The organism is Chromobacterium sp. CCUG 30098 (genome assembly GCF_059916605.1).
Genome location: NZ_JAUCGS010000004.1, coordinates 1 through 56052, shown reverse-complemented (window position 1 = coordinate 56052; position 56052 = coordinate 1). Strand labels below are relative to the sequence as shown.

Annotated in this window: 54 protein-coding genes and 1 rRNA gene (1 of these 55 only partly in view); 24 read left to right on the top strand and 31 right to left on the bottom strand. The window is 62.3% G+C overall.

The genetic code is table 11. The features are described from left to right. A protein-coding gene (gene ilvA / locus QUG03_RS10610) for a threonine ammonia-lyase, biosynthetic (protein ID WP_227104302.1) crosses the window boundary here: on the bottom strand, positions 1–276 show its beginning. The gene continues 1254 nt to the left of window position 1, outside the view; the window shows 276 of its 1530 coding nt (coding positions 1–276); it begins with the start codon at positions 274–276; its stop codon lies beyond the left edge, outside the window. A gap of 228 nt (positions 277–504) precedes the next feature. On the opposite strand from ilvA, the gene QUG03_RS10605 reads away from it, so the two are divergent. From QUG03_RS10605 to lipA, 4 genes are all read left to right on the top strand, one after another. After that, on the top strand, positions 505–1650 hold the full coding sequence (locus tag QUG03_RS10605) for a D-alanyl-D-alanine carboxypeptidase family protein (protein WP_107798629.1): 1146 nt from the start codon (positions 505–507) through the stop codon (positions 1648–1650). A gap of 349 nt (positions 1651–1999) precedes the next feature. After that, positions 2000–2245, top strand: a complete 246-nt coding sequence (locus QUG03_RS10600; protein ID WP_370445189.1) for a YbeD family protein — start codon at positions 2000–2002, stop codon at positions 2243–2245. Between the two features lie 16 nt (positions 2246–2261). After that, on the top strand, positions 2262–2885 hold the full coding sequence (lipB, locus tag QUG03_RS10595) for a lipoyl(octanoyl) transferase LipB (protein WP_107798627.1): 624 nt from the start codon (positions 2262–2264) through the stop codon (positions 2883–2885). Continuing rightward, positions 2882–3829: a lipoyl synthase gene (gene lipA, locus QUG03_RS10590; RefSeq protein WP_166452149.1), complete on the top strand. Its 948-nt coding sequence runs from the start codon at positions 2882–2884 to the stop codon at positions 3827–3829. Before lipB ends, lipA begins: the two co-directional genes overlap by 4 nt. Positions 3830–4046: 217 nt before the next feature. Here lipA and dctA read toward each other — a convergent pair whose 3' ends face one another. After that, complete coding sequence (gene dctA / locus QUG03_RS10585; RefSeq protein WP_486635600.1) at positions 4047–5366, bottom strand: C4-dicarboxylate transporter DctA; 1320 nt, start codon at positions 5364–5366, stop codon at positions 4047–4049. 114 nt (positions 5367–5480) lie between these two features. Continuing rightward, positions 5481–6227: a FadR/GntR family transcriptional regulator gene (locus QUG03_RS10580; protein ID WP_488905463.1), complete on the bottom strand. Its 747-nt coding sequence runs from the start codon at positions 6225–6227 to the stop codon at positions 5481–5483. 520 nt (positions 6228–6747) lie between these two features. Between QUG03_RS10580 and QUG03_RS10575 the strand changes: the two genes are divergently transcribed. Together QUG03_RS10575 and QUG03_RS10570 are read left to right on the top strand one after the other, a co-directional pair. Continuing rightward, positions 6748–7611, top strand: a complete 864-nt coding sequence (locus QUG03_RS10575) for a hypothetical protein (RefSeq protein WP_488905462.1) — start codon at positions 6748–6750, stop codon at positions 7609–7611. A 12-nt stretch (positions 7612–7623) separates the two neighbouring features. Then, a complete protein-coding gene (locus tag QUG03_RS10570; protein WP_488905461.1) occupies positions 7624–7929 on the top strand; it encodes a hypothetical protein in 306 nt (101 codons plus the stop codon). 18 nt (positions 7930–7947) lie between these two features. Here the strand turns inward: QUG03_RS10570 and QUG03_RS10565 are convergent, their stop codons facing one another. Next, the gene (locus QUG03_RS10565; RefSeq protein ID WP_500819959.1) at positions 7948–9315 is read right to left on the bottom strand and encodes a sodium:solute symporter family protein; all 1368 of its coding nucleotides are present in this window, start codon (positions 9313–9315) and stop codon (positions 7948–7950) included. A gap of 69 nt (positions 9316–9384) precedes the next feature. Then, on the bottom strand, positions 9385–10335 hold the full coding sequence (gene speB / locus QUG03_RS10560; RefSeq protein WP_500819958.1) for an agmatinase: 951 nt from the start codon (positions 10333–10335) through the stop codon (positions 9385–9387). Positions 10336–10483: 148 nt separating this feature from the next. Between speB and QUG03_RS10555 the strand changes: the two genes are divergently transcribed. Beyond that, entirely contained in the window at positions 10484–11404 is a 921-nt protein-coding gene (locus QUG03_RS10555) for a LysR family transcriptional regulator (RefSeq protein WP_488905458.1), read from the top strand. A 69-nt stretch (positions 11405–11473) separates the two neighbouring features. Here the strand turns inward: QUG03_RS10555 and QUG03_RS10550 are convergent, their stop codons facing one another. From QUG03_RS10550 to htpX, 5 genes are all read right to left on the bottom strand, one after another. Next, a complete protein-coding gene (locus tag QUG03_RS10550; RefSeq protein WP_118266751.1) occupies positions 11474–12541 on the bottom strand; it encodes a porin in 1068 nt (355 codons plus the stop codon). 490 nt (positions 12542–13031) lie between these two features. Next, positions 13032–14483 (bottom strand): ATP-binding protein, encoded by a 1452-nt coding sequence (locus QUG03_RS10545; RefSeq protein WP_107798619.1) that lies wholly within the window; start codon positions 14481–14483, stop codon positions 13032–13034. Continuing rightward, complete coding sequence (locus tag QUG03_RS10540; RefSeq protein WP_107798618.1) at positions 14480–15199, bottom strand: response regulator; 720 nt, start codon at positions 15197–15199, stop codon at positions 14480–14482. The genes QUG03_RS10545 and QUG03_RS10540 overlap by 4 nt, the downstream gene beginning before the upstream one ends. 301 nt (positions 15200–15500) lie before the next feature. Beyond that, a complete protein-coding gene (locus QUG03_RS10535) occupies positions 15501–16487 on the bottom strand; it encodes a TerC family protein (RefSeq protein WP_107732454.1) in 987 nt (328 codons plus the stop codon). A gap of 101 nt (positions 16488–16588) precedes the next feature. Next, entirely contained in the window at positions 16589–17470 is an 882-nt protein-coding gene (gene htpX / locus QUG03_RS10530) for a protease HtpX (protein ID WP_488905457.1), read from the bottom strand. 127 nt (positions 17471–17597) lie between these two features. On the opposite strand from htpX, the gene QUG03_RS10525 reads away from it, so the two are divergent. Then, positions 17598–18488: a LysR family transcriptional regulator gene (locus QUG03_RS10525; RefSeq protein ID WP_474454160.1), complete on the top strand. Its 891-nt coding sequence runs from the start codon at positions 17598–17600 to the stop codon at positions 18486–18488. Positions 18489–18536: 48 nt separating this feature from the next. Here the strand turns inward: QUG03_RS10525 and QUG03_RS10520 are convergent, their stop codons facing one another. Genes QUG03_RS10520 through QUG03_RS10505 form a run of 4 tightly spaced genes read right to left on the bottom strand, consistent with a single transcriptional unit; the run spans position 18537 to position 22060 of the window. After that, complete coding sequence (locus tag QUG03_RS10520; protein WP_107798615.1) at positions 18537–19247, bottom strand: ABC transporter ATP-binding protein; 711 nt, start codon at positions 19245–19247, stop codon at positions 18537–18539. After that, entirely contained in the window at positions 19244–20014 is a 771-nt protein-coding gene (locus QUG03_RS10515; protein WP_227104323.1) for an ABC transporter ATP-binding protein, read from the bottom strand. The genes QUG03_RS10520 and QUG03_RS10515 overlap by 4 nt, the downstream gene beginning before the upstream one ends. 3 nt (positions 20015–20017) lie before the next feature. Beyond that, on the bottom strand, positions 20018–21118 hold the full coding sequence (locus QUG03_RS10510) for an ABC transporter permease subunit (RefSeq protein ID WP_107798613.1): 1101 nt from the start codon (positions 21116–21118) through the stop codon (positions 20018–20020). An 18-nt stretch (positions 21119–21136) separates the two neighbouring features. Beyond that, entirely contained in the window at positions 21137–22060 is a 924-nt protein-coding gene (locus tag QUG03_RS10505; RefSeq protein WP_107798612.1) for a branched-chain amino acid ABC transporter permease, read from the bottom strand. 222 nt (positions 22061–22282) lie between these two features. Between QUG03_RS10505 and QUG03_RS10500 the strand changes: the two genes are divergently transcribed. The 4 genes from QUG03_RS10500 to QUG03_RS10485 all read left to right on the top strand — a co-directional run bounded on the left by QUG03_RS10500 (position 22283) and on the right by QUG03_RS10485 (position 26864). After that, positions 22283–22606, top strand: coding sequence for a hypothetical protein (locus tag QUG03_RS10500; protein ID WP_500819957.1), 324 nt, complete (start codon positions 22283–22285; stop codon positions 22604–22606). Positions 22607–22905: 299 nt separating this feature from the next. After that, positions 22906–23769, top strand: coding sequence for an MBL fold metallo-hydrolase (locus QUG03_RS10495; RefSeq protein ID WP_500819956.1), 864 nt, complete (start codon positions 22906–22908; stop codon positions 23767–23769). Beyond that, positions 23763–24461, top strand: a complete 699-nt coding sequence (locus tag QUG03_RS10490; protein WP_500819955.1) for a DsbA family protein — start codon at positions 23763–23765, stop codon at positions 24459–24461. The genes QUG03_RS10495 and QUG03_RS10490 overlap by 7 nt, the downstream gene beginning before the upstream one ends. 327 nt (positions 24462–24788) lie before the next feature. Next, a complete protein-coding gene (locus QUG03_RS10485) occupies positions 24789–26864 on the top strand; it encodes a prolyl oligopeptidase family serine peptidase (protein WP_500819954.1) in 2076 nt (691 codons plus the stop codon). A 92-nt stretch (positions 26865–26956) separates the two neighbouring features. On the opposite strand, the gene QUG03_RS10480 is transcribed toward QUG03_RS10485, so the two are convergent. Beyond that, the gene (locus QUG03_RS10480) at positions 26957–27742 is read right to left on the bottom strand and encodes an enoyl-CoA hydratase (protein ID WP_107798608.1); all 786 of its coding nucleotides are present in this window, start codon (positions 27740–27742) and stop codon (positions 26957–26959) included. A gap of 308 nt (positions 27743–28050) precedes the next feature. On the opposite strand from QUG03_RS10480, the gene QUG03_RS10475 reads away from it, so the two are divergent. Beyond that, positions 28051–28716: a sulfite exporter TauE/SafE family protein gene (locus QUG03_RS10475; protein ID WP_500819953.1), complete on the top strand. Its 666-nt coding sequence runs from the start codon at positions 28051–28053 to the stop codon at positions 28714–28716. On the opposite strand, the gene QUG03_RS10470 is transcribed toward QUG03_RS10475, so the two are convergent. Genes QUG03_RS10470 through QUG03_RS10445 form a run of 6 tightly spaced genes read right to left on the bottom strand, consistent with a single transcriptional unit; the run spans position 28709 to position 32791 of the window. Continuing rightward, positions 28709–29614 (bottom strand): metal ABC transporter solute-binding protein, Zn/Mn family, encoded by a 906-nt coding sequence (locus QUG03_RS10470; RefSeq protein ID WP_235087400.1) that lies wholly within the window; start codon positions 29612–29614, stop codon positions 28709–28711. The two genes, QUG03_RS10475 and QUG03_RS10470, sit on opposite strands and share 8 nt — an antisense overlap. Positions 29615–29636: 22 nt before the next feature. After that, entirely contained in the window at positions 29637–30509 is an 873-nt protein-coding gene (locus QUG03_RS10465) for a metal ABC transporter permease (RefSeq protein WP_199225997.1), read from the bottom strand. Positions 30510–30511: 2 nt separating this feature from the next. Continuing rightward, positions 30512–31255, bottom strand: coding sequence for a metal ABC transporter ATP-binding protein (locus QUG03_RS10460; RefSeq protein WP_227104332.1), 744 nt, complete (start codon positions 31253–31255; stop codon positions 30512–30514). Beyond that, complete coding sequence (locus QUG03_RS10455) at positions 31252–31422, bottom strand: hypothetical protein (RefSeq protein ID WP_227104334.1); 171 nt, start codon at positions 31420–31422, stop codon at positions 31252–31254. The genes QUG03_RS10460 and QUG03_RS10455 overlap by 4 nt, the downstream gene beginning before the upstream one ends. Then, positions 31419–32336, bottom strand: a complete 918-nt coding sequence (locus QUG03_RS10450) for a CobW family GTP-binding protein (protein WP_235087398.1) — start codon at positions 32334–32336, stop codon at positions 31419–31421. Before QUG03_RS10450 ends, QUG03_RS10455 begins: the two co-directional genes overlap by 4 nt. Positions 32337–32356: 20 nt before the next feature. After that, the gene (locus QUG03_RS10445; RefSeq protein WP_019101166.1) at positions 32357–32791 is read right to left on the bottom strand and encodes a Fur family transcriptional regulator; all 435 of its coding nucleotides are present in this window, start codon (positions 32789–32791) and stop codon (positions 32357–32359) included. A 172-nt stretch (positions 32792–32963) separates the two neighbouring features. On the opposite strand from QUG03_RS10445, the gene QUG03_RS10440 reads away from it, so the two are divergent. Together QUG03_RS10440 and QUG03_RS10435 are read left to right on the top strand one after the other, a co-directional pair. Further along, on the top strand, positions 32964–33392 hold the full coding sequence (locus QUG03_RS10440; protein ID WP_107798602.1) for a c-type cytochrome: 429 nt from the start codon (positions 32964–32966) through the stop codon (positions 33390–33392). 91 nt (positions 33393–33483) lie between these two features. Next, on the top strand, positions 33484–33921 hold the full coding sequence (locus tag QUG03_RS10435; protein ID WP_500819952.1) for a c-type cytochrome: 438 nt from the start codon (positions 33484–33486) through the stop codon (positions 33919–33921). Positions 33922–33986: 65 nt separating this feature from the next. Here QUG03_RS10435 and QUG03_RS10430 read toward each other — a convergent pair whose 3' ends face one another. Further along, entirely contained in the window at positions 33987–34646 is a 660-nt protein-coding gene (locus QUG03_RS10430; RefSeq protein ID WP_107798600.1) for a cytochrome b/b6 domain-containing protein, read from the bottom strand. A 289-nt stretch (positions 34647–34935) separates the two neighbouring features. Here QUG03_RS10430 and tyrS point away from each other — a divergent pair, with 289 nt between their 5' ends. Beyond that, positions 34936–36210, top strand: a complete 1275-nt coding sequence (gene tyrS, locus QUG03_RS10425) for a tyrosine--tRNA ligase (protein WP_107798599.1) — start codon at positions 34936–34938, stop codon at positions 36208–36210. Positions 36211–36268: 58 nt separating this feature from the next. Here the strand turns inward: tyrS and QUG03_RS10420 are convergent, their stop codons facing one another. From QUG03_RS10420 to radC, 6 genes are all read right to left on the bottom strand, one after another. Then, on the bottom strand, positions 36269–36832 hold the full coding sequence (locus QUG03_RS10420; protein WP_107798598.1) for a flavin reductase family protein: 564 nt from the start codon (positions 36830–36832) through the stop codon (positions 36269–36271). 190 nt (positions 36833–37022) lie between these two features. Next, the gene (locus QUG03_RS10415) at positions 37023–38249 is read right to left on the bottom strand and encodes a DUF3443 domain-containing protein (RefSeq protein WP_500819951.1); all 1227 of its coding nucleotides are present in this window, start codon (positions 38247–38249) and stop codon (positions 37023–37025) included. Positions 38250–38265: 16 nt separating this feature from the next. Next, positions 38266–38730, bottom strand: a complete 465-nt coding sequence (locus QUG03_RS10410; protein WP_227104343.1) for a DUF2844 domain-containing protein — start codon at positions 38728–38730, stop codon at positions 38266–38268. A gap of 228 nt (positions 38731–38958) precedes the next feature. Then, complete coding sequence (locus tag QUG03_RS10405; protein WP_019101158.1) at positions 38959–39336, bottom strand: oxidoreductase; 378 nt, start codon at positions 39334–39336, stop codon at positions 38959–38961. Between the two features lie 156 nt (positions 39337–39492). Further along, a complete protein-coding gene (locus QUG03_RS10400; RefSeq protein ID WP_019101157.1) occupies positions 39493–39744 on the bottom strand; it encodes a hypothetical protein in 252 nt (83 codons plus the stop codon). A 100-nt stretch (positions 39745–39844) separates the two neighbouring features. Beyond that, on the bottom strand, positions 39845–40519 hold the full coding sequence (gene radC / locus QUG03_RS10395) for a RadC family protein (RefSeq protein WP_500819950.1): 675 nt from the start codon (positions 40517–40519) through the stop codon (positions 39845–39847). A 157-nt stretch (positions 40520–40676) separates the two neighbouring features. On the opposite strand from radC, the gene coaBC reads away from it, so the two are divergent. From coaBC to QUG03_RS10380, 3 genes are all read left to right on the top strand, one after another. Continuing rightward, the gene (coaBC, locus tag QUG03_RS10390) at positions 40677–41861 is read left to right on the top strand and encodes a bifunctional phosphopantothenoylcysteine decarboxylase/phosphopantothenate--cysteine ligase CoaBC (RefSeq protein ID WP_227104345.1); all 1185 of its coding nucleotides are present in this window, start codon (positions 40677–40679) and stop codon (positions 41859–41861) included. 47 nt (positions 41862–41908) lie between these two features. Further along, a complete protein-coding gene (gene dut, locus QUG03_RS10385) occupies positions 41909–42364 on the top strand; it encodes a dUTP diphosphatase (RefSeq protein ID WP_107798593.1) in 456 nt (151 codons plus the stop codon). A gap of 115 nt (positions 42365–42479) precedes the next feature. Continuing rightward, the gene (locus QUG03_RS10380; protein ID WP_227104347.1) at positions 42480–43493 is read left to right on the top strand and encodes a GGDEF domain-containing protein; all 1014 of its coding nucleotides are present in this window, start codon (positions 42480–42482) and stop codon (positions 43491–43493) included. Positions 43494–43707: 214 nt separating this feature from the next. Here the strand turns inward: QUG03_RS10380 and QUG03_RS10375 are convergent, their stop codons facing one another. Continuing rightward, positions 43708–48519 (bottom strand): NAD-glutamate dehydrogenase, encoded by a 4812-nt coding sequence (locus tag QUG03_RS10375; protein WP_500819949.1) that lies wholly within the window; start codon positions 48517–48519, stop codon positions 43708–43710. Positions 48520–49034: 515 nt separating this feature from the next. Here QUG03_RS10375 and QUG03_RS10370 point away from each other — a divergent pair. The 5 genes from QUG03_RS10370 (at position 49035) to QUG03_RS10350 (ending at position 53292) form a co-directional block, all read left to right on the top strand. After that, positions 49035–49799, top strand: coding sequence for an ABC transporter substrate-binding protein (locus tag QUG03_RS10370; protein WP_048407703.1), 765 nt, complete (start codon positions 49035–49037; stop codon positions 49797–49799). A gap of 164 nt (positions 49800–49963) precedes the next feature. Next, entirely contained in the window at positions 49964–50653 is a 690-nt protein-coding gene (locus QUG03_RS10365) for an ABC transporter permease (protein ID WP_107798590.1), read from the top strand. Further along, entirely contained in the window at positions 50650–51381 is a 732-nt protein-coding gene (locus QUG03_RS10360; RefSeq protein WP_107798589.1) for an ABC transporter permease, read from the top strand. The genes QUG03_RS10365 and QUG03_RS10360 overlap by 4 nt, the downstream gene beginning before the upstream one ends. Before the next feature lie 27 nt (positions 51382–51408). Further along, on the top strand, positions 51409–52197 hold the full coding sequence (locus QUG03_RS10355; RefSeq protein ID WP_107798588.1) for an ABC transporter ATP-binding protein: 789 nt from the start codon (positions 51409–51411) through the stop codon (positions 52195–52197). 90 nt (positions 52198–52287) lie between these two features. Beyond that, positions 52288–53292, top strand: coding sequence for a GlxA family transcriptional regulator (locus tag QUG03_RS10350; RefSeq protein WP_107798587.1), 1005 nt, complete (start codon positions 52288–52290; stop codon positions 53290–53292). A 5-nt stretch (positions 53293–53297) separates the two neighbouring features. Here the strand turns inward: QUG03_RS10350 and QUG03_RS10345 are convergent, their stop codons facing one another. Both QUG03_RS10345 and rrf read right to left on the bottom strand, forming a co-directional pair. Beyond that, positions 53298–55562 (bottom strand): ATP-binding protein, encoded by a 2265-nt coding sequence (locus QUG03_RS10345; RefSeq protein ID WP_107798586.1) that lies wholly within the window; start codon positions 55560–55562, stop codon positions 53298–53300. Between the two features lie 200 nt (positions 55563–55762). Continuing rightward, positions 55763–55877, bottom strand: a 5S ribosomal RNA gene (rrf, locus tag QUG03_RS10340). Positions 55878–56052 lie beyond the last annotated feature (175 nt).

The window sequence follows — 56052 nt, the reverse complement described above, 5'->3', positions numbered from 1 at the left end:
CAGCCGGCTGGCGGACAAGGCCACGCCCTGCGCGTGGTTGCCGGCGCTGGCGGTGATCACGCCGCGCGCGCGCTGTTCCGCGCTGAGCTTGGCCATCTTGTTGTAAGCGCCGCGCAGCTTGAAGGAGAACACCGGCTGCAGATCCTCGCGCTTGAGCAGAATCGTGTTGCGATAGCGGCGCGACAGATTGGGCGCCAGCTCCAGCGGCGTTTCGATGGCGACGTCGTAAACCCGCGACGTCAGGATGCGTTCCAGATAGTCTTGCTTCTCTTGCATGGCAAAGCCTTTGTCCCGATCATTATTTTGCTTGAACTGCCAGAGTAGCAGGAACTCCAAGCAGACGGGAAGCCTTGATAATATTGGATTGTTGCATTGCGGTATCGCAACGGCTCCGTCCGCCCCGCCCGCAGAAAATCCCCACTTCGCGGCAACCGGACGGCAATCCGCGTGTATAATCAACGGCTACTATTTGGACCTCAACCCCCAGCGTTGCCCATAGGAACAATGAAAACATTCACCAGCATTCTCACGGCAGCGGCGATCGCGCTGCCGTCCGTCTCTTTCGCCTCCGCCGCCTTTCTGCCGCCCGCGCCCGAAATCGCCGGCAAGGCTTATTACCTGACCGACTTCAACAGCGGGCAAGTGCTGGCCGAGCGCGACCCGGACTCCCGCGTGGAGCCGGCCTCGCTGACCAAGCTGATGACCGCCTACCTCACCTTCAAGGCGCTGAAGGAAAAACGGCTGACTCTGGAACAGACGCTGACGGTGTCGCAAAAAGGCTGGAAAACCGAAGGCTCGCGCATGTTCCTGGATCCCAAGGTGCCGGCCAAGGTCGACGACCTGATCAAGGGCATGATCGTGCAATCCGGCAACGACGCCTGCGTGACGCTGGCTGAAGCCATCGCCGGCAGCGAGGAAGTCTTCGCCCAGGTGATGACCCAGCAGGCGCAGAAACTGGGCATGAAGAACACCCAGTTCCGCAACGCCACCGGCCTGCCCAATCCCGAGCACTACACCACCGTGCACGATCTGGGCATCCTGGCCGGCGCGCTGATCCGCGACTTCCCGGAGTTCTACCCGATCTACTCGATCAAGTCCTTCACCTACAACAACATCAAGCAGCCCAACCGCAACCTGCTGCTCTACCGCGACCCCAACGTCGACGGCATGAAGACCGGCTACACCGACAGCGCCGGCTACAATATGATCACCACCAGCCACCGCGACGGCCGTCGCGTGATTTCAGTGGTGGTGGGCACCGCCAGCCCGGAGGCGCGCGCAGTGGAAAGCTCCAAGCTGCTCAACTACGGCTTGCAGTTTTACGATACGCCCAAACTGTATAGCGGCGCCAAGCCGGTGTCCGAGCTGCCCATCTACAAGGGCGCGGCCAAAACCGTGTCCGTCGGCTTCGCCAGCGACGTCTACGCCACCGTGGCCAAGGGCCAGGCCGCCAAGCTCAAGGCCGATCTGACCACCATGCAGCCCTTGATCGCCCCGGTCAAAGCCGGCCAGGTGGTGGGCAAGCTGGTGGTGTCGCTGGACGGCAAGCCGCTGTTCGAGCGCCCGGTAGTGGCCTTGAAGGCGGTGGAAGAAGGCGGCTTCTTCAGCCGGCTGTGGGACAGCATCAAGCTGATGCTGGGCTGGAAATAAACGGCGTCCGCCGTTAATCGCTGCGCCGGGCATCGCCCGGACGCCGCGGCTGTATTATGATGTGACGTTTTAGTAATAAAGACGACCGTAAAATGTATTGGCGCGGGCGGCCCGGTTTGCAGTACAACTGGCTGCTGCGCCTTTGCCCGTTTCGGGTTCGGCGTCTTTAGAACCTGTTTACGATCTGCTGCGCTTCGGCGATACCGCGTTGAAAACCGCTTCGAAATGCTCATGTACCGTGTGTACACTCCGCTTTCTCAACTGTTTTCGCCTTGTCTCGCTCTTGCTCGCGCAATCGTAAACACGTTCTTAGCGGATTTGATTGCATATGTCTGAAAAACAGGAACTCATGGAATTCCCCTGTCGCTTCCCCATCAAGGTGATGGGCGAGCGTCACGAGGATTTCGTCCTCACCATCACCGAGGTCGTCCGCGTCAACGCGCCCGACCTGGCCGACCACGACGTGACGCTGCGCGAAAGCGCCAACGGCCGCTTTTACGCGCTGACCGTCACCGTCACCGCCACCTCGCGTCAACAGCTGGACAATATCTATCTGTCGCTGACCGGCCATCCGATGGTGAAAATGGTGCTTTAAGCACCTGGAGATTGCCGTGTCGCGCATCGTCAAACATCTGGGCCGAGTGGATTACGAACCAACCTGGCGCGCCATGCAGGCGTTCACCGACGCCCGCAACGCCGATACCCCCGATGAACTGTGGGTGGTCGAACATCCGCCCGTCTATACCCAGGGCCTGGCCGGCAAGCCGGAGCACCTGCTGCACGCCACCGCCATTCCGGTGGTGAAAACCGACCGCGGCGGCCAGATCACCTATCACGGGCCGGGCCAGTTGGTGGTTTATCTGCTGGTGGATTTCAAGCGCATGGGCATAGGCGTGCGCGAGCTGGTGCGCCGCATCGAACAGGCGGTGATAGACACGCTGGCGGAACTGGGCATACACGGCAACGGCGATGTGGACGCGCCCGGCGTTTACGTGGCCGGCGCCAAGATCGCCTCGCTGGGCCTGCGCATCAAGAACCACGCGGTCTACCATGGCCTCAGCTTCAATGTGGACATGGACCTGGCGCCTTTCGATTCCATCAATCCTTGCGGTTACGCCAACCTCAAGGTGACCGACCTGAAACAACTGGGAGTGGAGCTGAGCCTTGCCGCCGCCGCCGATACGCTGCTGCCGCATCTGGAGCGCCTCCTGAACAGCACCAAGGAACTGACATGAAGCCGGAAAACCAGGCTGGGGTCAAACACAAGGGCGCGGCCAAAACCGCCCGCATCCCCATCAAGATCGTCCCGCTGGACGAAAAACTGAAAAAACCGGAATGGATCCGCGCCAAGCTGCCCAACGGCCAGCGCTTCCACGAGATCAAGCAGATTCTGCGCGAACAAAAGCTGCACACGGTGTGCGAGGAAGCCACCTGCCCGAACATCGGCGAATGTTTCAGCAAAGGCACCGCCACCTTCATGATCATGGGCGATATCTGCACCCGCCGCTGCCCGTTCTGCGACGTGGGCCACGGCCGCCCCAACCCGCTGGATCCGGACGAACCGCGCCACCTGGCGGAGAGCGTGGCCGCGATGAAGCTGAAGTACGTGGTGGTGACTTCGGTGGACCGCGACGATCTGCGCGACGGCGGCGCCCAGCACTTCGCCGACTGCATCAACTCGGTGCGTGAAATGTCGCCCAACACCCAGATCGAAACTCTGGTGCCGGACTTCCGCGGCCGCCTGGACGTGGCCGTCGACATTCTGAGCCAGACCCCGCCGGACGTGATGAACCACAATCTGGAAACCGTGCCGCGGCTGTACAAGCAGGCGCGTCCGGGTTCGGATTACGCGCACTCGCTGCAATTGCTGAAGGACTACAAGGCCAAGAACCCCGACGTCCGCACCAAGTCCGGCCTGATGGTGGGCCTGGGCGAGACCGACGAAGAGATTCTGGAAGTGATGCGCGATCTGCGCGCCCACAATGTGGACATGCTGACCATAGGCCAGTATCTGCAACCGTCCGACGGCCACCTGCCGGTACTGCGCTATGTGCACCCGGACGTATTCAAGATGTTCGAGAAAAAAGCCTATGAAATGGGCTTCGTCCATGCCGCCGTGGGCGCGATGGTGCGCTCCAGCTACCACGCCGACGTGCAGGCGCACGAGGCCGGTGTGTGAGTAACCTTTTAATGCGGCTAAACAACGCTGACGTGCGCTGAACGTCAAACTAAAAAAATGCCTGATCAAATTCATGATCAGGCATTTTTTATGACTTCTCCAGCACATCAACCGGGGAAGGCTCCCAGATATTGCTGCCCCGTTCGAACTATCCGCAACGCCTATGGCGCCCCGCCAAAATGGAGACGCGCTAAAGCCACCACCGCTAAAACCTGCTTCAACGATCCACCAAGGAACCGACGCTGACAGCCGGCTCTGCCACATATTCATAACCCTGCTTGCGTCTCAGCACATTGCGCGCCCGCTCCAAGTCCATATCCCGCTCCCAGCGCGCCACCACCACCGCGGCCACGCAATTGCCGATTAAATTGGTCAACGCCCGAGCAATGCCCATGAACCAGTCCACCGACAACACCAACACCAGCCCGATCACCGGAATGGCGGGTATTGCCGACAGAGTCGCCGACAGAATCACCAAGGCAGAGCCAGGAATTCCATGCGCGCCCTTGGAGGTCACCAACGACACCGCGAGAATGGTCAACAAATCGTAATTGGACAGCGGCGTATTGGTGGCATGGGCGATAAACACCGCCGCCAGGGTAAGATAAATGGAAAAACCATCGAGATTGAACGAATAACCGGTGGGAATCACCAGGCCCACGGTGGCATTGCCGATGCCCAGATGTTCAAGCTTTTGCATGACTTGCGGCAACACCGCGTCGGACGAGGCCGTCCCCACCACGATCGATAACTCGTCTTTCAGATAGCGTAAAAATGCTACGATGTTAAGACCCGCCAATTGCAAAATAGTCCCCAGCACCACCAGAACAAACAAAGCGCAAGTGAGATAAAACATCAGCACCAGACCACCCAACTGCTGCAAGGACGATACCCCGTAACTGGCGGTGGTAAAGGCAATGGAGCCGAACACTCCCAGCGGCGCCAATTGCACCACCAGACCGATCAGCTTGAAAAACACATGGCCCGCCTCATGCACCAGCCGAATCACTCCGCCAGCGGAATCGCGCACTAGATTCAAGGCGCAACCAAACAATAAGGCAAACACCAACACCTGCAAGATATCGCCCGAGGCCAACGCGCCAAACACCGTGCCAGGAATCAAGTTCATGAAAAACGACCAGGTGCTGCCATGCTGCAAAGCCTGGGCTCTATCGGTGTAGGCGGCCATCGCTTGGGTATCCAAGGAGCCGACATCCACGTTCATCCCCAGACCGATGCTGCTATGCAGGGCCAACAGCAAGCCCAAAGCCAGAGCCAGAGTCGTGACCAGCTCAAAATACACAATGGCCTTCAAACCCACCCGGCCCACTTTTTTCAAGTCACCGGCACCGGTAATCCCGCTCACCACCACACAGAATACAATCGGCGCGATCAGCATCTTGATCAGCTTGATAAAACCATCTCCCAACGGTTTCAACTGTAGAGCCTGTTCCGGCCACAACAAGCCGGCGCAGATGCCGAGGACAAGTCCGATCATGACTCGTACAAACAACGACTTCTTAGTCAAACGCAGCATGGCTTCCCTTTCTCCTAATGAGGAGGTATGGCGAGAAGCCGCCCAGACAAGTCATCCAGGCCAAGACGGTTGACGCGGCGGCCTTCCGGAAACGGCTTCCAACATCCAACTGGCTTAGGTACCACCCTCCCCTTGTTGTGACCAGACGACAGACGTGCCACGAACCGGAATCCCCAAGCGTTCGCAAGCATGAATGATGTGCTGTTGCATGGCGGCGCTGGCCGCCGCGCTGTCATGCGCCTTGATGGCCCGCAAAATGGCCTCTTTCTCAATCAACGCCGCCTGTAACTCCTGCGGTCGCGCCAGCATGATGGCGCGGGCGTGACCAATGGCCTCGCTGGCCTGCTCCATCGACTGCTTGAACACTGGGTTGCGGCTAAATCCCACCAACTGCCGGTGGAACAAAATATCCGCCTCCACCACCGCAGCCATTTCGCCCGCAGCCAGCGCCTCACGCATATCCAGCAGCGTTAGCCGCAACTGCATCAGTTCTTCGGAAGTTATCGACTGCGCGACCAAGCCCACCACGAATGGCTCCAGCGCCAAGCGCAGTTGAAACACGTCCTCCGGACGCACCGTCGGCTGCGCCAACGGCTCACCCTGGGGATCGGTGCTAAGCACAAACACCCCCTTGCCGGGATGGGAGCGGACAAAGCCCAAGGCCTCAAGCACCGAAATCGCCTCGCGCAGCGGCGGGCGGCTGATGCCAAACTGCTCTGCCAGATCGCGCTGCGACGGCAGCATCTCTCCAGGCAACCAGACGCCGCGCTTGATGGCATCAAGAATATTGCGGGCGGCGACATCGCCCAGTTTGGAAGAAGTGAACATGGCGGCCAGGCGATCAAAAACATGATTAGTCATAAACGGCAAACTACACTGGTCTAACTGGTATTACCAGTAAGACCAATATTTTACCCGCTATCAAGTCGCGCCTCCGTCGCCCAAAACCGCCTCCGGCCAAGCCAGTTGCGGCATAGCTGCCGGTGACATTTCCGCAACGCACCGGGCGACCGAACTCAGCATCGCCGAAGTTCTGGCGGGCCGCCGGCAATCGACTGGCCTGTGCAGCTTGTTGCCAAGCCTGCGCTCAGATGTCGATATGCTCGTCATTCGCCACCACGGCGCTAATGATAAAGCTCGAAACCCGCTTAGATGCGCTCACGCGTGAAGGAACCACCCTAGCCGACCTCGATAGAACGATGAAAACGGCCAAACCAAAGGGAGTACCGGAGCGCCCTTTTCATTGCCATATCATTGGTACAGGCTCGCTGCAACAACGGATCGTCTATACCACGACATGCGCCCGCCATAGCGTCCGCGCACGTTTCATCCCGCAAACCGCGCGGTCGCGTCAGCGCCCGCCTGCCGATGGAGCAGCGCCATGCCCGCCAGCCCCCTTCTTCGCCTGCTGCCTTTGCTGCCGCTGCTGGCCGCCTGCGCCAACGCTCCGGACACGCCATTCGCCGATTTCGACAACGCCGCCCGCAGCGTCACGCAAAGCTCCGCCGGTACTTTTGCGCGCATCCAGCAGAATGCGCGACTCAACGCGGTGCTTACCGCGCCCAACGCCCCGCTGCGCACGGACACCTTCCGCCCGCAAGCCGGCAACGGCGCCAGCTACGACCTCGGCCCCGCCCTGGCCCAGCTTCAGGCGACGCTGGACGCGCTGGAAAAATACGCCCGAACTCTGCGCAGCCTGGCTGGAGACCGGGAGGCCGAGGCCCGGGTCGACGCCGCCGCCCAGGACTTGGCCGACAGCGTTCAGGATCTCAAACTGCGCGGCGGCGACGAGGCCGCCGCCAAGATTCTGGCCACCGCGGCCGATGCGCTGGGCCGCCAGCTCACCACCGCGCAACGCAAGAACGCGCTGCGCGACACCATGGCCACCGCCCAGCCCGGACTGGACCGGCTGGCCGTCAGCAGCCACCGCGTCTTGAGCGCGCTGCCCGGCTATCTGAGCGTGCTCAGGGACAGCCTGCTGCGTCACGCCAATTTCAGCCGACCGCCCTACGGCAGCTGGGAGCGCTACCAGTTCGACCTCGCTATCTCCGACCGGCTACGCGAATTCGAGCAGATCGAGGCCGCGCTGCAAGCCAGCGACAAAGCGATTCAGGGCTTTCCCGACACCAACCGCCAGTTGCTGCAAAGCTTGGACGCGCCCCAGTCCAAGCTGCAAGCGCTGCGCGACTTCGCCGCCGAAGCCAGGCGGCTGCGCAATTTTTATCGCGACCTGCCCGCCAAATAAAGGAGGCAGCATATGGACAGCCACCGAGTCACCGAGCTTGTCAGCGGCCTGGCATCCCGCATCAACAATCTGGCCGTCGCCAGCCTGGGCGCGGACAGCCGCGCCTTGCTGGCGCAACAGGATGAATTGGCCAACCAGACCCTGGCGCTGATCGCGCGGGATCTGAACGCCGACACCAACGACTTCCGCAACGCGATCGCCGCGCTGCAAGCGGCGACCGAGGCGGCCGATCACGCCGGGCGGCAGCTGCAACGCGTGGGCGACACCATCAAGCTGACCGCCAAAGCCATCGGCGCGGTGGCCAAGCTGCTGGCCTGAACGGCCGACGACGGGCGGCTACTCCCGCGCCGGGCGCGGCCGCGCGCGTCCGTCCGCCAGGCTGAACGCCAGCATCAGGCCGGCGCTGGTCAGCAAGCTGAAATAAATCGGCGTATTGGCGTCCAGACCGTCCCGCAGCATGAAGAACACCGCCGCGCCCAAACCGCCCATCATGGCGCCCACCGCGCCGGCGGTCGTCGCCCGCGGCCAGCAGATCGCCGCCAACAACGGCACCAGCATGCTGCCCACCAGCAGGTTGTAGGCCAGGGTCAGCGCCTGGATCACGTCATTCACCCGCATCGCCAGCAGCAGGACCAAGGCCCCGGCCAGCAAGGTGGCCGCCCGGTTGCGGCGTAAACCGGCGCGCCCTCCCGGCAACAAGTCCTCCGTCAAGGTGGTCGACGCGGCCAGCAAGGCGGCGCTGGCGGTGGACATCATCGCCGCCAGCGCCGCCGCGATCACCAAGCCGCGCACGCCGTCCGGCAACACCCCTTTGACGACGGCGGCAAAAGCGTTGTTAGGGCTCTCCAGCTCCGGCAGCAATACCCGCGCCGCCATGCCGATCAGCGCACAGACCAAACCGTACAACAGGCAATACAGGCCGGCGGCGCTGCCGGCATAGCGCGCCACCTTGTCGTCGCGCGCGGTGAACACCCGCTGCCATACATCCTGACCGATGAGGATGCCGAAGAAATAGATCAGGAAATACGTCAGCACCGTGCCCCAGCCCAGGCCCTCGAAGCTGAACGCGGACGCCGGCAGCCGGACGGCCAGCTGCTCCCAACCGCCCACCCGCCACAGACAGATGGGCAGCAGCACCAGCATCAGGCCAACCGTCTTGATGACGAATTGCACGATGTCGGTCAAGGTCAGTGACCACATGCCGCCTATCGCCGAGTAAATCACCACCACGCCGCCGCCGATGACGACGGCCAGCCAGAACGGCAGCTCGAACAGCACCTGCATCACCGTGCCTATCGCCAACACCGAAGTCACGCAGATCATCAGCGCGTACGACAACATCACCAGCGCGCTGGCCTTGCGCGCCAGCGGATGATAGCGGCGCTCCAGCACCTGGGTGACCGTGAAAACCCGCAAACGCAGCAACGGCTTGGCCAGAAACAGATTGAGCACCACGATGCCGCTGCCCAGCGCCGCGCACAACCAAAAGCCGGAAATGCCGTAAACATAGCCCAGCCGGACCGTGCCCACAGTGGAGGCGCCGCCCAGCACTGTCGCCGCCATGGTGCCCATATACATCATCGGCCCCAGATTGCGCCCCGCCACCAGGTACTGCTCCCGGTCGCTGGCCCGCCGCATGCCCAGCCAACCCAGCCACAACATGGCGCCGATATAGGCGGCCACCGTCAATAGATCCAGACTCATCTCGTTCTCCTCTTGTTCTCGGGACCGCAGCGCATTCTCCGGCGCTCGCGGGTATGGAATCAGCGCGGCTTAGCGCGCCGGTGTGGGCAGGACGCACAGCATTTCGAACAGCAGATTGGCGCCCAGCAAAGCGGTGTTGCCGCTGGCGTCATACGGCGGTGACACCTCGACCAGATCGCCGCCCACCAGATCCAGGCCCCGGCAGCCGCGCACGATTTCCAAGGCCTGCGCCGAACTCAGGCCGCCCACTTCCGGCGTGCCGGTGCCGGGCGCGAACGCCGGGTCGATACCGTCGATGTCGAAACTCAGATACGCCGGCGCCGCTCCCAGCTGCGCGCGCACCTCGGCCATCAACGGCGCCAGCGAGCGATGCCAGCATTGCTCCGCCGTCTCCACCCGAAAACTGCGCTGGCGCGACCAGTCGAAATCCGCCGCCCCGTAGCCGCTGCCGCGCAGACCGATCTGGACCACCCGCCCCTCGGCCAGCAGCCCCTCCTCCCAGGCGCGGCGGAAGGTGGTGCCGTGCGCGATCTTCTCGCCGAACATCTCGTCGTTGACATCGGCGTGAGCGTCCACATGCACCAAGCCCAGCGGGCCATGCTTGCGAGCCAGCGCGCGCAGCGCCGGCAAGGTGACGGTGTGGTCCCCGCCCATGCCCAGCAAACGCACCGGGTGCCTCAGCGCCAGATCGTAGGCGGCCTCGATCCGCGCCACGCTGTCCGCCAGGTTATAGGGATTGGTGGCGACATCGCCGAGGTCCGCCACTTGCAGCCGTTCGAACGGCGCCGCGCCGCTGCCCAGGTTGTAGGGGCGCAGCAGCGCCGACTGGCTGCGGATTTCACGCGGGCCAAAGCGGGTGCCGCTGCGGTTTGAGGTGCCGATATCCAGCGGCAGGCCGATGAAGGCGGCGTCCAGGCCGGCGGCACTGTCGCGCAGAGGCAGGCGCATCATGCTGGCGACGCCGCCGAAACGCGGCATCGCATTGCCGCTCAGCGGTTGGTTGAGCAAAGGGGCGGACATAAGACCTCCTGCGTCTTGATGGATGGGATCACGCAGTCTATGCGGCCGCCTCTCCGGCTAACATCACCAAACGCCACGGTTTACATGGATGAAAATGAATGTATTAATCAGCGGGTGCCCACTCATTGCGCCGCCGGCGCGGAGGCCCATGCTCAATACCTTAAGCAATATGGATTTGCGGCTGATCCGCGTGTTTCAGGCAGTGGTCGAGGCTGGCGGCGTCTCCGCCGCGCAGGGCACACTGAACATCAGTCAGTCCACCATCAGCAATCAGCTGGCGGCGCTGGAAACCCGGCTGGGCTATAGGCTGTGCGAGCGCGGCCGCGGCGGCTTCGCGCTGACCGCCAAGGGCGAGCGCCTGCTGGCCGCCAGCCGGCAGTTGTCCGAATCGATGGAATTGTTCTGTCGGGAAGCCCGCCAACTGGACCGGCAGTTGGTCGGGCAATTGCGCATCGGCGTGATCGGCCATACCGCCCTGGGCGCCAATGCGCGGCTGTCGGCGGCGATCCGGCGCTTTCGCGCGCGGCCGCAAGCGGTGGAGTTGATTCTGTCCATGTTGCCGCCGGGCGGCCTGGAGGAAGCGCTGCTGTCGGGCGGGATTCATCTGGGCATCGGCTATTGCTGGCATCGCGCGCCCCAACTGGAGTACCGGCTGCTATTCGTCGAACGGCAGCTGGCCTACTGCGGCCGCGACCATCCGCTGTTCCCGCAGGCCGGCGCGCTTGGCCCCGCCGAGCTGGCCGCCCACGACTGGGCCTGGCGTAGCTATCCGCTGCCGGATACCGGGCTGCCGGTGGCGGATTGGCGCATCAACGCCCGCGCCGACAATATGGAGGCGATCGCCGCCCTGATTCTGTCCGGCCGTCATCTGGGCTTTTTGCCGGAACACTATGCCGCGCCGCTGGCGGAGCGGGACTTGCTGCGAGCGCTGGACCCGGCGCGCTGGCGCTATCTGGCCGAATTCCAACTGGTCACCCGCAAACGCGGCCATCCCAATCCGACGCTGCAGGCCTTCGTCGACGACCTCGTCGCCGCCCACGGCGAGCCACTTGCCGAGCGCCGGACATGAAAAATGCCGCCCCTGTTGCCAGGGGCGGCATTCCAAACTGTTCGCAGCTTTACGTCTAGCCCGTAACGCTTAGAACTTGTGTACGACGTTCAGACCGAAGGCCTTGATCTTGTCGGTGTTAACACCGTTGCTGACCATAGCCTTGGCGTTGCCGTCCATCTTGATTTCGCCGTACTGAGCGCCAACCACGGTGCGCTTGGACAGGCTGTAATCAACGCCCAGCAGGTACTGTTTGTAGCCGCTATCGTTTTGCTTCACGCCGTCAATCTTCACGTCTTTGGACTGGGCGTAGGTGAACTTGGGCATGAAGGCGCCGATCTGGTAGCCAGCGGTCAGCGCGTATTCTTGCGATTCGTACTTGCGACCATCGGTAGCAGCCTCGGAATTGGACAGGAAGTAACCCGGGGTAACAGTAGCGTCGCCCTTGTCGTTACGGTAGCCCAGCGCCACGAAGATGTTGTTGGCGTTGTAGCCGGCTTCGATGCGGTGCTTGTTGTTGGCCTTGCTGCTAGCGTTCAGACCAACGGTAACCGGGCTTTCGTGGATGTACTGGTACTTACCGAAGAAGCCGCTGTTCTCGTAGGACAGACCCAGGTTGTAGGTCTCGCGGTCTTTGTTAGCAGCAGCGTTGCTCTTGTCTTCCTTGGTGCCGTACAGGAAGGCGGCTTGGAAGCCGGCGAATTCCGGGGTGTCGAAACGCACGGCGTTCTTAACATAGCCGTCGCCGCGGGTGAAGGCGTTCAGTTGCAGCGCGTTGCTGCTGCTTTCCCACGGGTTAACTTGAGCCATGTCGGACTCGCCGTAGTTGGCCAGGTGACCCAGACGGAAAGTACCGAAGTTGGAGGACAGACCCACGAAGGATTCGCGGCTGCCGAAGGTGCCGCTGCTTTCGCCGGTGCGGCTCTGGCCGTCGATGCCGAAGCCGGTTTCAACTTGCCAGATGGCTTTCAGGCCATTGCCCAGATCTTCATTGCCTTTGAAACCGATACGGGAACCCAGGTCGTCGATATTGGTTTGCTTGTTGGAGGCGTTATCAACGTACTCAACACCACCTTTGATGGTACCGAACACGGTTACGTCGGCGAAAGCGGCTGCCGGCAGAGTGGCAACCATCAGAGCGATCAGACTTTTTTTCATGATGTGGCTATCCTTCTTGTTTACTTAGGAAGTGAGCGAATACTAGTTGCTGTGTTTCACATTTGCAACTAGCCATGCAAACTTGTGGTCATTAAACAACAGTAGTGTCAAAAAAACAACATCATACTTCAGGCAATCAGACTGAAACACTCAGGCGAAGTTTCACTCTCAACTTGTTAAAATTCATTAACCACAAGCATTTGAGCAAAAAAATGCCCGCACGCGGCGGGCTGAAGATTGGATAGACTTGACTCGAATTCAAAGAAGCGAAAAAGAATCTGTATCAGTGAATTCTGACACTGATTGTAATCAATCACTTTGTAAATGTCCATTTACAATACGGCTTTAATGTAAATAGAGTGTGAACACATCGTAAATTTTGAGAATTCGGCAGATACAAAGCCGCTCACCCGCCCCCTCTCTCATCGCAGCCCGGCGAGAGGACAAGAAAAAAGCCGCGCTAGCGCGGCTCGCCACAAGATCAATGCGTTCAATGTCCGGCCGGCAAACTCAGTTTCACGCACAAACCGCCCTGAGGCCGGTTGTTCAGTTTGAGATCGCCGCCATGGTCGCGCGCAATCGCCCGCGCGATGGCCAGGCCCAGGCCGCTGCCCCCGGTATGGCGCGCCCTGGAATCCTCCAAGCGGACATAAGGCTCCATCACCCGTTCCAGCTCCGCCTCGGCGATGCCCGGCCCCTGGTCCTGAATCCGCACTTCCACCCAGTCTCCCCGCTGCCGCAGGCTGACCTCGATCCCCGCGCCGCCGTAACGGCGCGCGTTCTCCAGCAGATTGCCCAGGCAACGGCGCAAGGCGCCGACCTTGCCGGCGACCGGCGCCACCGCTTCGCTGTGCAGTTGGATGTCGGCGCCGAAAGCCTCCATATCCTCCACCACGCTTTCCAGCAAAGCGTTGAGATTCAGCTTCACCACCTGCTCGCTGCCGCAGCCGCCGCGCAGATAGGTCAGCGAGTCGTTGATCAATTGGTCCATTTCCAGCAGGTCGCGCTCTATCGCCTGCTTTTCCGACGACTCGGCCAACCCTTCCAGGCGCAGACGGATACGGGTGATGGGCAAACGCAGATCGTGCGACACGCCGGCCAGCATCTGATTGCGGGTTTTCAGCAGGCGCTGCAGCTCGGTCTGCATCCGATTGAAGGTTCGGGCGGCTTCCGCCACTTCTTCGGAGCCGGTTTCCGGCAAGGGCGCCTGATTAAGATTGCTGGCCAGGCCTCGGGCCGCCTGCGCGAACAGGCCCAGCGGCCGGATCAGCTGCCGCACCGCCCAGGCGCCCAGAATAGCGGCGGTCAAGGCCACCAGCAGCAGCCAGGCCAGGATGCGGATGGGCTGATCGGCCAGCGAAATGGGCCGCGAGGCGTTGAAGGTCAATACCGTGCCGTCGCTCAGCCTGGCCTGCACCGTGGCCAGATGGGTCTTGAATTCGGCCAGCGGGCCCAGGGCGGTCAGTTCTTCGCCGACGATGGAGCCGGCAAGGCCGGCGTCCCGCGTGGGCGTGAAATTTTTCATCCCCAGCCCGCCCACCCTATCGATCAAGGCCGCGCGGCCGCCTGCCGACGAGTCCTGCTGCTTGGACAACACCTGCAGCTGATAAGGCTTGATCAGGTCGCGCTTGATCAATTGCTGAAACGAGCGGCCATGCCGGCTCAGCGTATTTTCTGGCTGCTCCCAGAACCGGTCCATGCGCACCAGCAGCGTGGGCTGGTTCAGGGCGGAAATCACCTGTTCCCGATATTTGCTTGGACACTCGTCCAATAGATTGACGATGTCGGCGATGTGCTGCGCGGTGTATTGCACGCGCAAGGAATTGCTCAAGCGGTCGCGGTCGCTGAGAATGAAATAAATGCCCAAGGCGTTGGCCAGCAGCAAGCCCCCCACCAGCGTCAGCGAAATCTGGCCATACAATGTGCGCGGCAACCACCTCATCGCAAGGCTTCCACCTCGCAGGCCAGCATATAGCCGCCGCTGCGTATGGTCTTGAGCAGCACGGGCTCGCGCGCGTCCTCGCCCAGCCGGCGGCGCACCCGCCCTATCATCACGTCGACGGTGCGGTCGAACGGTCCGGCCTCCTTGCCGTTCATCGCCTCCATCAGTTGATCGCGCGACATCACCGCGTTGGCGTTTTCCGCCAAGGCCTGCAGCAGTTTGAATTCGCCGCCGGACAGCGGAGTGACCACCCCGGCCTCGTCCAGCAGATGCTGGGCGTTCAGGTCCAGCGTCCAGCCGGCGAAACGCAGCCGGCGCACGCTGGCCGCGTTCGCCGGCTGATCCGACACCCGGCGCAAAATGCTCTTGATCCGCGCCAGCAGCTCGCGCGGGCTGAACGGCTTGGTCAGATAATCGTCGGCCCCCATTTCCAGGCCGATGATGCGGTCCAGTTCGTCGCCGCGCGCGGTCAGCATCAGGATGGGCATGCAGGAGCGCTCGCGCAGATTGCGGCACAGGGTCAGGCCATCCTCGCCCGGCAACATCAGGTCCAGAATCAACATATTGTAGTTCTGCGCGGCAATCGCCTGATGCATGGCCTGGCCGTCGCCGACGGCGTCGACGGCGAAACCCTGCTTGCCCAGGTAGTCGCGCAGCAGGTCGCGCAGGTCGGGGTCGTCATCCACCACCAGCAATCTTGGCACTTCGACAGTCATAACAGCTCACCTCCATTGCGGCTTTATTATAAGACCCGCTAACCCAAGCCCTGATCCTGCCTTGCGCCTCCTGGCCGTACAACTTGTACTGCCTGCGTCGGCGCGTCTAGGCTCAGCTTCTCTGCGAGGTTTGGTTAGCGGCTCTAAGGATACCGCGCCCGCCCGCCGGGCTGAGGGAGAAATCGTGGCCAAATGAGAGAGGTTTACAGAAGGTTTACAAAAAACCGGCCACGCGCATTGCGCATGGCCGGTTTCCCTTGCCCGCCGGAGCCCTGCTCCGGCGCGAACTTATGCGTCCGCCTCAATCGTTGGGGTTCTGATCTCGCGTCTTGTGCAGCGAATACAGCACGCCCGCCAGCAACAGACCCAGCGTCGCCGCCAAGGACCAGGCGGTGGGGATCTTGAACGTCACCCAGCCCACGTCGTTGAAGAACACCAGACCCACTTTGACGCCTATCATCACCAATACCAGCGACAAGGCGTACTTCAGATAATGGAAGCGATGCACCATCGCCGCCAGCGCGAAGTACAGCGCGCGCAGACCCAGGATCGCGAAGATGTTGGAGGTGTAGACCAGGAACGGGTCCTGGGTGATGGCGAAGATGGCCGGGATGCTGTCCACCGCGAACACCAGGTCGGCGCTCTCCACCATGATCAGCGCCAACAGCAGCGGCGTCGCCCACCAGCCGCGAGCCAAGCCATGCGCCTCGCCGCGCACCAGAAACTGTTTGCCGTGCAAGTCCGGCGTCAGCCGCAGGTGGCCGCGCAGCCATTGGTACATGCGGTTTTCCTGGATGGGCGCGTGCTCGTCGTCGGAAAACAGCATCTTGATCCCGGTGGCGATCAGGAACAGGCCGAACAAAACCAGCACCCACTGGAACTGCGCCACCAGCGCCGCGCCCAGGCCTATCATCAAGGCCCGCATCACGATCACGCCGAGAATGCCCCAGAACAGCACCCGGTGCTGGTACAAGCGCGGCACCGCCAGGCTGGAGAAGATCAGCGACATCACGAAGACATTGTCCATGGACAGCGACTTCTCCACCACATAGCCGGTCAGATACTGCATGCCGGCGTCCGCGCCCTGATACCACCAGATCCAGCCGCCGAAGGCCAGGCCGACGCCGATGTAGAAAGCCGACAGCATCAGGCTTTCCTTGACCCCGATCTCCTTTTCCTCTTTGTGCAGCACGCCCAGATCGAAAGCCAGCAGAGCCAGCACAATCGCCATGAACATCAACCACACCCACAAGGGGTAGCCGGCGAAGCCGGCGCTCAACCATTCCATAAGCATTCCTTTAGGCAATAGAAAGGCCCCGGGCCGAGCGAGCCGCCCCGGGGCCTGAATTCACATCAGCCGCCTCCGCTGCCGCGGAGGCGGATCAAAGCTTAACGACCGTGTTCCAGCGCGCCGATGCGCTCCTCGATGCTGGGGTGGCTGGAGAACAGCGCCATCAGGCCGCCGCGCCCGCCGGAGATACCGGAGGCCGCCATATTCTGCGGCAGGTCGCCGGCGGCGACGCCGCCGAGACGGCGCAAGGCGTTGACCATGGGACGCGCGCCGCCCAGCAGGGTGGCCGCGCCGGCGTCGGCGCGGAATTCGCGCTGACGCGAGAAATACATCACGATGGCGGAGGCCAGGATGCCGAACACGATCTCACAGACGATCACAGTGACCATATAGCCAATGCCCGGGCCGCTGGATTCTTCGTCGTTGCGGCGCAAAAAGTTGTCCACCAAATAGCCGACCACGCGCGCCAGGAAGAACACGAAGGTGTTGACCACGCCCTGGATCAGCGTCAGCGTCACCATGTCGCCGTTCTGGATATGGGCGATTTCGTGCGCCAGCACCGCTTCCACTTCTTCTTCCGTCATCGAGGCCAGCAGACCGGTGGACACCGCCACCAGCGAGTTGGATTTGCTCGGGCCGGTGGCGAAGGCGTTGGGCTCGCCCTCGTACACCGCCACTTCCGGCATCGGCAGATTGGCGCGGCTGGCCAGCTTCTGCACGGTGTGCACCAGCCAGCGTTCGGTGTCGTTGCTCGGGGTTTCGATCACCCGCGCGCCGGTGCTCCACTTGGCCATGGTCTTGGACAACATCAGCGAGATGAAGGCCCCGCCGAAACCCATCACCGCGGCGAAGCCCAGCAGCGTGCCCAGGTTCAGGCTGTTGCCCGTCATGAAGCGGTTCAGCCCCAACAAGCTGGCCACAATGCTCAGCACCACCATCACGGCGATGTTGGTGGCGATTAATAGGATGACTCGTTTCATGGTGTTGGCCCTTGCGTTGAATTCGACGGCATTCCGAGGAACGCCCGACACAGTGCATTCTAGACGCTGCGTCCCTCGGAAAAAATCAAATATAATCAGAAAATACATCAAGTTTTTTCGAACCATTATGTCCGAACGGATCAACTTCAAGCATCTGCATTACTTCTGGGCGGTCGCCCACGCCGGCGGCGTCACCCGCGCGGCGGAACAATTGGGCGTCAGCGCTCAAACCGTCAGCGGCCAGATTTCGCGGCTGGAACAGAGCCTGGAGCGAACCTTGTTCCGACAACAGGGACGCCAGCTGGTTCTGACCGAGGCCGGCCATGTGACGCTGCGCTACGCCGATCAGATCTTCATGCTGGGCGAGGAATTGCAGGAAACGCTGGAAGACGCGCAGCTGGACAAGACCATCCGCCTGGCGGCGGGCATCTCGGACGTGCTGCCCAAGGCCATCGCGCTCAAGCTGCTGGAACCGGCGCTACGGCTGGACGCCAAGGTCAGGCTGCAATGCGGCGAAGGCGATTTCGACGAGTTGCTGGCCGACCTGACCCGCCACCGGCTGGACGTGGTGCTGGCGGACCGCCCAATGGCGGCCGGCGGATCGCAGCCTTTTCAATCCTGGCTGCTGATGCGCTGCCCGGTGATGATAGCCGGCGCGGCCGAACTGTGGCGGCGCTACGCCGAAGGCTTCCCCGCCAGCCTGAACCAGGCGCCCATGCTCTTGCCCAGCCGCCATCATGTGCTGCGCAGCCAGTTGGACCAGTGGTTCGAGGAGCGCCGGATCAAGCCGGACATCGTCGCGGAGTTCGACGACGGCGCTTTGCTGGACGCCTTCGGCCGCCAAGGCTTCGGCCTGTTTCCCAGCACGGCGCCCAGCGGCGGCGACGCGAACGCGCCGCAGGCGCTGGGCGAGGTCGACGGGGTCTGGGAGCATTATTACGCCATCGCCAACCGCCGCCGGCTGCAGCATCCAGGCGTGCAGGCCATGTTGCAAGCCGCCATCGACGCCGCGCTCTGAAAGCAAAAAACCCCGGACAAGTCCGGGGTTTGGCGACGCGCGGCGAACTCACTCGCCCAGATAGGCGTTGCGCACGCGCTCGTCGTTGAGCAGATCCTTGGCCTGGCCGCTCATGGTGATGCGGCCGCTTTCCATCACATAGCCGCGCTGCGACACTTCCAGCGCCAGCTTGGCGTTCTGCTCCACCAGCAGCATGGTCACGCCTTCCTTGGCCACCATCTGGATGATCTCGAAGATCTTCTCCACGATGATGGGCGCCAGGCCCATGGACGGTTCGTCCAGCAACAGCAGCTTGGGCTTGGACAGCATGGCGCGGCCCATGGCTACCATCTGCTGTTCGCCGCCGGACAAGGTGCCGGCCAGTTGCTTCTGCCGCTCCTTCAGGCGCGGGAACAACTCGTACACCCGCTCGGCTTCGCTCAGGATCGCGGCCTTATCGTCGCGATAATAAGCGCCCATCAGCAGGTTCTCTTCCACCGTCAGCTTGGCGAACACCCCGCGGCCCTCCGGCACCATGGCCAGGCCGTGGCGCACGAAGTTGTGCGGCGCGATGGTGGAGATGTCCTTGCCGTCGTAACGAATGCTGCCGCCGGATTTTTTCACCATGCCCACCAGGGTTTTCAGCGTGGTGGTCTTGCCGGCGCCGTTGGCGCCGATCAGGGTCACCAACTCGCCCTGCTCGATGTGAAAATCGACGCCCTTGACCGCCTGAATGCCGCCATAGGCCACTTGCAGGTCTTTGACTTCCAAAATGCTCATGCGTGTGCCGCTCCCAGGTAGGCCTCAATCACTTTCGGGTTCTTGCGCACCTCTTCGGGAACGCCTTCGGCAATCTTCTTGCCGTAGTCCAGCACCGCAATGCGGTCGCACAAGCCCATCATCAGTTTGACGTCGTGCTCGATCAGCAGCACCGTCACGCCTCCGGCGCGGATTTTGGACATCAGGGTCTTCAGTTCCTCGGTCTCGCGCGGGTTCATGCCGGCGGCCGGCTCGTCCAGCGCCAGCAGCTTGGGCTCGGTGGCCAGCGCGCGCGCGATTTCCAGTCGGCGCTGATGGCCGTAGGACAGGTTGCGGGCGCGCTCATGCGCCACATCGGCGATGCCCACGTATTCCAGCAGTTCCCAGGCCTTGTCGGTGATCGCCCTTTCTTCTGCCATGGTGCGTCTGTCGCGCAGCACCGCGCCCAAGGCGCCGGCCTTGGAGCGAATGTGACGCCCCACCATCACGTTTTCCAAGGCCGTCATTTCGGCGAACAGACGGATGTTCTGAAAGGTGCGGGCGATGCCGGCGGCCACCACCACGTGCGGCTTCTGTTGGAACAGATTGTGGCCGTCGAACTCGAACGCACCTTCGTCCGGCACATACAAGCCGGTCAACACGTTGAACAGCGTGGTCTTGCCCGCGCCGTTGGGGCCGATCAGGCCGTAAATCTCGCCCTTGTTGATGGTCAGCGCCACGTTGTTGAGCGCGTGCAGGCCGCCAAAGCGTTTATGGATGCCTTCTATCTTCAGCAAAACTTCAGCCATGGCTCAACCTTTCTGCCCTGCGGCTTCTCTATCGTCACGGAACTCGGCTTTACGGCGCTTGGACGGCCACATTCCCTCCGGCCGCACCAGCATCATCACCACCATCGCCAAGCCGAACAACAGCATGCGGGCGTTTTCCGGATCGATCAGCATTTTGCCGAAGGTTTTCATCTGCAGCGGGCCTATCACTTCGCGCAGGATCTCCGGCGCGATGGTCAGCACCACGGCGCCGAGAATCACGCCCGGGATGTGACCCATGCCGCCCAGCACGATCATCGCCAGAATCATGATGGATTCCAGCAGGCTGAACGATTCCGGCGACACGAAGCCCTGGAAGGACGCGAACAGGCCGCCGGCCACGCCGCCGGACAAGGCGCCCAAGGCGAAGGCCAGCAACTTGATGTTGCGGATGTTGATGCCCATCGCCGCGGCGGCGATGTCGTCTTCGCGCAGGGCCACCCAGGCGCGGCCGATGCGCGAATGCTGCAGGCGCCAGGCCATGATCACCACGCCCACGGTCAGCGCCAGGAACAGATAGTAGTAGAGATAAACGCTGTGGAAGCTCAGACCGAACAGCTCCATCGTCTCGCCCAGCGATACGCCGCCCACCTTGATCGGATCGATCAGGTTGATGCCCTGCGGACCGTTGGTGATGTTGACCGGGGTGTTCAGGTTGTTCATGAAGATGCGCACGATCTCCCCGAAGCCCAGCGTCACGATAGCCAGATAGTCGCCCTTGAGCCGCAATACCGGCGTGCCCAGCAAGATGCCGCAGAAAGCCGCCAGCACCGCGCCCAAGGGGATGGTGATGTAAAACGGCAGATGCAGGCCGAAATGCGGCGAGCCCAGCAAGGCGAAGGTGTAGGCGCCCACCGCGTAGAAGGCGATGAAGCCCAGGTCCAGCAAGCCGGCGAAGCCCACCACGATGTTGAGGCCCAACGCCAGCATCACGTAGAGCAAGGCGAAGTCGACGATGCGGACCCAGGAGTTGCCCAGCAGGCCGCCCACCAGGAAAGGCAGTACCGCCATCGCCACCGCGGACAGCACGAACAGGCCGACTTTCTTGCCGGTGTCCATCTTGTTGATATTGAGTGCCATGGTCATGATATGTCGTCTCCAGGATCAGGCACGGTCGGCCATCTTTTCGCCCAGCAGGCCGGACGGACGGAAAATCAGCACCATGATCAACACCATGAAGGCGATGATGTCCTGATAGTTGGAGCCGAGGAAGCCGCCGGTCAGCGTGCCGATATAGCCGGCGCCCAGGCTTTCGATGATGCCCAACAGCAAGCCGCCGGCCACCGCGCCGCCCAGATTGCCGATGCCGCCCAGCACCGCGGCGGTGAAGGCCTTCAGACCAATCATGAAGCCCATATAGTAATGAGCTTGCTCGTAGTTGGTGGCCACCATCACGCCGGCCACCGCGCCCAGGCTGGAGCCGATGACGAAGGTGGCGGAAATAATGGTGTTGACGTTGACGCCCATCAGGCCGGCCACCGCCGGGTTCTGACTGGTGGCGCGCATCGCGCGGCCCAGCTTGGTGCGCTCCACCATCAGCAGCAGGCCGGCCATGATCACCAGACACAGCACGATGATGGTGATCTGCAGCTTGGTGATGCTGGCGCCGAAGAAGGACACCACGTCGTGGTCCAGGATTTGCGGGAAGGGAATGTAGTTGCGGCCCCAGATCAGGATGGCCACCTGCTGCAGCACGATGGACAGGCCGATCGCGGTAATCAGAGGCGCCAGTCTTTGCTTGCCGCGCAGCGGGCGGTAAGCGATGCGCTCTACGGTGAAGCCCAGCAGCATGCAGGCCGCAATCGCCACCAGCAATCCGATCAGCACCAGGGCGGGACCGGGCAGGCCGGAACCGGACAAGGCGTTGACGACGGAGATGGTGACCATGGCGCCGAACATCACCACTTCGCCGTGGGCGAAGTTGATGAGCCCCATGATCCCGTACACCATGGTGTAGCCCAATGCGATCAACGCATAAATGCTACCCAGAACGAGACCGTTCAGGATTTGTTGCAGAAAAATGTCCACGTTGGGAGATCTCCTTTGTATTGACGACCGGCAGCTTGCGGGGTTTCCCCTCTTATTGGCTGCTGCCTGTTCTTGAGTGCCCGGACGAGCCTTGATTATTTGGATTCTGTCAGACAGGCGAACGGATTATGTAGGCGGATTCCAGCGACTGTCAATCTTAAAGATTGGTTAAAACGGCACCAAATCAAGCCCATTTAAAAACAATATAACACATTGTTTTTCATGCATTTTTTCAAAAAACAAGACGAAACCGGCCAAAGAAATTTTGAATTTCTCCGGATAAAGGAAAACCCTGAGCCAGCAGGTCGTTTTTCAGATTTTGATCATGCTTTGGCGCAAAATATGTTCGCTTTCGAAAAGACGCCCATCAAAGAATTCGCATTACAACATTCGCTCGCTTTCGCGATTCGAATGGATACAATCTCCCAAAATAGCGCCCCAAGTCGACAAAAATTGCATGCCGCGGCGCATCAAACACCAAGCAAGAACAGGGCCATCGCCTACAGCGCCCATCCGACATTCCGGCCTCCGCGCTTTTATGGCTGAAACATAGCCCATTCAATCCGTCTTGGCTGCAACTGTCTAAGAGGCCGCCCAAGCTCTCGCCCTTGCTCGCGATCCCTGGAGCCGGTCTGAACAAGCGTCCGTCCCCTCCCCCGTCGAGGCCCAACGCCTGAGTAGACGACGGAAAGCCCCTGAGGCTTCGACCAATTAGATCGAAACAAGCAACAATTTATTGCGATTTAGATGGTTTATTCCCATTAAGCGCGCGTTTTATAGTGAGCGTCGAAATCCAGCCTACTCACCGCCGGCGATAGAAGCCGGGCCATATGGAGAATGAATCGATGTTCCGCCAAACCCTGATCGCCGGCGCCCTGACCCTGGCGGCAACGGCCGCCGTCGCCGCGCCGCTGAAACTGTCCATCTACAACGCCGACGGCAATAGCTTCAATGTCAGCTCGGTCCTGGTCAGCGGCGAGAAAGACGCCATCCTGATCGACACCGGCTTCACCCGCGCCGACGCCCACCGCATCGCCGCCAAGGTGCTGGACAGCGGCAAGCAACTGAAAACCATCTATATCAGCCAGGCCGATCCCGACTACTACTTCGGCGCCGCCGAACTGAAGAAGATCTTCCCGCAGGCCCAAGTGCTCAGCAACGGTCCGACCCTGGCCAAGATCAAGGCCAATATCCAGGGCAAGCTCGCTTACTGGGGCCCGCAAATGGGCGTCAACGCGCCCAGCGCGCCGCTGCTGCCCGAAGCGCTGAAAGGCGAACGTCTGGAACTGGAAGGCAAGGCGCTGGAAATCAAGGGCGCGCGCGGCGTGCTGGCGCACCGCGGCTATGTGTGGATTCCGTCCCTGCGCGCGATTGTCGGCAATGTCGGCGTCACCGCGCCCAGCATGCACGTCTGGACCGCGGACACCCAGAGTCCGGCCGAACGCCAGGCCTGGATCAAGCAGCTGGACGAAATGGAAGCGCTGCAACCGGAAATCGTAGTCCCCGGCCACATGCAGGCCGGCGACAAAACCGATCTGAGCGCCGTGCGCTTCACCCGCCGGTACTTGCAGCAGTTCGAACTGAATCTGGCCAAATCGGCCAATAGCGCCCAGTTGATCCAGGCGATGAAGCAAGCCTTCCCGCAAGCGGGCGAAGACATGTCGCTGGAGATCGGCGCCAAGGTCAATAAGGGCGAGATGAAATGGTAAGCGCCTCCACGATCCGGCTGCACTACTTTTACGATCCGCTGTGCGGCTGGTGCTACGGCGCTTCGCCGCTGCTGCTGGCGGCCGCGGCGCGGCCGGAAGTCGAACTGGCGCTGCACGGCGGCGGCATGCTCAGCGCGCCGCACAACCGCCGCGTGAACCTGGAGTGGCGCGGCTACGTGATGCCGCACGATCACCGCATCGCCGCCCTCAGCGGCCAGCCCTTCGGCGACGCCTACTTCGACGGCTTGCTGCGCAGCGAGGCGCGTTTGGACTCGACGCCGCCCATCGCCTCCGTCCTGGCCGCGCCGGAACTGGGCATTGCGCCGCAGACCATGCTGGCCCGCGTGCAAGCCGCTCATTACCTGCACGGGCTTGAGATCGCCGACGTCGCGGTGCTCGCCCGGCTAGCGGCCGAATTGGGCGTGTCCGCCGACCGCTTCGCCGACGCCTACGCCGGCGGTCTGGCGCGCAGCGTCGAGCATATAGACCACAGCCGCCGGCTGATGACCCGCCTGGGCTTGCGCGGCTTCCCGTCCGCGGCGCTGGAAGTGGACGGCCGCTTCCAAGCCCTGGATCTGGGCTCCTATCTGGGCAAGCCGGACATGTTCAGCCAGCACCTGGCGCAACTCGGCGCCGCCACCCTCTCAGGCTCGGCCGAGCTGCCGCCGATGTGCGGGCTGGACGGCTGCTAAGCGCCTGTTCAAAGCCGCGCGCAGGGGCGCGACCTGCTGAAAGCAAGCGCTGAAAAAGCGGCCTTGCTCATGGGACGCATGAGCATTCCGAATGCGGCACGCACCGAGTCGCGCCCTAGGCCGCGCAGCCTACCGTGAACGGCTGCCAAGGCCCCGCCCCTCGCCCTCCCCGCCAACGGCGGCCACGCCTGGACATGGCCGCCGTTCGTCTTCTCCGCTCGCGCGGCGCTTGATGACAAACAAATTCTCGGACGTTACAGTATTCGGACACATCAAAACAAATCCACTGTCTACAGCCATTGGCTGAATTAAGGGAAACCCGTCCGGATGAAAACCTTAGGCACCCCACTGTCCTTCGCCCTGCTCGCGCTCTGCGCCGCGGCGAACGCCGCGCAAGACCCGTATCTGTGGCTGGAGGAGATTCAAGGCAAGGAAGCGCTGGCCTGGGTCGGCCGGCAAAACGAAAACACGCGCCAGGACCTCGGCCGGCAAACCGACTACCCGGCGCTGCGCCGCGAGCTGCTGACCATCCTGGACTCCAACGACCGCATCCCCTCCGTGGAGAAGATAGGCGGGCTCTACTACAACTTCTGGCGCGACAAAGACCACCCGCGCGGGCTGTGGCGACGCGCCACGCTGGACGAATACCGCAAGGCCGCGCCGCAATGGGAAACCGTGCTGGACCTGGACCGCTTGGCCAAGGACGAGGGGGAAAACTGGGTGTGGCAAGGGGCCGACTGCCTGCGCCCCGATCAGGAACGCTGCCTGCTGCGCTTAAGCCGCGGCGGCGGCGACGCCGCGGTGGTGCGTGAATTCGACCCGGCCGCCAAGGCCTTCGTCAAGGACGGCTTCCAGCTGCCCGAAGCCAAGAGCGAAGTCAGCTGGCAGGACCGCGACACCCTTTATGTGATGAGCGACTTCGGCCCCGGGTCGCTGACCGACTCCGGCTATCCCCGCGTCGTCAAGACCTGGCGCCGCGGCCAGCCGCTGGCCGAAGCGCAAACCGTGTTCGAAGGCCAGCAGGCCGACGTCGCCGTGCACGCGGCCAGGATAGACGCCCAAGGCCGCCGCTACGATCTGATCACGCGCGCGCCCACTTTCTTCAGCACCGAGGCGCGGCTGCTGGTGGATGGAAAATGGCGCAAGCTGGACAAGCCCGACCATGTCGGCGTCGATTTCTTCGGCGACTGGCTGCTGTTGACGCCCAAACAGGGCTGGACCGCTGGCGGCAAGACCTGGCGCGGCGGCTCCTTGCTGGTCATCAAGACCGACGCCTACCTGGCCGGCGAACGCGGCTTCAGCCCCCTGTTCGAGCCCAGCGCCGCCGTCTCGCTGGCGGAGCAGACGTCCACTCGCGACAGCTTGCTGCTGACCATGCTGGACAATGTCGGCAGTCGCTTAATGGAATGGAAGGTCGTGGACGGCCAATGGCGGTCGCGCCCGGTGGCCACGCCCAGCTTCGGCAGCATCAGCGTGCGCGCGGTCGATCCCGACCGCGACAACCGCTACTTCTACAGCTTCACCGATTTTCTGACGCCGCCGACGCTGGCCCTGGCCGAAACCGGCAGCGATGAGCGCCGGACGCTGAAACAGCAGCCCGGCTTTTTCGACGCCGGCCCCTACCGCATCCAACAGTGGTTCGCCGCCTCTCGCGACGGCACCCGCGTGCCCTATTTCCTGGTCAGCCGCAAAGACATCAAGCTGGACGGCTCCAACCCCACGCTCTTGTACGGTTACGGCGGCTTCGAAGTGTCGCTGACCCCGCGCTACAACGGCGCGCTGGGCAAGGCCTGGCTGGAACGCGGCGGCGTCTACGCGCTGGCCAATATCCGCGGCGGCGGCGAATACGGTCCGGCCTGGCACGAGGCGGCGCGCAAACAGCTGCGCCAGAACGCCTACGACGACTTCGCCGCCATCGCGGAAGATCTGGCCAAACGCGGCGTGGCCGACGCCCGTCATCTGGGCATCAAGGGCGGCAGCAACGGCGGCCTGTTGATGGGGGTGATGCTGACCCAGCGTCCGGAGCTGTTCAACGCCGTGGTCTGCCAGGTGCCGCTGCTGGATATGCGCCGCTTCAACCGCTTATTGGCCGGCGCCAGCTGGATGGACGAGTACGGCAACCCCGATTTACCGGAAGACTGGGCTTATATCCGCCGTTACTCGCCCTATCAGAACCTGAAAGCGGACGCGCGTTACCCGGCCACCCTGTTCATGACCTCGACGCTGGACGACAGGGTTCATCCCGGCCACGCCCGCAAAATGTTCGCGGCCATGCAGGCGATGGGCGCCCCTGTGCAGTATTTCGAGCGCACCGAGGGCGGGCACGGCGCCGCCGCCAACCATCAGCAGGAAGCCGATATCGCGGCCATGGAATACGCCTTCCTGTTGCGCCAACTGCGCTGACCCGCCCGGCCCGGCGGAACAGATGCGGGCATCAAAACAAACCGCCTGCGGCCGAAACGGCGGCAGGCGGTTTTGCATGGGACGCGGACCGTTCAATCATCGCCGGACTCGACCCAGCTGGGGCTGCGCTTGGCGATGAAGGCGCTGACGCCCTCGATCTGCTCCGCGCTGCCCATCAGCTGGCGCACCGCGGCGCGCTCGCGCTCCAGATGCTGAGCCAGCGTCAGATTGCCGCTCTCCTCGATCAGCCTACGCGCGGCGGCCACCGCGCCCGGCGCTTGGTTCGCCACTTTGTTGGCCAGGCTGATCGCCACGATCTTGGCGAAGCCCTGGTCCACCACTTCCTCGATCAGCCCGATGGTCAGGGCCTTCTCCGCCGTCACCACTTCGCCGCCCAGAATAATGCGCTTGGCCCAGGAAACGCCCACCTTGTCCGCCAGCGTCTTGGTGCCGCCCGCCGCCGGGATGATGCCCACCTTGGCTTCCGGCAGCCCGAGCTTGGCTCCGCGCTCGGCCACCATGTAATCACAGCCCAACGCCAATTCCAGACCGCCGCCCAGGGCGTAGCCGTTGATCGCGGCCACCGTGACGCCGCGGTACTGCTGCAAACTGCGCAAAGCGCCGGCGAAGGCGTCGAACACCTTGTCCGCCTCGGCCGCGTCGCCGGACGCGAATTGCTTCAAATCGGCGCCGGCGGAAAAAAACGCGTCGCCCGCCCCGGTCAACACCACCGAACGCACAGCCGGATCCGCATCCAGCGACCGCATCGTCGTAGCCAGCTCATTCAGGCTCTCCGTAGTCAGCAAATTCGCCGGCGCGTTTTTGAGAGTCACGATCGCTGACTGGCCCAGCCGCTCAAGTGTCAGATACTTGGCCATATTTTCCTCACTCTATCCCCATGGATTACATCGCTAATGCATATGTTTTGACCAGGTCGAGCGCCTGGATCCTCAGCGGGGGACCCATTGCGCATAGGTCCGAAGCCAAAGCAGCATTCTCATTGCAAACTGACCTTTTGACCAGTAGTCGGCCAGCTAGACCATCATTTTTTTTATAACTTTCTTTAAGGAGATGCCAAGTAAAATTTTGATAAAGGCAATAAATGCCAAAAGCAAATATGACCGCCGCGCGCGCAAGCGCGAGCCGCCACTCTGTTACCATAGAGCTTTCTGAGACAGGTTGCGGCATGATTGAAACGAGCGGGTGGATATTGTTTCTGGCGGGCTTGCTGGGCGGCGGCCACTGCATGGGCATGTGCGGCGGCATCGTCGCCGCGCTGACGCTGAATCTGCCCCCCGAGACCAGCCGCTGGCGCATCATGCTGGCCTACAATCTGGGACGTGTCGGCAGCTACGCGCTGATAGGCGCGCTGCTGGGCGGCCTGGCCGCCACCGGCCTCGCCCTGCTGAACATCCGCGGCCTGCAACTGGCGCTGGCGCTGTTGGCCAACCTGATGCTGGTGGCCATGGGCCTGTACCTGGCCGGCCTGTCCGGCGCGGTCAATCTGATCGAACGGCTGGGCGCGCCGATCTGGCGGCGCTTGCAGCCGCTGCTGGGCCCCCTGCTGCCGGTCCGCTCGCCGCAAGCCGCGCTGCTGGCCGGCATGGTCTGGGGCTGGCTGCCCTGCGGCCTGGTTTACAGCGCCTCGCTGTCGGCGCTGGCCACCGGCAGCGCGTCCGGCGGCGCGCTGGCCATGCTCGCCTTCGGGCTCGGCACCTTGCCCAATCTCCTGCTGATGGGCGCTTTCGCCGACAGCTTGCGCCGCTGGATGCAACAACGACCAGTCCGCCTGACGGCGGGACTGGTCGTTGCGGGCATCGGCGCCTGGCAGTTGCTGCGGGCGCTTATTTGAACGATTTCAAAATGGTGTCCACATTGTAACGGAACATCGCCAAATAGCTGGGCGCCGGACCGGACGGGCCGGACAGCGCGTCGGCGTACAACTTGCCGCCTATCGCCACCTTGGCCTCGCGCGCCAGCTGCTCCAACAGACGCTTGTCGGTCATGTTCTCCATGAATACCGCCGCCACTTTTTCCTGCCGCACTTGGCGCACCAGCCGCGCCACCGCCTTGGCCGACGCCTCGGACTCGGTGCTGACGCCCTGGATGGCCAGCACTTGCAGCTGGTAACGCTCGCCCAGATAAGCGAAGGCGTCGTGCGAGGTCAGCATCTTGCGCTTGGCCGCGGGCACGGCGGCGAAGGCCTTGGCTGCCCAGGCGTCCATCTCCTTCACCTTGGCCGCGTAGTCGGCGGCGCGGCGGGCGTACTCCGGCTTGCCGGCCGGGTCCGCCTGGCTCAGGCCGGCCTCGATGTTGCGGATATAGGTCAGCACGCGCCTGGGGTCGTGCCAGGCGTGCGGATCGACGGCCCCGTGGTCATGCCCGGCATGGCCGTGGTCGTGCCCGTGGTGATCCTCGTCTTCCGCTTCGCGGGTCTTGATGCCCTTGCCCGCCTCCACTTGCACGCCCTTGAAATGAGCGGCCTTGCTCAGCCGCACCATCCAGCCTTCCATGCCCAGGCCATTGGTGACCAGCAGCTTGGCGGCGGCCACTTTCTTGACGTCGGCCGGCGACGGCTGGAACACGTGGGCATCCTGATCCGGCCCCACCAGCGAGGAGACTTCGACGCGATCGCCGCCGATCTCGCGCGTCATATCGGCGACGATGCTGAAGCTGGCGACCACCGGCAGCTTGGCCCAGGCGGACAAGGGCAGGCCCAGCAACAGCAGGGCCATGATTGATTTCTTCATCGGCGACTTCCTTATCAAGGGTTCAGGATTCCAGATGCCGGGCGCGGATGTAGCGCGGCAAAGCCCCGCCCACCGGCGCCAACAGCAGCGACAGCAGATAGACCAGGCCCGCCAGCAGAATGATGGCCGGCCCGGAAGGCAGTTCGAAGTGATAGGACAGCAAGAGGCCGCCCAGGCCGGCCAGGAAGGCGATGGCCACCGACAGCCCGAGCAGGGCCTCGATGCGCTCGGTCCACAAGCGGGCGGTGATCGCCGGCAACATCATCAGGCCCACCGCCATCAGGGTGCCCAGCGCCTGGAAACCGGCCACCAGGTTCAGCACCACCAGCATCAGGAACAGCATGTGCCACAGGCCGCCGCGCGCGCCCACGGCGCGCAGATAGACCGGATCCAGGCTTTCCAGCAGCAAGGGGCGGTAGATCAAAGCCAGCGCCAACAGGGTGAAGGAAGCGACGCCGGCCACCAGGTACAGCGCCGCGTCGTCCACCGCCAGCACCGAGCCGAACAGGATGTGCATCAAGTCCACATTGCTGCCGCCGCGCGACACCAGCAAGACGCCGATGGACAAAGACAGCAGGTAGAAGGCGGCGAAGCTGGCGTCTTCCTTGATGCTAGTGAAACGCGTGGCCAGGCCGGCCAGCAAGGCCACCAGCACGCCGGCGAAGAAACCGCCCAAGCTCATCGCCGGCAGGCTGAGACCTGCCATCATGAAACCCACCGCGGCGCCGGGCAGCACCGCGTGGCTCATTGCGTCGCCCATCAGGCTCATGCGCCGCATCACCAGGAACAGGCCGATGGGGCCGCTGCCCAAGGCCAGGGCCAGGCAGCCCACCAGCGCCCGGCGCATGAAGGCGAATTCGGCGAACGGCGCCACCAGTAAATCGTATAAGTGCAGCATCAGGCTTGCGCTCCATCCACTTCGCAGACCGCGGCCTGAGATTGCCAATGCGCGGCGGTGTCCACCGCGCGTTTCAGATTGGCGTCGCACAGCACCTCGGCGGTATCGCCCCAGGCCACCACTTCGCGCGCCAATAACAAGGTGTGCGGGAAATACGCGCGCACCTGCTCGTAATCATGCAATACCGCCACCACGGTGCGGCCTTCCTCGCGCCAATGGCGCACCAGCTCCAACAGATCGTAAGTGGTCTTGGCGTCCACCGCGTTGAACGGTTCGTCCAACAGGATCAGCCGCGCGTCCTGCACCAGGATGCGGGCGAACAGCACGCGCTGGAACTGGCCGCTGGACAGCGCCGAGATCGGCCTCAGCGCGAAGTCGGCCAGCCCCACCTGCTCCAAGGCCAGCAAGGCCTGGTCGCGGCCGCGGCGGCTGACGCCGCCGAACACGCCGGTGTCGTGCCACAGCCCGGTGCACACCAGATCCAGCACGCTGACCGGCAAGGAGCGGTCGATCTCCGATTGCTGCGGCAGATAGGCGATGTCCCGCCGCCGGAAGCCGCCCAGCTGCACCGAGCCTGAGTCCGGCTTCAACGCGCCTATCATGGCCTTGAGCAAGGTGCTCTTGCCGGCGCCGTTGGGGCCGAAGATGGCGGTGGCGTCGCCGGCGGCGAAACAACCGCTGACATGGTGCACCGCCGGATGGCGCTGATAGGAAACCGTCAGGTTCTGCAGGCTGACGCTCATGCCGCCTCCCGCAAAGCCCAGATCACCAAGAACCAGAGCACCGCCAGCGCGGCGCCGGCCAGGCCCAGCCGCTGCCAGGCCGACAGCGCCAGCAGGCTGAACGGCGCTTTGAAATTGTCCGGCGTCAGATGCCGGTGCGCGTGTGTGTGTTGATGTTTGGGCGTCATTCGAAGCACCTCCGCAAGGTGTTCTCGATCGCGGCGGCGTCGAAATCCTCGGCGATCAGTTCGAAGCGGCTATCGCGTCTCCAGGACACCTGGGCCGCGCCCCACTGTCCGGCCGCCCAGTTCAGCCACACCCAGCTGTCCAGCACTTTGAACACGCCCTTGGCGCGCACCAGGCCCGGCACCAAGGCGGGCAGCTCATCGAAGAAACGGGTCAGCCGCTCGCCGTCGAAAGCCTGCTCCGGCTCGAAAGTCCAGCCCATGGAACGCCATTGCGCGGCGGCGTCGTCCGGCACCGCCGGCCGGTAACGCGGCTTGGGCGCGGCGGCGGCGTCCAGCCAGGCCGGATCCAGCTCGCCGTTGCGCACCTCGCCCACCAAGGACTTGGGCGGGAACAAGGCCGCCGCCTGCCGGCGGAAGGCCTCCATCGTCGGCACGTCGGCAGTGTCTATCTTGTTGGCCACCAGCACGTCGGCGATGGAAATCTGGTCGCGGTACAGCGGCTGGCGATGATAGTCCGGCTGAATGAACTGGCGCGGGTCCACCAGGGTGAGCACCGCGCCCACCTCCAGCGCCTCGCCCAAGGGCTTGGCGCGCAGCTCGTCGATGACGCCGGCCGCGTGCGCCAGGCCGCTGGCCTCGATCAGCAGACGGTCCGGGCGTTCGCGGCGCAGCAAGGTCGCCACCGTGGCGGTCATCTGCGGTCCGGCCACGCAGCACAGGCAGCCGCCGGCGATTTCCGCCACCGCCAGCTCGTCCTGGCTCAGCGCCGCGCCGTCGATGCCGACCTCGCCGAACTCGTTGACGATGATCGCCCACTTTTCATGCGCGGGACGACGATCGATCAAATGGCGCAACGCCGTGGTCTTGCCCACCCCGAGAAAGCCGGTGAACAAATTGACTATGGTTTTTTTCATGGATCAGGGAATTCTTGGATTCAGGCGCTGCAAGACTGGCAACGGCCAGTCAGCACCAGGTTTTGCGGACACAGGGAAAAAGCCACCGCTTGCGCGGCCTGGCGCAGCGCGCTCAAGGCCGGCGCGGCGTCGATCTCCTGCACCTGGCCGCAATCGCCGCAGACCAGGATCAGCCCTTCGTGTTGGCATTCGAAATGATCGCAGACGATGAAGCCGTTCAAGGCGTCCACCTTGTGCAGCAGACCGTGCTCCACCAGGAAATCCAGCGCGCGGTAGACGGTGGGCGGCGCGGCGGCGCCGCGCTCTTGCTGCAAGTCCGCCAGAACCTGGTAAGCCTTGACCACCCCGCTGTAACGCAGCACCAACTCCAGCACCTGACGGCGCAATGCGGTCAGTTTGCTGCCGCGCCGTTCGCAATGCCGCTCCGCCGCGGCCAGATAGGCTTGATGGTCCATGCAGGACACCCGCTTGTTTAATCAGGACGCAATGTTACTGTATAACATATCGAATTCACAAGGATTAATCATTCATCGGTTTATCATGGCCGTCGGTCGTGGTAGCTTTGTGCTCCAGAATGTCCATGATAGGCTTATGGCTTATCCCTCATCGCTCATATAAGGAAATAACATGAAAACACTGATGATGGCCGTGGTGGCCGCCGTATTCGCCGGGCAGGCTTTCGCCGCCGATCCCATCGCGCAGCGCCAGGATGTTTTCAAGCAATACAAGCCGGTTGTAGGCGGCATGGGCAAGATGGTGAAGGGTGAAACCCCTTACAACAAAGACGAGTTCGCCAAACTCGCCGGCGAACTGGAAGCCCTGTCCCAAAAACCGTGGCAGCACTTCCCGGCCGGCAGCACCGCCGGCAAGACCGACGCCAAGCCGGAAATCTGGAGCAAGCCCGCCGAATGGCAAAAAGCCATCGACAACCACAAGGCCGCCACCGCCAAACTGAAGCAAGTGGCCGCCGCCGGCGATCTGGGCGCGATCAAGGTGCAGTTCGGCGCCACCCAGAAAACCTGTAAGGCCTGTCACGACGCCTTCCGCAAGGACTGAGCCCCGTCGCGTCGCGACCCCAGCAGCCCGCCCGCCAGCGGGCTGTTTGCTTGCCCGCCCCCAGCCAGACCCCACCCCCGAAGACCCCGGAATGAAAAAACTGCTGACCGTATTGCTGTTGGGCGCCGTCGCGGCGCCGCTGGCGCTGGCCGACACGCCGGCCGAAACCCGCACCAAGTCCTTCAAGAAAATATTGCTGGCCTTCGAGCCCATGGGCGCGGTGGTGCGCGGCCGGGATCCGTACCGGAAGGACGCCTTCATCCGTCAGGCCGACGCCTTGCAACAGATCGCCGCCGAGCCCTTCAATCACTTCCCCGCCAACAGCATCAGCGGCAAGAGCCGCGCCAAACCGGAAATCTGGAGCCAGCCCGCCAAGTTTCAGGCCGACAAAGACGTGTTCCTGAAATCGGTCGCCGATCTGGGACAGAACGCCCGCGGCGGCGAGCTCGCCGCCATCAAGAAAAGCTACGGCGCGGTGGCGCAAAGCTGCAAAGCCTGTCACGACGCTTTCCGCGGCCCGGAGAAATAAGCGACGCCCATGAAAAAAGGGCGGATGCCCGCCCTTTTCGCCCCGCTGACGCCGCGGTCCGCCGCTTACAAACGCGTCAACAGCACGTAGATGCCGCCGCTGGACACCAGCAGGGCCACCAGCGCGATGATGGCGGGCGCGAACGCCAAACGCGGCACATCGCCGGCGATGGCCTTGTTGCCGGTGATCATCGCCTTGACCAGATTGTTCTTCTTGAACACCCGGTAAGCGATGATGGCCAGCAAGTGCAGACCGACCAGGCCCAGAATCACATTGAAAAAGCTCTTGTGAAACGAGGTCGCGGCTTCGGCCATGTCGCCGCTCAGCAACTTGGCCAACGGGCCGTCGTACAGATAGCTGTCGACGTCGGCGGCGAACAGGCCGGTGCTAACCTGGGCCAGCAAGGCCAGCAACATCGCCAGCACCATCAAGCCGCCCAGCGGATTGTGACCCGGCTGCTCGTTCTCGCTCAGCTCGCCGCGCAGATAGCGAACAATGTTGCGCGGCCCCTTGATGAAGTTGCTGAAACGCGCGGTCTGGCTGCCGATCACGCCCCAGATCAAACGAAACAGCAACAGGCTGGCAAGACAGGAGCCGAACCAGATATGGTATTGCAGCCAATCGCCGCCCTGCTCGCCGCTATACCACATGCAGCCGAACAGAATCACCAGCGTCCAGTGAAACAAGCGAGTGGGAACATCCCACACTTTTACCATTTGCGTCATTGCGCTTTCACTCCTTGAATCCAAAACTCGCCCGCTCAGGCGCACCCAAATTAATGCATTGCAACATGATGATACCGTGCCGGCGGGACAAACCCTAAGCCAAATGGGGTTTTGTCCGGATTCTACCGACAAAAAGGGGGCAAAAACCACCGGTTTTCGGTTAATATCCTTGATTGGGCTCGCCTGGCGAGTCCGGCTACGCCGCCCGCCAACGGGCGGCCTAACTTTTTGCGGCGGCGCGTTCATTCCGCCATTGCCGCGCATCACCCTGTTGTTGGAGACCCGATAAATGAACCATGCCCCCCTGATTCAGGATCTGCAGGCCCGCGGCCTGATTGCGCAAACCACGGACGCCGTTGCGCTGGAAGAACTTCTGAGCAAGGAGCAGGTAACCCTTTATTGCGGCTTCGATCCCACCGCCGACAGCCTGCACCTGGGCCACCTGGTGCCGGTGCTGATGCTGCGTCGCTTCCAGCAGGCCGGCCATCGCCCGGTGGCGCTGGTGGGCGGCGCCACCGGCATGATAGGCGATCCCAGCTTCAAGGCCGCCGAGCGCAAGCTGAACACCCCGGACGTGATCCAGAGCTGGGTGGAGAAGATCCGCGGCCAAGTCGAACCCTTCCTCAGCTTCGAAGGCGACAACGCCGCGCTGATGGCCAATAACTACGACTGGTTCGGCCAAATGAACACGCTGGATTTCCTGCGCGACATCGGCAAGCATTTCTCGGTCAACGCGATGATCAAGAAGGAATCGGTGCAGCAGCGCCTCAACCGCGAAGACCAGGGCATTTCCTTCACCGAGTTCTCCTACAGCCTGTTGCAAGGCTATGACTTCTCCGAGCTGAACCGTCGCTTCGGCTGCAAGCTGCAGATCGGCGGCTCCGACCAGTGGGGCAACATCACCGCCGGCATCGACCTCACCCGCCGCCTGCAACAGCAACAGGTCTTCGGCCTGACCGTGCCCCTGGTGACCAAGTCCGACGGCACCAAGTTCGGCAAGACCGAATCCGGCGCCATCTGGCTGGACGCCAAGAAGACCTCGCCTTACGCCTTCTACCAGTTCTGGCTGGGCACCGCCGACGCCGACGTGTACAAATTCCTGCGCTACTTCACCTTCCTGTCGCTGGAAGAAATCGCCGCGCTTGAGGCCGCCGACCAGGCGCGCGACGGCAAGCCGGAAGCCCAGCGCATCCTGGGCGAGCAGATGACAACCATGGTGCACGGCGCGGCCGCCCTGGAGGCGGCGCAGCGCATCACCCAAAGCCTGTTCAACAACGATCTGAGCAGCCTCACCGCCGACGACTTCGCCCAACTGGCGCAAGACGGCCTGCCCAGCATCCAGCTGGAACGCGACGCCGACAGCCTGATCGACGCGCTGGCCGCCGGCGGCCTGGCCAAATCCAAGAGCGAGGCGCGCACCTTCATCCAGAGCGGCGCGGTCAGCGTCAACGGCGACAAGGCCGACAGCCTGGAGCAGCGCTTCGGCGACGCCGAACGCCTGTTTGGCCGCTACACCCTGCTCAAGCGCGGCAAGAAGAATTACGCGCTGGTGGAATGGCGCTGAGCGCAACGCGCGCATAAGACCAAGCGGCCGTCACGGCCGCTTTTTTATCGCCCTCGCCTCACTTTCCCACTTCAAAAGCCTCCCCGGTCGCGAAAAAAGCGCCGCCGGCGATATAGTGCAAGCTGCGCTTGGCCTCGTCGTCGAAACGCCAATGACCGTCGGCGAACACCTCCGCGTCGGCCTCCGCCGCCACCACTTCCCCGATGAAAAGATCATAGCGCTGCTGGTTCAGCGGCTCGCTGATCACCTTGCACTCCAGATAGGCGATGCAGCCGTCCACGCGCGGTGCGGCCACCTCTTGCGCCGGGATCCGGCTCAGGCCGCTATGCGCGAACTTGTCCACCTGCCTGCCGTCGGCGCCGCCGGCCCGCAACACCGCGGCGGCCTGGGCGCGGCAAGGCAAATTGAGCACAAACTCGCCCGAAGCCTCGATCAACTCCCGGGTATGGGTCGCCTTGTCGATGACCACCGCCACCTTGGGCGGATCGAAATCCAGCGGCATCGCCCAGGCCGCCGCCATCACATTGCTGCGCTCCCCGGCCGCGCTGGACACCAGCACCGTGGGGCCATGATTCAATAAACGATAGGATTTCGCCAGATCGACTGCGAGCAAACGGGACATAAGCAAACTCGAGAAAGCATGAAGCGGCTATTCTAGCCGGAGACTCGGAGGCCCCGCCGGCGCGAATAAAAAAAAGCCCGGCGCTCGCCGGGCGTACAGATTGCTAATTTCAACAAAGGAGAAGTCATCGAGATGACTATCCAGATATAGGACGCTTTATATTGCGTTGCAAGAAACCCGCAAAGCCTTATCAAAACAGGAACATCGGCCCGCTGCCTAACGGATTGCCCTTCCCTTCCAGGCCGATATACACCTTGCGGCCGTAAAAGAAGGGCAAGCCCCAGTCAAAGTAGCTGCTAAGAAAGCCGCTGGCCGGCCCGCCCACCGCAGGCAGAGCGGAGTAACCTTGCGACAACAGCGTTCCAGCATTGCCCAGATTGAAGCCCACCGCGCTGCTGTTGCCGCCGCCGCTCAAGGTGGCGTTGAGATTCACGGTGCCGCCGGGGCAGAACCAGGTGCTGCTGCCCACCACGCAGGTGGCGATCGTGGCATCGGCGAAAAAAAGCCCATTGGAACCACTATCCAGAAAGCTGCTGTAGTTGAGCGATTTATAGCTGGTCGTGATCGCGTCCACGCCATTGCCGTCCAGCGTAGTGGGAAAAGCCTTCGCCGAACCCAAAGCATTGTTGCTCTGCGTGCCCACACCGAAGTACAGCGTTCCGGCGGCGCTGGGCGCGCCGCTGATCGCCACCGCCGGCAATTGCAGCATCACCCCGTTATTGTCGCCGGCGAAGGCCGCCACGGGATTGGACACCTGCAAGGCCGCGGCCGCCGGCGCCTGCTGGCAGGTCAAGGCGGAGGGGCAGGTGTAGTAAAAGCCGTTATTGCTAAAGTTGACGCAGTTGCTGCCGCAATCCTGCTGCCGCAGGCCGACGCCCAGAATGCCGTTGGCCCCCAGGACCGACACGCTGCCCAAATTACTCCCCGTCCCGCTGCACGCGCCCGGGATGAAGCCGTAGGCCGGGTCGCTGATGATCTGGATGGGCAGGGAGGACGCCGTCTTGCCGGCCATTTTGACATCGGCGTAGCGGACGCTGCCCCAGGTGAAGCCGCTGGCGAACTGCATGCACTCCGCCAATTGCCGGCTATTCGACGTCACGCTGGGCAGGCTGCCCAGCGTCGATCCGCTCACGGCGCTGGCCAACAGGCGCAAACCGCTGGAGCCGGTATCCACCAGCACCCGGCTGATCGTCTGGCATTGGCTGCCGCCCGGCGCGCACACCGTCACCGACACATAGGGCATATTGATCTGATAAACATTGGCCACCGGCCCGCTGTCTACCGTCAGCGTCACCGAATTGGCCGTCGATCCACCATTGTCCGGCGGCGCGACGCTGCCAACTCCGCCGCCCCCTCCTCCGCACGCCGTCAACAATAAGGCGCAGCTCAACACCAGCCCAAAGATAGCCTGTTTCATCTCGTCCCCGCCCTGATTATTTGAGTTGATCGATGTCGAGGCCAGCCGGCACCAGCGCGGGCACATAGGCCAGGCCGAAGAAAGCGCGCGCGCGCCCGGCGGAGATCACCGTCAGCCCAGGCCCTCGGCCCTCCAAGCGATTCAGACCGGCCCGATTGGACTGCTGCGAGGAAACATAACTGGGAAAGTAATCACCAAGCAGCTGCCTCATATCCGGCAGCGACGCGCCCTGCCACGCCACCGCGAACACAACGCCGTCCGTCTGCCGGACGAACTCGCGGATGAGGCGGCCGGCCTCATCCCGGCTCTGCGCCACGGAATAGACCGCGGGCGGCGCGGCCTTCAAAGCCAGCGCTTGCGGAGCAGCGGCCGCGCGGCCCGCCGGCAAGGGCTGCCCCAAGGTGGCCAAGGCAGGACTGGAGAACAGGCTGAAGCTGAGGCAGAGCAGCAAGGCGCGCCTCGTCAGAAAAGACGTCTGCATGAATACCCCTATCGAATGGAAACGACCGCCGCCCCCGGATGCTTTGCCCGGGACTTCTGAATATGCGCGGCGTCGACGCCGCCATCAAAATATAGCACCTCAGCATGAAACGGCTGCCCGATCGAACGGAAGGGAAGAAACGTAGACCATAAAAAAAGGGGGGCGAAAGCCCCCCAGCGTCCTCAAAATTCGACCAGCTGCCCGCCAGTCAAATCCTGGATTTCTCCATCAATACGCCAGCGAATCGTCATGCCGAGTCGTCACCAGCTTGCCCGCGCCCAAGGACAGCATCAGCAGGGCGACGCGTTCATGAACGATCACGGTATGGGTATTGCCGGAAAACTGCATGTAACGCCGCAAGTCCTCGCGCACTTTGCGCGAGCCGGTCACATCGATGATGATGTCGATGCTGCTGCCCTGCTCGGCCAGCTCGATAAAATTATCGGTGACGGAAATGCCGCGCTGCTGGGCCAGCAAAATGCCCGGCGAATCCAGATTCAAGTCCGCCACCCCCACCATCCCGACGAAGGGCGCGTCCAACAGCTGCCGCAACAGCGGCGTTCCGGTTTCACCCGCGCCTATCATGCCTACTTTGATCTGTTCCATGCGGCCACCTGAATATGACTATCAAATAAACACCGCACTGTAACAGCTTTAGCCCAGGTCGCTATTTGAGCCAAATCAAGCGGAGCTGCGGGAAGGCCCCACAATGCAGCAGGCCCGGACATCGCCGGGCCTGCGAGCGTAAAGCCTAGAAGGGGTTCAATGCAGATTTTGCTGCGACAAAAAGCGTAGATAGCCAACGCCCTCCAACCAGAAACCGCCATCGGCCAACGGCGTCGCCTCCTCCAGATCCGCCACGGTCAACACCAACTCCTGACCATCCAGATTGGCCTCCAGCACCACATCGTCGTCATCGGAAAACTCTTCGGAAGCCGTATGGAAATCCGGCTTCACGAACTGATTGTTAACCTGAATATAGTCGGACTCATTCAGCAGACGCAGGATGTTCATGGCGACCTCCTAATGATGCGGTGAGAGACAAGGTCCAACAAGACAGCAAAGGCGGCGCCGGTTCCAAGCGTCGCGAGCGCTCCCCGCAACGGCTCAACGCCTACAACCAGCCTCGCTCGGCAAAGGATTCCGCCCGCGCGCCGGTCACGACGAAGTGATCCAGCAACCTTATATCGACCAACTGCAGCGCAGCTTTTAATGTATTGGTTAGAGAATGATCGGCGGCGGATGGTTCGCACACGCCGGATGGATGGTTATGGGCAATGATCACCCCCGCCGCGTTATTGGCCAGGGCCCGCCGCACCAGTTCGCGCGGATAGACCCGGGTTTCGGTCAGGGTGCCTCGAAACAACTCTTCTACCGCTATCACTCGATTCTGCACGGTCAAAAACACGGCGACGAACACTTCCACGTCCTTGCCTGCAATCGCCAGCCTCAGAAAATCGCGCACCTGCCCCGGATCGCGCAAGGCGTCCGTCAGACTCATATTCTCCGCCAAGGCCCGCTGCGCCAACTCCTTGCAGGCCATCAGCTGCGCGTATTTGGCGGCGCCCAGGCCCCTGCGCGCCCGGAACTCGTCAAAACTGGCGTTGAGCAAGCCGGACAGCGAACCGAAGTCCAGCATCAACTGCCTGGCCATCTCCACCGCGCTCAAGCCTTGCATGCCGGTGCGCAGAAAGATGGCGAGCAATTCGGAGTCCGACAACGCCGCCGCTCCCTGGGCCAACAGCTTTTCACGGGGACGCTCGGCCTCCGGCCAATGGGCGATAGACATCTGCACGCTCCTCCTCTGGCTATAGCACTGTTTTCAAGGTCAGACCAAACGCGATGAGGCATGGCTCACCATATCATCGAAGCAATATGCCCGCCAGCGCGCCCAGTCCGTGGAAATCCGCTAAAATTGGACATTTACCGCCTGTTGCGACAAGTCCATGACAAGCAAGAAAATTCTGCTAGGCATTACCGGCGGCGTCGCCGCCTACAAGGCGGCGGAGTTGACCCGCCTTCTCGTCAAAGCCGGCCACAGCGTGGAAGTGGTGATGACGGAAGCGGCCACGCGCTTCGTGACTCCCGCCACCTTCCAGGCCTTGTCCGGCCATGCGGTGTACACCGATCTGTGGGACGAGCGCCCCAGCAACGCAATGGCCCATATCGACCTGTCGCGCCGCGCCGATGTTTTCCTAATCGCGCCGGCCACCGCCAACACGCTGTTCAAGCTGGCCCACGGCGCCTGCGACGATCTGCTGTCCACGCTGGCCGCCGCCCGCGCCTGTCCGCTGATCGTGGCGCCGGCGATGAACCGGCAGATGTGGGACAATCCGCCCAACCAGCGCAATGTCGCGCAGCTGCGCGCCGACGGCGTCGCCGTCTTCGGACCGGCCAACGGCGCCCAGGCCTGCGGCGAAACCGGCGAGGGCCGCATGCTGGAGCCGGAGGAGATCGCAGAGCTGCTGGAAGGGTTTTTCCGGGCCAAGGTGCTGGCCGGCAAGAAGGTGCTGCTCACCGCCGGCCCCAGTTACGAGGCCATAGACGCCGTGCGCGGCATCACCAATATCAGCTCGGGCAAGATGGGCTACGCGCTGGCGCGCGCCTGCCGCGACGCCGGCGCCGAAGTCACGCTGATCTCCGGCCCCACCGGCATGGAGGCCCCGCTGGGCATGCGCCGCATCGACGCGGCCAGCGCCCGGCAAATGCACGACGCGGTGATGACCGAGGTGGGACGCAGCGATATTTTCATTTCCGTCGCGGCGGTGGCCGATTACCGGGTCAAGAACCCGTCCGTCCACAAGATCAAGAAAGGCGCGGCGCCGCCCAGCCTGGAACTGGAGGAAAACCCGGACATTCTCGCCGCCGTCGCCTCCTTGCCCGCCGCTCCGTTCTGCGTCGGCTTCGCGGCGGAAAGTCAGAACCTGCTGGAGTTCGCCGAAGCCAAACGCCTGCGCAAAAAGCTGCCGCTGCTGGTGGCCAACCTGGCGCAGCAAGCCATGGGCGCCGACGACAATCAGGTGGTGCTGCTGGACCAGAACGGCCCCCACCCCTTGCCCGGCATGCCCAAGCCGGACGTGGCCAAGGCCATTGTCGAACATCTGGCCCAGCTGTTGCCGCACAAGCAATAAGCCATCAACACCGCGGCTGCCCCGCGCAGCCGACAGAAAGGACTCTCATGAAAAAACCCGTCATCGACGTCAAGATCTTGGACCCGCGTCTGAAACAGAACCTGCCCAACTACGCGACGCCGGGCTCCGCCGGGCTCGACCTGCGCGCCGCCATCGAGCAGGACATCACCATCGCTCCGGGCGAAACCCAGTTGATCCCCACCGGCATGGCCATCCATATCGCCAATCCCAACCTGGCCGCCATGCTGCTGCCGCGCTCCGGCCTGGGCCACAAGCACGGCATCGTGCTGGGCAATCTGGTGGGCCTGATCGACTCCGACTACCAGGGGCAGTTGTTCGTATCGGTCTGGAACCGCGGACACGAGCCGTTCCGGCTGACGCCGCTGGAACGCATCGCGCAGATGATCATCGTGCCCATCGTCCAGGTGGGCTTCAATATCGTCGACGACTTCGACAGCTCGGAACGCGGCGACGGCGGCTTCGGCAGCACCGGACGCAACTGAGGCCGGTCGCCGCGCGATTGCCTATACTCACACCGTAGCGCAGCCGGCCTCGCACGGCCGGCTTGCGCCGCGCACGCGACCACCGCCCTCAATCGCCGGCAAAGGATGTCCAGGCATGACGCAAGCCCCTCAAGAGGACGACAGCAAGCGGATTCTCGACAATCTGGTCGAACTCACCTCCCAGCGCGAACAGGACATGCTGGAAAGCAGCCTAGCCTCCACCTTGGTCGAGGTGATGCGGGTGGACAAGGTGGAGTTGTTCGCCTGTCGCTGGGTCAACGGCGTGCCCTACACCCGCCGGCGCCTGAGCGCCTCCTCCGTGGACGGCAAGACCCAGATTACGGAAACCGCCAACGACAGTTGGCTGCCGCCGCCCATCTTCCTTTACGACCTGCTCAACTCGCTGGACAGAGACGAGGGCATTTTCCGCATTCCCCACGGCCTATGCCTGCCCTTGCGTTGCATGGGCAGCATCGTGTCCCTGCTGGTCATCCATGTGACGGCGGAGCAAAAGGTCAACAAGGCCATGCTGAAAGCCATGGCCAGGATTCACGAAAACTTCCTGCGCCTGCTGTTCGAGGCGGACCGGGACATGCTCACCGCGCTGAACAATCGCCGTAAATTCGATTTGCGCCTGTTCAACCTGATGGCGGCGCAATTGCAATCCCCCGGCGAAAACCACGCCTGCACCTTGGCGCTGCTGGACGTCGACCATTTCAAGCAGGTCAACGACCAGTTCGGCCACATGGTGGGCGACGAGGTGCTGCTCTTGCTGGCGCAGCTGATGCAACAGTCGTTTCGCGAAGACGACAGCTTGTTCCGCTACGGCGGCGAGGAGTTCGCCATCATCTTCCAGGGCTTGCCTCCAAACGAAGCCGCGGTGGCGCTGGAGCGCTTCCGCCAGCGCGTCGAGCAATACTCGTTTCCCCAGGTGGGCCGCCTGACCGTCAGCCTGGGCTTCACCCGCATCCTGCCGCAGCTCTTGCCGGGCCAGTTGGTGGAACAGGCGGACCGGGCGCTGTATTACGCCAAAACGCATGGCCGCAACCTGGTATGCGGTTATGAAGAGCTGGTCGCCGGCGGCCAACTGGACAATGCGCAACGCTTTGGCGAGATCGATCTGTTCTAGGCGCCCGTTCAAAGCAGGCAAGCGGAACCCGCTCAAACCATCCAAGCCTTTCGAAGACGGTTTCAGCGCCCTTCGTCCTCCATCCTGCCGACGCGCGGCCCATCGTAAACAGATTCCAAATTTGCCCTGCCCCGCATCCCAAGCAGGTCCTCCGGACGCAAAAAAACCGGCTCCTAGGAGCCGGTTTTCAATTGACGCGATCCCTAACGGCCGATCAGGCCAGCAGGTGGTTGCTCAGTTCGCGCATGCCGGCCGACAGCATGGCCAGATCCAACACGCTGAACGACTGCAGCTCGGCGAACATCTGCGCGCACACCTCCACTTCGTGATGGCGCTTCTCCATCCACTGCTGCGCAAACGCTTCCGCGCCGGCGGCGTCCTGCAAGGCCTGCCCCGCCAAATTGCGATGCACGCGGTACAGGTCGTCGCGCAGCGCGGAGCGCGCCAGCGACTGCCAGCGGTTGTCGCGCGGCAGGCTGGTGATCGCGTCGCGCAGCCAATCCAGCTGCATCGCGTGGCCCAACTGGTAGTAGTTCTTGGCCAGCTGCTCCAGCGGCAATGTGCTGCCTTCACTGATTTCGATGATGTCCATCAACGGCACGGCGAACTCCAGACGCGCCAGCACCTGCGCCAGCGGCTGCGGCATGCCCGGCTGGCTCAGGCGCGCTTCCAGCGCCTCCACAGCCGGGTAGCTGCCGGAAGCGATCAGCTGAGGCAGTTGCGCCAACAGCGCCTTCACCTTGGCGGCGTACTGCTCGATCACGGCGTTCACCGAGGTGAACGGACGCTTGTTGCGCAACACCCAACGCGTCACGCGCTCCACCAGCGTGCGCACCAGCACCATCATTTCCACCTGATGATCCGCCGACACCTTGTTGTCCAGCGCTTCGATCTCGCTCCACAGGCGCTCGGCGTCGAACACGCGGCTGGCAATCCACCAGGCGCGGGCGATGTCGCCGGCGGAGAACGGAGACTCTTCCTGCATGCGGAACACGAAGGTGGTGCCCATGCGGTTGATGATCTGGTTGGCCAACTGGTTGGCGATGATCTCCCGCTTCAGCTGATGCTGCTGCATCTGCGCGCCAAAGCGCTGCTGCAGCGGTTTCGGGAAGTAATGGGTCAGGATGGACAGGAAGTCCGCGTCGTCCGGCACATCGGTCGCCAGAATCGCCTGATCCAGCGAAATCTTGCTGTAGGACAGCAGCACCGCGATTTCCGGCACGGTCAGACCCTGACGCGCCAGACGGCGCTCATTGATCTGGGTTTCGGACGGCAGGTACTCGATTTCGCGGTTCAGTTCGCCGGTTTTTTCCATGTGCGCGATCATGCGCGCATGGGTGGTCAGCATCGCAGCGGCCTCCTGGCGTTTGATCGCCAGGATCTGGGTCTGCTGGATATTGTTGCGCAACACCAGCTGCGCCACCTCGTCAGTCATTTCCGCCAACAGTTGATTGCGCTGCTTCAAGGTCATGTCGCCGGCCTGCATTACGCCGCCCAGCAGAATCTTGATGTTGACCTCGTGGTCGGAGCAGTCCACGCCGGCGGAGTTGTCGATGGCGTCGGTGGCGATGCGGCCGCCGTTCAGCGCGAACTCGACGCGTCCCAGCTGAGTGCACGTCAGGTTGCCGCCTTCGGCCACCACCCGGGCTTGCAAATCGCGGCCGTCGACGCGCACCGGATCGTTGGCGCGGTCGCGCGCGTCGGCGTGGCTTTGGCTGGACGCCTTGACGTAGGTGCCGATGCCGCCGTTGTACAGCAGATCAATCTTGGCCTTGAGGATCTCGTGGATCAGCTCGTTCGGCGCCATGCTGTCCTTGTCGGTCTCCAACCAGGCCTTCACTTCCGGCGACAGCGGGATGGACTTGGCCGAGCGTTCGAAGATGCCGCCGCCCTTGGAGATCAGCTCGCGCTTGTAATCGGTCCAGCTGGAACGCGGCAGTTTGAACAGACGCGCGCGCTCGGCGTAGCTCTTGGCCGCGTCCGGCGTCGGATCCAGGAAGATGTGCAGGTGATTGAACGCCGCTTTCAGGCAGATGTGCTCGGACAGCAGCATGCCGTTGCCGAACACGTCGCCGGCCATATCGCCGATGCCGATCACGCTGAAATCCTGCTCCTGGGTGTTGACGCCCAGGTGGCGGAAATGGCGCTTGACCGATTCCCAAGCGCCGCGGGCGGTAATGCCCATGCCCTTGTGGTCGTAACCCGCGGAACCGCCGGAGGCGAAGGCGTCGCCCAGCCAGAAGCCATAATCGGCGGAAATGCCGTTGGCGATGTCGGAGAAAGTGGCCGTGCCCTTGTCGGCCGCCACCACCAGGTACGGATCGTCCGGATCCAGGCGGCGCACATCCGCCGGTGGCACGATCTGGCCGTTCACCAGATTGTCGGTGACGTCCAGCAGCGCGGAGATGAAGATCTTGTAGCAGGCGACGCCTTCCGCCAGGAACGCCTCGCGGTCGCTAGGCGCCGGCAGTTGCTTGCCGACGAAGCCGCCTTTGGAGCCCATGGGCACGATCACCGAGTTCTTCACCATCTGCGCCTTCACCAGGCCCAGCACTTCGGTGCGGAAATCCTCCATGCGATCGGACCAGCGCAAGCCGCCGCGCGCCACTTTGGAGCCGCGCAGATGCACGCCTTCCACACGCGGGCTGTACACCCAGATTTCGAACATCGGGCGCGGCTGCGGCAGGAAGGGAAGCAGATTGGATTCCAGCTTGAACGAGATATAGGACTTGAACTCGCCGTCGGCGCCCTTCTGCCAGAAGTTGGTGCGGCGGGTGGCCAGGATCACCGACAGGAAACCGTTCAGAATGCGGTCTTCGTCCAGATTGGCCACGCCGTCCAGCTGCTCGCGCAGCTTGGCCAGCAAGGCGTCGGCGCGCGCGTCGTCGGCATGCGCCGGGTCCAGACGCACGGCGAACAGTTCAACCAGCAAGCGGGTGATGGCCGGGTAATTGGCCACGCACTGCTCGATGTAAGCCTGGCTGAAGGTCAGGCCGCCCTGGCGCAGGTACTTGGCCAAGGCGCGCACCAGCGAAATTTCACGCCAGTCCAACCCGGCCACCAGCGCCAGGCGGTTGAAGCCGTCGTTCTCGCAACGTTTGGCGAACACCTGGGTCAGCAGTTCCTGGAAGTCCTGCTGCACTTCTTCGCTGGCGATCTGCTCTTCCGCGGAGCCCACGTCCAGGCCGAAGTCGCTGATCCACACCTGACGGCCGTCCGCGCGCTGCACGCAGTACGGATGCTCGTCGCGGACCTTGACGCCCATGTTTTCCAAAATCGGCAGGCTGGCGGACAGGCCCAACGCCTCGCCTTCGCGGAACAGCTTCAGATTGAAAGCCGAGGCGCCGCGATGGAAGGGCCGGTACAACTTCATCGCCAGCGGGGAGTCGGCGTTGACCGATTCGATATGCTGGATGTCCAGCACCGCGTTGCGCACCGCGAACTCTTCGCGGTAAGCCACCGGGAAAGCGCCCTTGTAACGGTTGAACAGCGCGTTGCCCAGTTCTTCGCCGTGAGTTTCCACCAGCAGTTGATGCAGCTCTTCCACCCAGCCGCGCACCAGGCGGGCGATTTCGGCCTCGATGTCGGCCTCGTGGAATTCCGGCAATTTGGCGGCGTTGGTGCGGATGATGTAATGCACTCGTGCCAGCGAGCCGTCGCTGATCTGCACGCTGAACTCGGCGCTGGTGCCGTTGAAGGCGTTCATCAACACCTTCTCTATCTTCAGGCGCACTTCGGTGTTGAAGCTGTCGCGCGGCACGTAGACCAGGCAGCTGACGTAGCGGTGGTAGCGGTCTTTGCGCACGAACAGGCGCACGCGCGGGCGTTCCTGCAGGCTGACGATGCCCTCGGAGATCGGTCCCAACACCTCGGCCGGGATTTCGAACAGCTCGTCGCGCGGATAGGCCTCCAGCACAAAGCTCAAGGTCTTGGATTTATAGCTGTCGTCCACGTAGTCGCAGTTGCTGACCACGGTCGCCACTTTCTGGCGCAGGATGGGCACGTCCTTGGGGGAGTCCTGGTAGGCGCTGGCGGTGTACAGGCCCAGGAAGCGGCGCTCGCCTATCACTTCGCCCTTGTCGTTGAAACGCTTGATGCCGACAAAATCGATGTAGGCCGGGCGGTGAATGATGGAGCGGGTCTGCGATTTGTTCAGAATGATCAGTTGCGGCAGGTGAGCCAGTTCACGCAGCTCCTGCGGCAGCTGTTCGAAGCTGGCGGAGTATTCCTTGTCGCCCTGGTCCTTCAAGATGCCCAGACCGGAGGTTTTGACGATCTTCAGGCTGTCCTTGCCGTTGCGGCGCACCAGGTCGTAATCGCAATACCCCATGAACAGGAAGTTGCGCTTGGACATCCAGGCCAGGAAGTCCACCGCCTCCTTGGCTTCCGCCGCGCGTTTGCCCTTGACCAGAGACAGGTCCTTGCTGATGTCGGCCAACACTTCGCGCATCTTGGGCTCGTCGCTCACCACCAGGCGGATGTCTACGATCACGCGGTTCAAATCCGCTTCCAGCTGCTTCAGCACCGCCGGATCGGTGACTCGGTCAATCTGCACGTGGATGAAGGACTCCAGCGGCAGGCTGCGGTCCTCGGTGCGCTTGACCGCCTGGATCGCGCCGTTCTTGTCGCGGCCCACCGACAGCACCGGGTGCACCAGCAGGTGCAGGTTCAGGCTATGGCGCGACAGCAGCATGGTGATGGAGTCGATCAGGAACGGCATATCGTCGTTGACCACTTCAATCACGGTATGGGTGCTTTGCCAACCGTCTCGCTCGAAATCCGGGTTGTAAATGCGCGCCTTGTGCTGACCGGCCGCGCGCTTGGCGCCGAACGCGTAATGCGCCGACGCGGCGCCGAACAAATCCAGCGACGAAAACTGTCTAAGGTCGGCATGCTCGGCTTCCTCGAAGTAGATCGGGAAGAAGGGTTCGAGCTGGTGTTTCTCCTTTTCGGAAAGCTTGGTCTCTGCTACAGCCTGAATATCGGCGATCAGGCTCGCGAGTTCGGTCTTATTGGTAAGCGACATGTTGCTTCTCTTGTTGTGTGCACGGAGTGTGTCGAGGCATTGTAGATACCCCCTTCATGCCGGGATTTCCTTAATGCGACGTGGACGTACATTTTCATGGAAAAGCCTGTTCGTCCCCATCGAATGCCACAGGGATAAATCGTGGCGAACGCCACTTTTAGCCTTATAGCAATGCGACGGCGGCTTACAAGTTTCTCTCCCAGCCCCACATTGTACACAAGTCCAAAAAAGAAATATAAGTCATTGATTTTTCATACATTTCACATGAGGCAAGAATATCGGTTAAAATACGAACACTTGCTCACACCGATTGCCAGACAATGGCCCCATCTTGCGCACGGCGGATAACCGTTGCAAGCTGCGGCCAACTACTGGCAAAAGTAGAAAAAACTACAATGGTTCCGGCTTGGGCGAGACACCGTGAGCAGCCTCGTTCCAAGCGCCGGGTTTACAAGCTTGGGTTTGCGTTCGTCGCAACGACGCGAACACCCGATAGAGAAGTAGAAATCCACGCCATGAAAAAAGTCCTGATCGCCTCCGCAGCGGCAGCTCTGCTGTCCGGTTTTTCCGTCCAAGCAGAGACTCTGCGTTTTGGGGTTGACCTCAATTACCCGCCGTTCTCCAAACAAGGCGCCGATGGCAAGCCGCAAGGCTTCGACATCGACATGGCCAATGCCCTTTGCGCCGCCATGAAAGTCAGCTGTCAAATCGTTCCGCAAGACTGGGACGGCCTGATTCCCGCCCTCAACGCCAACAAGTTCGACGCCATCCTGTCCTCGATGCAAATCACCGAGGAGCGCAAGAAAGCCGTCGACTTCAGCCGCAAGTACTACAACATCGCCAGCCGCATCGTCGCCAAATCCGGCACCGCCGTTGACCAGAACAGCTTCAAGGGCAAGAAGATCGGCGTGCTGCGCGCCTCCACTCAGGAAAAGTTCGCCAAGGACTACTGGGGCAAATCCGGCGCCACCATCGTGCCGTACGCCAAGTCGCCCGAGTCCTTCCTTGACCTGAAGTCCGGCCGTGTTGACGCCGTCTTCGTCGATGGCGCAGTCGGCGATCAAGAGTTCCTGAAAACCGCCAACGGCAAGGGCTACGCCTTTGTCGGCCCGAACTACGCCGACGTCAAATACTTCGGCCTGGGCGCGGGCATCGCCGTCAAGAAAGGCAATAAGGCGCTGGCCGAACGCCTGAACAAGGCGATTGATCAGGTGCGCAAGGACGGCAGCTACAAGAAAGTCCAAGACAAGTACTTCAGCTTCGACGTCTACGGCGGCTAAACCCCTCGTAACCGCATCCGTCCCGGCCAAGCGCCCCAGGCGCTGGGCGGCTTGCTGCCGCCCGCACCGCGCGCCTCGCCGGGACTTTTTTGTTCGGCCGTTCCCCCAGCGGCCGAGCAAGGACCGGCCTTGCGCGCAAGGCTGATGAATGAGGCAGTAACACCATGTTTTTGCAAGGTTACCTTCCCAGCATATTGCAAGGAGCAGTGCTCACATTGCAGCTGGCCGGCTCAGCACTGCTCGTATCCATCGTGCTGGGCCTGATTGGCGCGCTGTTCAAATCCGCTCATTCCAAACCGCTGGTCTGGCTGGCGGAACTCTATTCCACCGTGGTCCGAGGCGTGCCCGATTTGGTCTGGATGTTTCTGCTGTTCTTCGGCGTCCAGATGATGATCAACGACCTCTGCGGCCGCATGGGCTGGGAAAGTCCCAATATCGATCCCTTCGTCGCCGGCGTGCTGACCCTGGGCTTCATCTTCGGCGCTTATATGACGGAAACCTTCCGCGGCGCGATGATGGCGGTGCCCAAAGGACAGATGGAGGCCGGCATGGCCTACGGCATGACGCCGCTGCGCGTGTTCTTCCGCATCACCGTTCCGCAGATGATTCGCTTCGCCCTGCCCAGTTTCTCCAATAACTGGCTGGTGCTGGTCAAATCCACCGCCCTGGTTTCGGTCATCGGCCTGAACGACGTGATGTATCGCGCCGACGCGGCCAAATCCACCACCCAGGAACCCTTCACCGTCTATCTGATCGTGGGCCTGCTGTTCCTGGCGATCACCGGGGTGTCCAATCTGCTGTTGGGCAAACTGGAAAAACGCTATTCGCTGGGCGTCAAGGAGAGCGGACTGTGATCGACTTCCAACTGATTCTGGACAAGCTGCCCGCCTTCTTCGGCGGCGGAGACGGCAACGCCGTCATGAGCAGCCGCGACGGCTTGGTGATGACGCTGGAACTGCTGTTCATCTCCCTTATTCTGGGCATGGCGATGGCCGTCCCGATGGCGCTGATGCAAGTCTCCAAAAACCGGCTGGCCTCCGGCGCGGTCCGCGTTTACGGCTATGTCTTCCGCGGCACGCCGCTCTTGGTCCAGCTGTTCATCATTTATTACGGTCTGGCCCAGTTTGGCTGGATCCGCGACAGCTGGGCCTGGCACTACCTGCAGGAAGCCTATTTCTGCGCCATCCTCGCCTTCACCCTGAACACAGCGGCCTACACCACCGAAATCATCGCCGGCCAGATCCGCAACACCCACTGGGGCGAGATCGAAGCCGCCCAGGCCATGGGCATGAGCAAATGGCTGATGATGCGCCGCATTGTGCTGCCCTCAGCGCTGCGCCGCGCTTTGCCCGCCTACAGCAATGAAGTCATCATGATGCTGCAAAGCACCGCCATCGCCGGCCTGGTCACTCTGGCGGACATCACCGGCGTGGCTCGCCGCATCTACGCGGACAGTTACATGGCTTTCGAGCCCTTCCTCACCGCAGGCGCCATTTACCTTGCGCTCACCTTCCTGCTGGTCTGGTTGATGAAGCAGGCGGAAAAACGCTGGCTGGCCTATTTGGCGCCACGCAAGCACTAATGCGGATAGCGATACAGGAACACCATCATGCACACCCCCACCGATAAGAATCTGAAGCTGCAAGTCAGCGATCTGCATAAGAGCTACGGCTCGCACGAAGTTCTGAAGGGCGTGTCGCTGACCGCTCACGCCGGCGACGTCATCAGCATTATCGGCTCCTCCGGCTCAGGCAAAAGCACCTTTCTGCGCTGCATCAACATGCTGGAGCAGCCCAATAGCGGCCGCATTCTCGCCGCCGGCGAAGAGCTCAAGCTGGTATCCGATCGCAAGACCGGCGCGCTCAAGGCCGCCGACGCCAATCAGCTGGCGCGCATCCGCACCAAGCTGGCCATGGTGTTCCAGCACTTCAATCTATGGGCGCACATGACGGTGCTGGAAAACATCGTCGAAGCACCCATTCACGTGCTGGGACTCAGCCGGGACGAAGCCTGCGCCCGCGCCCGCAAATACCTGGACAAGGTCGGCCTGCGCGGCGTCGAAGACAAGTATCCGGCCCATATGTCCGGCGGCCAGCAGCAGCGGGTCGCCATCGCCCGCGCACTGGCGATGGAACCGGAAGTGATGCTGTTCGACGAACCCACCTCGGCGCTGGACCCGGAACTGGTCGGCGAAGTGCTGCGCGTGATGAAAGACCTGGCCGGCGAAGGCCGCACCATGGTGGTGGTCACCCACGAAATGGGCTTCGCCCGCGAAGTGTCCAATCACGTCATCTTCCTGCACCAGGGCCGGATAGAGGAGCAAGGTCACCCCAAGGAAGTGCTGATCCGCCCGCAAAGCGAGCGATTGGTACAATTCCTCTCCGGCAGCCTGAAATAAATCGTACAATAGGAGAATGTCGCACACCATGCCGGCCTCATGCCCGGCATGGTGTGTTTTTGTAATCTCCACCCTTCGCCGCGAAAACCAATGGGTCAGCATCCGTCCCACCCCGCCAAGCCTCTGCGCTACGGCTTCCTGCTCTTGCCCCATGCCTCGATGGCGGATTACGCCATCGCCTCCGAGGTTCTGCTGCACGCCAATTGGCTGGCGGAGAAAAAACTCTACGAAACCCTGCTGCTTTCCCTGGACGGACAAGCGGTGCCGCTTTCCAACGGCACGCGGCTGGCGGTGGATCTGCCGCTGGACGGCGCCCCCAAGCTGGATTGCCTGCTGATCCTAGCCGACGACATCAATCCCGACTTCAGCCTGGACGTCCTGAGCAAGGGGCTCACCGCCTGCGGTCCGGATAAAATCCAACTGGGCGGCATCGGCTGCGGCAGCTATTGGCTGGCCCGCACCGGACACTTCAACGGCCTGCGCGCAACGATACACTGGCGCGAGATCAGCCGTTTCACCGAAGAGTTTCCGGACATCATCACCTCGTCCAATCTATTTGAAATCGACGGCAAACGCCTCAGCTGCGCAGGCGGAGCGGCCACCTTTGATTTCATGCTGACCCAGGTTGGCAATCAGCACGGCCACGAATTTGTCGCTCAGCTGTCGGAACTGTTCAGCATGGAACGCATCCGTCCTGGCAATGAACGCCAACGCATCCCCCTGGCCACCCGCATCGGCGGCAGCCAGCCCAAGTTGACGGAAGCGGTCAGCCTGATGGAGGCCAATATCGAAGAGCCGCTGAGCACCGACGACATCGCCTACTATGTCGGCGTCTCCCGACGCCAGCTGGAACGGCTGTTCAAACAATACCTGAGCACGGTGCCGTCCAAATACTACCTGGAGTTGCGCCTGAGCCGAGCGCGCCAGCTATTGCAGCAAACCAGCAAATCCATCGTACAGATCGGTCTGGCCTGCGGCTTCTCCAGCGGCCCCCATTTCTCCAGCACCTACCGCAACCATTTCGGCATCACCCCGCGCGAAGAACGCTCGCATCGCACGCAGACCGCGTCGCCGGCTCCGGCCCCCAAGAGCTAGCACCGTCAAACACCGGCGCCGCAACCGTCAGGCGAGGGCACCGGAGCACGCTCCGGCTCGCCTTGGCGCGACAAAGGCAACTCGATCCGGAAGCAAGCGCCGCTGGCCGGGATGTTTTCCGCCGAGATCAGGCCACCGTACTGCTCCACAATCGTCTGGCAGATGGACAAGCCCAGCCCCATTCCGTTTGGCTTGGTTGAAAAGAACGGATGGAACAGCACCTCCAATGAACTCGGCGTAATGCCGCGACCGGTGTCCCGCACCTCCAGAATCGCTTTCTTGCCTTCTCGCCGGGTATGCACAATCACATGGCGCTTCATCATCGGCTCGTCGCGCAAGGCGTCCATCGCGTTTGACAGCAGATTCAGCACCACCTGCTCCAACTGAATGCTGTCGGCCAACACCGCCACCGGGTAACCCGACAACAGCTGAACCACCTCGATGCCGCGCTCCTTCAGATCGTACTCGGCCAGGAACATGCAATTGCCCACCACCTGGTTCAAATCGATCAGCCGCGTCTCGATCGCGCGCTTGCTGACCAAGGCGCGCAAGCGCTTGATGATCTCCCCCGCCCGCTCAGCCTGTGCCACCGCCAAACGCAGCGCCGCGTTCACCTGGGCCGGCGCCTCCTCAACCCCCTCCAGCAACTGAATGCTGGCCTGGCAATAATTAGCGATCGCCGTCAGAGGCTGATTCAGCTCATGCGCGATGCCGGACGCCATTTCGCCCATCGTATGCAGCCGGGCCACATGGGACAATTTCTCCAAATGCTCTTTGACTTTGCTCTCGCTGGCCTCCAACGCCGCCACCGTGCGTTGCCGCAAAGGCCCCAGGTCGCGCAAGGCGCACACCACGCCGATCAGCCCCCCTTCCCGCGAGAACAACGGCGATACCCCACCCTCCACCGAACGAATCTGACCTCGCGCCGACGTCAGCTGCATCCTCTCCGCCAATACCACCGGCTGCGCGGTCCGGAAACACTCTCGGATCGGATCCTCCGCCAGCTCCGCGGCCAACTCGGCCTGCAAGTGGAACACCTCGTGGCAGACGCGGCCAACCACCTCCTCCGCCGCCATGCCCATCAACTCCAAGGCCATCGGGTTTGCCAGCTCGATCGCATGGTCCTGGCGCAGAATGATCACCCCGTCATGAATCGCGCTCAGGGTGACGGACGCCCGTTCACTCTGCAGGAAGATCGCCTCATCCGATTGCTGACGCTCATGCCGCAAAGCCATTCTTTGCAAGTGAACCAGGCCGGCAAACACGAAGAAAGCCAGCAACAAAGACTGCTGCCACAGCCAAGGCAACAACGCCAAGTCCGTCACTCTGACATCCCGAGCCACGCCCAGCACAAAAGGCTGGGCCACGCTGGACAGCGGAAGCCGAGCCTCCAGCCTACGCAACACCGGCCACCAATCACGCTCGGATGAAGTATGCAGGCGCTGAAACAAGGGCGCGCCCGGCGCAAGGACCCCGTCCTGGTACAGGGTCAAGTCCAATCCAGGCAACAAGCGCTCCAGGGCCGGCGCCTGCAATAGGCGATCGCAAAACACCACCAGCCCCACCACGCCCACCAATTTGCCCGGTGCCTTCTCCCTATCTTCGAACAAGGGCTGGAACAAGAAATAAGCGCGTCCACCGCCCTCGTGCAACTCGAACGCGCCGCTGGCCACTCGCTGCCCAGTCTCCAAGGCCCTGCTCAAGGCCGGCCGGAAATAAGCATCGCCCAAAATATCGTAGCCAAACATCGGACCGGCTTCCGGCCGATCCGGCTCCAGCATGGAAATCACCAATGACTGCGGACGCACGGCGGCCGGCCGCCATGCCCGATTGCCCGCCACGTCGAAATCGCGAATGTAAAAGGTCGCGCCAAACTTGCCGCTCATCTGGCGCAAGAAGAGCGGCCTCTCCTCCAAGGGCACGCTTTGAAAAAAGATAAAGGAATGAAGCTGCGGATAATGGGGCAATAGCTCGCGCGCAAAGGTGGACAGCTCAGATGCCTCAAATGGCCGACTTGCCGCCATCAGCGCATCCACGGAAGACAGCACCGACTCATTTTGGTCCAGCTTGCGCGCCACCATTGCATGCGCCCGCTGCGCCACTGATTCGAACTCGTCCCTCAGACGCTGCAGTTCCCCCATCCCCCACAGCACCGTCACCAACAAGGCGCAGAGAGCCCAGGCCAATACAAATAAATGCACACCATCCCGCCTGAAGTTTCTCAAAATTCCCGCCTCGATTCCCGATCTTGATGCTGGAATTCTATTCATAACCAATAGGTTCTGCTGAGTAATTAGCCGAAATTTCAGTAAAAATAAGTGAAAACACAGCCACAAAAAGAACAATGGCTTAATAATCAAGGAGAAAGCTAAAGAATGGGGAAAGACAGGGAGAGAGTTCGATCGCGCCGTCTGGCGAGCAGCACAATGCATAAAGCCCAGCTCGATTGAGCTGGGCTTTGCAATGGGGCGTCTGGCGGTGTCCTACTTTCACATGGCGAATGCCACACTATCATCGGCGCTAAGGCGTTTCACGGTCCTGTTCGGGATGGGAAGGCGTGGGACCACCTCGCTATGGCCACCAGACATAAACTGGTACAAACTTGAAGAAGCCTGGGATGGTTCACACCACCCCGCATATATTCGGTATTCAATTGTGTCGCACAACACTATCTCGTCACTCGGTTTCCCAAGCCACTCAAATGATAGGATCAAGCCTCACGAGCAATTAGTATCGGTTAGCTTAACGCCTCACAGCGCT

Coding starts and splice junctions, on each gene's coding strand:
- QUG03_RS10605 (WP_107798629.1), top strand. CDS start 505: ATGAAAACATTCACCAGCATTCTCACGGCAGCGGCGATCGCGCTGCCG.
- QUG03_RS10600 (WP_370445189.1), top strand. CDS start 2,000: ATGGAATTCCCCTGTCGCTTCCCCATCAAGGTGATGGGCGAGCGTCAC.
- lipA (WP_166452149.1), top strand. CDS start 2,882: ATGAAGCCGGAAAACCAGGCTGGGGTCAAACACAAGGGCGCGGCCAAA.
- dctA (WP_486635600.1), bottom strand. CDS start 5,366: ATGCTGCGTTTGACTAAGAAGTCGTTGTTTGTACGAGTCATGATCGGA.
- QUG03_RS10580 (WP_488905463.1), bottom strand. CDS start 6,227: ATGACTAATCATGTTTTTGATCGCCTGGCCGCCATGTTCACTTCTTCC.
- QUG03_RS10575 (WP_488905462.1), top strand. CDS start 6,748: ATGCCCGCCAGCCCCCTTCTTCGCCTGCTGCCTTTGCTGCCGCTGCTG.
- QUG03_RS10570 (WP_488905461.1), top strand. CDS start 7,624: ATGGACAGCCACCGAGTCACCGAGCTTGTCAGCGGCCTGGCATCCCGC.
- QUG03_RS10565 (WP_500819959.1), bottom strand. CDS start 9,315: ATGAGTCTGGATCTATTGACGGTGGCCGCCTATATCGGCGCCATGTTG.
- speB (WP_500819958.1), bottom strand. CDS start 10,335: ATGTCCGCCCCTTTGCTCAACCAACCGCTGAGCGGCAATGCGATGCCG.
- QUG03_RS10555 (WP_488905458.1), top strand. CDS start 10,484: ATGCTCAATACCTTAAGCAATATGGATTTGCGGCTGATCCGCGTGTTT.
- QUG03_RS10550 (WP_118266751.1), bottom strand. CDS start 12,541: ATGAAAAAAAGTCTGATCGCTCTGATGGTTGCCACTCTGCCGGCAGCC.
- QUG03_RS10545 (WP_107798619.1), bottom strand. CDS start 14,483: ATGAGGTGGTTGCCGCGCACATTGTATGGCCAGATTTCGCTGACGCTG.
- QUG03_RS10540 (WP_107798618.1), bottom strand. CDS start 15,199: ATGACTGTCGAAGTGCCAAGATTGCTGGTGGTGGATGACGACCCCGAC.
- QUG03_RS10535 (WP_107732454.1), bottom strand. CDS start 16,487: ATGGAATGGTTGAGCGCCGGCTTCGCCGGCTACCCCTTGTGGGTGTGG.
- htpX (WP_488905457.1), bottom strand. CDS start 17,470: ATGAAACGAGTCATCCTATTAATCGCCACCAACATCGCCGTGATGGTG.
- QUG03_RS10525 (WP_474454160.1), top strand. CDS start 17,598: ATGTCCGAACGGATCAACTTCAAGCATCTGCATTACTTCTGGGCGGTC.
- QUG03_RS10520 (WP_107798615.1), bottom strand. CDS start 19,247: ATGAGCATTTTGGAAGTCAAAGACCTGCAAGTGGCCTATGGCGGCATT.
- QUG03_RS10515 (WP_227104323.1), bottom strand. CDS start 20,014: ATGGCTGAAGTTTTGCTGAAGATAGAAGGCATCCATAAACGCTTTGGC.
- QUG03_RS10510 (WP_107798613.1), bottom strand. CDS start 21,118: ATGACCATGGCACTCAATATCAACAAGATGGACACCGGCAAGAAAGTC.
- QUG03_RS10500 (WP_500819957.1), top strand. CDS start 22,283: ATGCATTTTTTCAAAAAACAAGACGAAACCGGCCAAAGAAATTTTGAA.
- QUG03_RS10495 (WP_500819956.1), top strand. CDS start 22,906: ATGTTCCGCCAAACCCTGATCGCCGGCGCCCTGACCCTGGCGGCAACG.
- QUG03_RS10490 (WP_500819955.1), top strand. CDS start 23,763: ATGGTAAGCGCCTCCACGATCCGGCTGCACTACTTTTACGATCCGCTG.
- QUG03_RS10485 (WP_500819954.1), top strand. CDS start 24,789: ATGAAAACCTTAGGCACCCCACTGTCCTTCGCCCTGCTCGCGCTCTGC.
- QUG03_RS10480 (WP_107798608.1), bottom strand. CDS start 27,742: ATGGCCAAGTATCTGACACTTGAGCGGCTGGGCCAGTCAGCGATCGTG.
- QUG03_RS10475 (WP_500819953.1), top strand. CDS start 28,051: ATGATTGAAACGAGCGGGTGGATATTGTTTCTGGCGGGCTTGCTGGGC.
- QUG03_RS10470 (WP_235087400.1), bottom strand. CDS start 29,614: ATGAAGAAATCAATCATGGCCCTGCTGTTGCTGGGCCTGCCCTTGTCC.
- QUG03_RS10460 (WP_227104332.1), bottom strand. CDS start 31,255: ATGAGCGTCAGCCTGCAGAACCTGACGGTTTCCTATCAGCGCCATCCG.
- QUG03_RS10455 (WP_227104334.1), bottom strand. CDS start 31,422: ATGACGCCCAAACATCAACACACACACGCGCACCGGCATCTGACGCCG.
- QUG03_RS10450 (WP_235087398.1), bottom strand. CDS start 32,336: ATGAAAAAAACCATAGTCAATTTGTTCACCGGCTTTCTCGGGGTGGGC.
- QUG03_RS10445 (WP_019101166.1), bottom strand. CDS start 32,791: ATGGACCATCAAGCCTATCTGGCCGCGGCGGAGCGGCATTGCGAACGG.
- QUG03_RS10440 (WP_107798602.1), top strand. CDS start 32,964: ATGAAAACACTGATGATGGCCGTGGTGGCCGCCGTATTCGCCGGGCAG.
- QUG03_RS10435 (WP_500819952.1), top strand. CDS start 33,484: ATGAAAAAACTGCTGACCGTATTGCTGTTGGGCGCCGTCGCGGCGCCG.
- QUG03_RS10430 (WP_107798600.1), bottom strand. CDS start 34,646: ATGACGCAAATGGTAAAAGTGTGGGATGTTCCCACTCGCTTGTTTCAC.
- tyrS (WP_107798599.1), top strand. CDS start 34,936: ATGAACCATGCCCCCCTGATTCAGGATCTGCAGGCCCGCGGCCTGATT.
- QUG03_RS10420 (WP_107798598.1), bottom strand. CDS start 36,832: ATGTCCCGTTTGCTCGCAGTCGATCTGGCGAAATCCTATCGTTTATTG.
- QUG03_RS10415 (WP_500819951.1), bottom strand. CDS start 38,249: ATGAAACAGGCTATCTTTGGGCTGGTGTTGAGCTGCGCCTTATTGTTG.
- QUG03_RS10410 (WP_227104343.1), bottom strand. CDS start 38,730: ATGCAGACGTCTTTTCTGACGAGGCGCGCCTTGCTGCTCTGCCTCAGC.
- QUG03_RS10405 (WP_019101158.1), bottom strand. CDS start 39,336: ATGGAACAGATCAAAGTAGGCATGATAGGCGCGGGTGAAACCGGAACG.
- QUG03_RS10400 (WP_019101157.1), bottom strand. CDS start 39,744: ATGAACATCCTGCGTCTGCTGAATGAGTCCGACTATATTCAGGTTAAC.
- radC (WP_500819950.1), bottom strand. CDS start 40,519: ATGTCTATCGCCCATTGGCCGGAGGCCGAGCGTCCCCGTGAAAAGCTG.
- coaBC (WP_227104345.1), top strand. CDS start 40,677: ATGACAAGCAAGAAAATTCTGCTAGGCATTACCGGCGGCGTCGCCGCC.
- dut (WP_107798593.1), top strand. CDS start 41,909: ATGAAAAAACCCGTCATCGACGTCAAGATCTTGGACCCGCGTCTGAAA.
- QUG03_RS10380 (WP_227104347.1), top strand. CDS start 42,480: ATGACGCAAGCCCCTCAAGAGGACGACAGCAAGCGGATTCTCGACAAT.
- QUG03_RS10375 (WP_500819949.1), bottom strand. CDS start 48,519: ATGTCGCTTACCAATAAGACCGAACTCGCGAGCCTGATCGCCGATATT.
- QUG03_RS10370 (WP_048407703.1), top strand. CDS start 49,035: ATGAAAAAAGTCCTGATCGCCTCCGCAGCGGCAGCTCTGCTGTCCGGT.
- QUG03_RS10365 (WP_107798590.1), top strand. CDS start 49,964: ATGTTTTTGCAAGGTTACCTTCCCAGCATATTGCAAGGAGCAGTGCTC.
- QUG03_RS10355 (WP_107798588.1), top strand. CDS start 51,409: ATGCACACCCCCACCGATAAGAATCTGAAGCTGCAAGTCAGCGATCTG.
- QUG03_RS10350 (WP_107798587.1), top strand. CDS start 52,288: ATGGGTCAGCATCCGTCCCACCCCGCCAAGCCTCTGCGCTACGGCTTC.
- QUG03_RS10345 (WP_107798586.1), bottom strand. CDS start 55,562: ATGAATAGAATTCCAGCATCAAGATCGGGAATCGAGGCGGGAATTTTG.